This is a genomic window from Gilliamella sp. G0441 (assembly GCF_050589305.1).
GTDB lineage: Bacteria > Pseudomonadota > Gammaproteobacteria > Enterobacterales > Orbaceae > Gilliamella.
In genome coordinates this window covers 1-57,671 of the sequence record NZ_JBNRJF010000008.1, presented here as the reverse complement: position 1 = coordinate 57,671, position 57,671 = coordinate 1, and the positions used below count along the sequence as shown (strand labels likewise).

The following is a 57,671-nucleotide window of genomic DNA, read 5'->3' as shown; positions in this document are numbered from 1 at the left end:
AGGCAGGCTGAAAAGGAGAATCTGGACGTTTTAATCAGTACCGGTGATAAAGATATGGCACAGCTTGTCAGTGATAAAATTACCCTGATTAATACCATGAATAATACGGTGCTTGATCCGAAAGGCGTGATGGAAAAATTTGGTGTGCCACCCGAAAAGATTATTGATTATTTAGCATTAAGAGGCGATTCGTCTGATAATATCCCAGGGGTTCCGGGAGTAGGTGAAAAGACGGCCCAAAGTTTATTAACTGAATTTAACAGTGTTAAAGATATCTATCAGCGTTTAGATGATATTGAAAAATTATCAATCCGTGGTGCAAAATCGTTAAAACAAAAATTGATTGATAATCAAAAAGAAGCCGAATTGTCTTATTTGCTGGCAACGATTAAAACCGATGTGCAATTAGATTTTACTAATGAACAGCTCATGTCGAGCGATATGGATGTTAATGCATTAAACGAATTATTTGCTTATTATGGCTTTCATCGTTGGCAAAAAGAGTTGATATCGGGCAGTTTTTTAAAAAATCAAAAAGCATCAGCGGTCAATGTGAATCAGAATATGCCGTTATTGGCGCAAGAACATTCATCCGCCAAAAATAAGCAGACTGATTATCAATGCATTTTGACTGATAAACAATTAGATCAGTGGGTAACCAAATTATCCCAAAGTCAACAATTTGCATTCGATACTGAAACGGATAATGTCGATCATGTGCATGCTAAATTAGTCGGGATTTCGCTCAGTATCACGCCGCATGAAGCTGCTTATATTCCACTTGCTCATCAATATCTGGGTGTTCCCGAGCAGTTACCGCTTGATAGCGTGTTGGCGAAATTAAAGCCAGTGCTAGAAAATCCGAAGATTAAAAAAATCGCGCAAAATGCTAAATTTGATTACAGCGTACTGGCTAACTATGGTATTAAAGTACAAGGTATTGCCTTTGATACCATGCTTGAATCGTATGTACTAAATAGTACAGAAAGACACGATATGGATAGCATGGCTAGTCGTTATTTGAATCATAAAACCATCACTTATAATGAGCTAACCAAGCAGGATAAAAAACAAGTGACCATTGATGCTATTGATGTTGAAAAAACGACTCAATACGCAGCAGAAGATGCAGATATCACGTTACAATTACATGAAAAACTGTGGCCAGAGTTAGAAAAAGATTCAAAATTAACTAAACTGTTTACTGATATTGAAATGCCTTTAGCCATTGTGTTGGCTGAAATGGAAAGAACAGGGGTATTGGTTGATGCTAAACAGTTAAATGATTATTCCCATGAACTTGCCAAACAGTTAATGGCGACGGAAGCCGAACTTCAATCATTGGCTGGTGAAAAATTTAATCCTGCTTCGCCAAAGCAGATTCAAGCAATTTTATTTGATAAGCATCAATTGCCGGTGTTGAAAAAGACGCCAAAAGGTGATCCGTCAACCAGTGAAGATGTGTTGAGTGAATTGGCTAATGACTACGAATTACCGCGTATGATTCTATTTTATCGAGGACTGGCCAAGCTTAAAAATACCTATACAGATAAATTACCTTTAATGATTAGTCCTATCGATCATCGTATTCATACAAATTATAATCAAATTGGGACAGTAACAGGACGTTTATCTTCCAATGATCCTAATTTACAAAATATTCCGGTACGCAATGAAGAAGGGCGTCGAATCCGCCAGGCATTTATCGCACCAGAAGGGTATAAGATTATTTCTGCTGACTATTCACAAATTGAATTACGCATCATGGCACATCTATCGCAAGATAAAAGTTTACTCAACGCCTTTGCCCATGACAAAGATATCCACCGAGTGACGGCGAGTGAAGTGTTAAGTAAACCTGAATCAGATGTGACGCCGGAAGAACGTAGACGCGCTAAAGCGGTCAATTTTGGTTTGATTTATGGAATGAGTGCTTTTGGCTTATCAAAACAAATCAATATTCCTCGAAAAGAGGCGCAATTCTATATCGATCGCTATTTTGAACGTTATCCGGGGGTACAAACTTACATGGAAGAGACCCGCCAATTGGCAGCACAGCAAGGTTATGTCGAAACCTTATCTGGTCGACGTTTATATTTGCCTAAAATCACCTCGACTAACGGCATTGAAAAACGAGGAGCCGAACGAGCAGCAATTAATGCGCCAATGCAAGGTACAGCGGCGGATATTATTAAAACTGCGATGATAAAAATGAGTGATTGGATTAACAACCAACCGTCTGGCAATATCAGAATGGTGATGCAAGTACACGATGAATTAGTGTTTGAAGTCAAACAAGAATTGGTTGATAAGTACAGTGCGCAAATCAAATCCATTATGGAAAATTGTTATCAATTATCTGTGCCATTAAAAGTCGATGTTGGCGTCGGTGATAATTGGGATGAAGCACACTAATTTTTCATCAGCATTAGTAAATTATAAGATGTTTACGGTTTTAGATTTAAATGCAAGCTTAAGCTTAAACATCTTGAAAATTTGTGATCGATTTTAAGGCGTGAATAGGCTATTGCTCAAACCTTTTAGCGTGTTAGAATAAGTAACGAAACTGAATTTATATCAAAATGTTATTATTCTGGTTAGTTAGTTAACCGAATTGAATAAAAGAGCGCGGTTAACGCTTTTTTCGTTTACGTGCTCTTTTTTATTATTATTAGGATTATTTCATGAAAATTAAAACCCGTTTTGCACCAAGCCCAACCGGTTATTTACATGTTGGAGGAGCACGTACTGCGCTCTATTCTTGGCTTTATACCCGTCATGCACAAGGTGCATTTGTCTTGCGTATTGAAGATACTGATCTAGAGCGTTCAACGCCAGAAGCCATTGAAGCGATCATGGAGGGAATGAATTGGTTAGAATTATCATGGGATGAAGGTCCTTATTTCCAAACTAAACGTTTTGATCGCTATAATCAAGTGATTGATGAAATGCTCGCTAAAGGAACAGCTTATCGTTGCTATTGCTCAAAAGAACGCCTTGAAAAATTACGGGAAGAGCAAATGGCTAAGGGCGAAAAAGCCCGTTATGATGGTCATTGTCGTTGTGATGAAGTCCAAAAACAACATAACCACAGTGAACCGCATGTTGTCCGTTTTGCCAATCCGATTGACGGTGTTGTCGTATTTAACGATTTAATCCGTGGCCCTATTGAGATTGCCAATAAAGAGCTTGATGATTTAATTATTCGACGAACAGACGGTTCACCAACTTACAATTTTTGTGTTGTGGTGGATGATTGGGATATGGAAATTACGCATGTGATTCGTGGTGAAGATCATATCAATAATACACCTCGTCAGATTAATATTCTCAAAGCATTAGGTGCACCGCTTCCTGAATATGGTCATGTATCCATGATTTTAGGGGACGACGGGCAAAAATTATCTAAACGTCATGGTGCGGTGAGTGTTATGCAATACCGTGATGATGGCTACTTACCGGAAGCTTTGCTTAATTATTTAGTTCGCTTAGGCTGGTCACATGGTGATCAAGAGATATTCTCCGTGCCTGAAATGATTAGTTATTTTACATTAGATGCAGTAAGCAAATCAGCTAGTGCGTTTAATACTGAAAAATTATTGTGGTTAAATCATCATTATATTAATCATTTAGATGCTGATTATGTCGCTCAACATTTAGTTTGGCATATGAATCATCAAGGCTATGATTTAACACAAGGCCCGGATTTAATCACAATTATTAAATTGTTTGGTGAACGTTGTAAAACACTTAAAGAAATGGCGGAATCATGCCGCTATTGTTATCAAGATTTTGATGATTTTGATGCTGATGCCGCTAAAAAACATTTGCGCCCCGTAGCTAAAGAGCCGTTAGAACTCATCAAAGCTAAAATTGGTGCAATTGCTGATTTTGACTGGCAAATTGATAAAATTCATCATGCTATTGAAGCCACGGCGACTGAACTTGATGTTGGAATGGGTAAAGTGGGGATGCCATTGCGTGTTGCCGTAACAGGAATTGGGCAATCGCCATCCGTGGATGCAACGGTATTTGCCATTGGCAAAAAACGAACACTATCTAGAATTGATAAAGCATTAGCTTATATCGCACAGCGAGAACAGTCACCAGCGTAATATGATTTCATTGCCGAGCAACACTCGGCAATAAACCTTGCTAAGTAGAGAGTTTATTTATGGCTCGCTTGAAAAAACGCTATTGGTTTTCATTTATTTTTATGCTGATTATTTCATTGCTAGGTCTGTTTGGATGGCAATATTGGTTGTCTTTTAAGCAAAAAAATCAGTTAACCTTAGATTGGCATGGCTTCAATATTGGTTTTGATGGGGTATCATTTGATACTTTTACCGTTTCTCAGCAATCACAATTATCCTTAACGGCAAAAAATTTGCATGTTTCGTGGTCAAATCTATCAGCAGAAAATGTAGATATCTATTGGCAGCCCGTTAACGCTAAAGTAGAGAATATTAGCGATCATGGAGTTGATGGTGAGGCTGATCATCCTGATCGATCTGAATTTGATACCTCATCTTTTTCATCAATGTTGTATTGGTTACCTAAAGCTATTCATATTCATTCGTTGCGATTTTATCAAAACAAAGTGCCTTTGTTTGATATCAAGCTAGATATGAATAAACAGCCACAAGCTATACAGCTTGAGTTATCCACCAATACCCAATATGCTGCAAAGTTATCGACTGTTTTACAATTTAATGAAGCCGATTCGCGTATTGAGATTCAACATGGCATGTTAACGACCTCATTAGCTCAATTTGGCATACAAAATGGCGATTTATCCTTACCGTTTAAAGGATCGATAACTCAAAAACAGCTTACACTAACCAATTTGAATGATGCGTCATTTAGCTTAAAAAAAGCGAATGTTTCGGAAGATTTCATTGTTAATGATCTAAGAGGAAATATCCGCTTTCAAGTTCAGTCACCGCTTCCATTTCAATTGAATCAAACTTCAGCGACAGGTCAATTAACGATTAGTGAGTTTAATGGTCTTTATAAAAATAGTGAGATTAAATCGGCAACAGGTAATATTAATCTTTCGGTTAACAACAATAATTTTACGCTTTCCACATCTGATTTACATATCCAAGAAATCAATCTTGGCATCGGTTTTGAAAAAGTTAATGTTGCTGGCGCTTATTCGTCAACTTTAACTGCACCGACAAGAGGCATCATTACGTGGAAAAAATTACAAGCGAGGCTATTTTCTGGTCAGCTGTTTGTTGATAAAGGAAAATTGAATTTAACCAGATTGCCTCAACAAATTAATGTCAGACTAAAACAAATACAGTTAAAAGATGTGTTAGCCAAATATCCGGTTGAAGGGCTTGCCGGTAATGGGGCGATAGATGGCATCTTACCAATTACATTAAGCGAAGTTAAAAACAAAAATGAGCTATCATATAAGTTGGTAATTAAAAATGGTCAACTAGTTTCAACTAATCAGGGTGAATTACAGTTTGAAAATTCAGCGCTAAAAGATTATGTAAAAAATAATCCAAATATGAAAATACTCACTGATATTCTTAAAAATTTTCATTATACTAAGCTATCGAGTAAAGTTGATTACGCTAATGATATTGCTAAGTTGGGTCTGACTATTCAAGGAAATAATTTAGATGTGCAAAATGGTAAAGCGGTGAATTTAAATATCACGCTTGAAGAAAATATCGCTAAATTAATGACCAGTTTACTCTTATCAGACCAAATAAGTGAACCGATTCGTAAACGAATTGAAGCACGATTGAAAAAAAATCATGATAAATGAAAGAGGCTATTTTTATGATACGGAATGTGATTGCAGTCATGGTAGTGAGTAGCGTATTAATGGGATGCTCACCGACGGTTAGAGTTCAGGCTCCCAATGAACCAATAAACATAAATCTAAATGTTAAAATAGACCATGAAATCAACATAAAGGTTGATAAAGCGTTAGACAATGTAATTAATAAATCTGGTTTATATTAATTATTTATTAAAGATTCACGATTATATTTTGGTTGGCGTTGTCAAAAGTGAATTAAAAGTGTAAATCACTTTGGCGTTAATAAAATATAAAGTATTTATTAAAGGGGTTATTATGACTATTTATAAAAAGTTAACGATTGCATTATTAACAGCAGCTTTATCTTTACCCGTGTTTGCATTAAATTTAGATCAAGCGATTAACGCATTAAGTCAAGCAAAAGCGAGTGGTTTAGTGGGCGAACAAGAGGATGGTTATTTAGGTGTAGTTAAAAACGAAAGCAATGCAAGTGAAATAGCGCAACTCATTAATCAAGCGCGTAAACAAGAATATCAAAAAGTTTCTGCTGAAAGTAACGTTCCTTTGAACGAAGTTGAAGTGAGAGCGGGAACAAAAGCTCAGGAAAAAACACCTGCTGGACAATTTATAAAACAACAAGGTCAATGGAAAAAAAAGTGATGATGTTATAAAGTCGTTAAGTTCTTTTTGCAACGATAGGAAAAGTATCACGACTTGGGACTTTAATTGTTTATAAATAGTGTGTATGCTGTCTACCTTTATTATTTGCGCTTTAAGCTGGGTAAGAATAAAGGGCAAAGTAATTTAAAATAAAAAATTTTTTCAAATTTTCATATAGTTATTTTTACGTACAAATAGTATCGCGTTTGCGATTTTAAGTGGAGAAAATCAATGTGTTCGATTTTAGGTATTCTTGATATTAAATCAGATCCGGAACAACTACGAACAAAAGCATTAGAACTATCAAGTCTACAGCGTCATCGTGGGCCGGATTGGTCTGGTATTTTTGCTTCTGATAAAGCAATTCTTGCTCATGAACGTTTATCAATTGTAGATGTTAATACAGGATCTCAACCGCTTTATAATAAAGATAAAACTCTCGTTTTAGCGGTGAATGGCGAAATTTATAATCATCAAGAACTCCGAAATCAGTACAAAGATCGCTATGAATTCCAAACAGGTTCTGACTGTGAAGTTATCTTAGCGCTCTATCAAGAAAAAGGAATTGATTGTCTTGATGAACTACAAGGTATGTTTGCCTTTATTCTTTATGATATTAATAAAGGTACTTACTTTATTGGTCGTGATCACATTGGTATTATCCCAATGTATATGGGTCACGACGAAAATGGTACATTCTATGTCGCCTCTGAGATGAAAGCGTTAGTACCTGTTTGTAAAACGATTGAAGCTTTTCCTCCTGGATGCTATTTATCGAGCACTGAAGGTGAAATTAAAACCTACTATAAACGTGATTGGATGGATTACGAAAATGTCAAAGATAATAAAACAGACATTAATGCGCTTCGTATAGCATTGGAAGAGTCTGTTAAAAGCCATCTTATGTCAGATGTGCCTTATGGCGTTTTATTATCTGGTGGGCTTGATTCTTCCGTTATTTCGGCAATCACTAAAAAATTCTCAGCGCGTCGTGTTGAAGATCATGAAAAATCTGAAGCTTGGTGGCCACAATTGCATTCATTTGCAGTGGGTTTAAAAGGTGCGCCAGATCTTAAAGCAGCACAAGCGGTTGCCGATCATCTTGGTACAGTTCACCACGAAATTAACTTTACTATTCAAGAAGGTATTGATGCCATTCGTGATGTCATTTATTTTATTGAAACTTATGATGTCACAACTATCCGTGCTTCTACGCCAATGTATTTAATGGCGAGAAAAATTAAAGCAATGGGTATTAAAATGGTGTTATCTGGTGAAGGTGCAGACGAAGTATTTGGTGGTTACCTCTATTTCCATAAAGCGCCAAATGCTAAAGAGTTCCATGAAGAAACGGTGCGAAAATTAGCCGCGTTACACATGTATGATTGTGCACGTGCTAATAAAGCGATGGCGGCATGGGGCGTTGAAGCTCGTGTTCCATTCCTTGATAAGAAATTCTTAGATGTGGCAATGCGCCTTAATCCGAAAGATAAAATGTGTGGTAGTAACGGAAAAATGGAAAAACACATTGTTCGTGAAGCATTTGAATCTTATTTACCTGCGTCTGTGGTTTGGCGTCAAAAAGAGCAATTCTCTGATGGTGTTGGTTATAGTTGGATCGATACTTTAAAAGAGATTGCAGAAAGCAAAATTACTGATCAACAATTGGAAAATGCAAAATTCCGTTTCCCTTATAATACGCCAACGTCGAAAGAAGCTTACATGTACCGAGAAATTTTTGATGAGCTATTCCCGGTTGAAAGCGCAGCACATTGTGTGCCGGGTGGTCCAACTGTTGCTTGTTCTACGGCAAAAGCGATTGAATGGGATGAGTCATTCAAAAATCTTAATGATCCATCAGGCCGTGCGGCAGTAGGTGTACATAATGATGCTTATAAAAAATAAGCGTTAAATGTTGTTATTCATTGATATAAAAAAACGGGGAAATTACCCCGTTTTTTATTGCTTTCATCACTTGTTTTAATAACAGCGACAATTAGTGAGCAGCGCCTTTAGGTGCACCAATTGGTAAAATAGTGCGTCCGTATTGTTCGTTAAGTACTTCAGCCATTGCTAAATAAATTGCACTTGCACCACAAATAATCCCTTCAAAGCCTGCGATATGAATGATGCTGTGATTACCAGAAATATTACCAATTGCTAATAAAGCAAACAGGACAGTTAAACTAGCAAAAACAAATTGTAATACTCGATTACCTTTTAACGTACCGATAAACATGAATGCGGTGAAAATCCCCCATAATGCGAGGAAGATACCAACAAAGGTTGCATCGGTTGGTGCTGTTGCTGGTGAGGTTGGTAAATACCAAATGCCAACAAGCGCAATCCAAAAGAAACCATATGAAGTAAACGCTGTTGTCCCAAAAGTATTACCTTTGCGAAATTCTAAAATTCCAGCGATCACTTGTGCTAGTCCACCATAAAAAATACCCATAGATACGATTGCTGTCATCACAGGGAAAAATCCCGCATTATGAATATTCAATAAAATGGTTGTCATACCAAATCCCATTAGTCCTAGTGGACCTGGATTTGCAAGTTTAGTTTGTTCCATAAGGATCCTATAAAATGTGTCTTAATAAAAAAAGAGCGGCAATAATAAGTGTAGAAAACTTTATAATCAAGATTTATGCAAAAATAATTTTTCATTCCCCCCCTTGATATTAATAATAATGTTCCCATCTATGTGGAAACACTAACATTTCTTTGACTAAATTAAAGACTTGAAAATCACAATTTCAGTCTTATATATAAGAAATAAAATACAGGTTTTGAGGAGAAAAGATTATGGGTAAAATTATTGGTATCGATTTAGGTACAACAAATTCATGTGTTGCAGTAATGGATAATGGTCAAGCTAAAGTTTTAGAAAATGCTGAAGGCGACCGTACAACCCCGTCGATTATTGCTTACACACAAGATGGTGAAATTTTAGTTGGTCAACCAGCAAAACGTCAGGCAGTAACAAATCCACAAAATACATTATTTGCCATTAAACGTTTAATTGGTCGTCGTTATGAAGATGCTGAAGTACAACGTGATGTGGGTATTATGCCATATAAAATTGTTAAAGCTGATAACGGCGATGCATGGGTAGATGTAAAAGGTCAAAAAATTGCGCCACCACAAATTTCTGCTGAAGTACTAAAGAAAATGAAGAAAACTGCAGAAGATTATCTTGGTGAGCCAGTAACAGAAGCGGTTATTACTGTTCCTGCTTATTTTAATGACGCACAACGTCAAGCAACTAAAGATGCGGGTCGTATTGCTGGTTTAGATGTTAAACGTATTATCAACGAACCAACAGCTGCTGCATTAGCGTATGGTTTAGATAAAGATGTCGGTAACCGCACAATTGCAGTCTATGACCTTGGTGGTGGTACATTTGATATTTCAATTATCGAAATTGATGATGTCGATGGCGAAAAAACTTTCGAAGTATTAGCAACTAATGGTGATACTCACTTAGGTGGTGAAGATTTTGACTCTCGTTTAATTAACTATTTAGTTGATGAGTTTAAACGTGAACAAGGTTTCGATCTTAAAAATGATCCACTTGCAATGCAACGTTTAAAAGAAGCAGCAGAGAAAGCAAAAATCGAATTGTCATCAGCGCAACAAACGGATATCAACTTACCTTATATCACAGCTGATGCATCAGGCCCTAAACATTTAAATATCAAAGTGACACGCGCTAAACTTGAATCTTTAGTCGAAGATTTAGTTAAACGCTCAATGGAACCAGTGAAAATAGCATTAAAAGATGCAGGTCTTACTGTTTCTGATATTAAAGATGTGATTTTAGTTGGTGGTCAAACCCGTATGCCAATGGTACAAAAAGCGGTTGCAGACTTCTTTGGTAAAGAACCACGTAAAGACGTTAACCCTGACGAAGCAGTAGCAGTAGGTGCTGCGGTACAAGGTGGTGTATTAGGTGGTGATGTTAAAGATGTATTATTACTTGACGTTACACCATTGTCTTTAGGTATCGAAACGATGGGTGGTGTAATGACTACCTTGATTGAGAAAAATACGACTATTCCAACTAAACATAGTCAAGTGTTCTCAACGGCTGAAGACAATCAATCTGCGGTAACGATTCATGTATTACAAGGTGAGCGTAAACGTGCTGGTGATAATAAATCACTAGGTCAATTTAACCTTGATGGTATTCAAGCTGCACCACGTGGTATGCCACAAATTGAAGTGACCTTTGATATTGATGCCGATGGTATCTTACATGTATCAGCAAAAGATAAAAATACTGGTCGTGAACAAAACATTACCATTAAAGCTTCTTCAGGTTTAAGTGAAGAAGAAATCCAAAAAATGGTCAATGATGCGGAAGCGAATGCTGAAGCTGACCGTAAGTTTGAAGAGTTAGCACAAGTACGTAACCAAGCAGATCACCTTGTTCACTCAACTCGTAAACAAGTGACTGATGCAGGCGATCAATTATCTGCTGATGATAAAAAAGCGATTGAAGATGCGGTAACTGCATTAGAAAATGCTGCTCGTGGTGAAGATAAAGCTGAAATTGAAGCTAAAATCAATGCGTTAATGGAAGCATCAAAAAAATTACTTGAATTGGCTCAACAACAAGCTCAAGCAGATCAATCTGCAGGTCAAGCAAATAATGGTAGCGCTTCGGCACAAGATGATGTTGTTGATGCTGACTTCAAAGAAGTTGATGATGATAAAAAATAATCGTTAACTAAAATGTTTTTTAATGAGTTATTTCAACGAGTTTTAGACATGTAACACATTAAACGGGCGCGAGGTAACTCAAGCCCGTTTAGTTGTTTATGCAATAAAAAATAAAGGTTAATTATGGCGAAGAAAGATTATTATGAAACATTAGGCGTGAGTAAAAGTGCCAGTGAAGCTGAGATAAAAAAAGCCTATAAACGCCTAGCCATGAAATATCATCCTGACAAAAATCAGGATAATAAAGCTGAAGCAGAAGCGAAATTCAAAGAAGTTAAGGAAGCTTATGAAGTATTAACCGATTCGCAGAAGAAAGCGGCTTATGATCAATATGGTCATGCAGCCTTTGAACAAGGGCATGGCGGCGCAGGCGGCGGTGGTTTTGGTGGCTTCGGTGGTTTTGGCGGAGGTTCTGCATTTGATGATATCTTTAGTGATTTCTTTGGTGGTGGTCGTGGACGTAGTCAAACTTCCTCACGCGGTGCGGATCTGCAATATAATATCTCGTTAACACTGGAAGAAGCTGCTGCAGGCGTCAGCAAAGAGATAAAAGTACCGACTTGGGTAACTTGTGATGTATGTCACGGACAAGGAACTGAAAAAGCTTCAGATGTAATGACGTGTGAAACCTGTCATGGTGCAGGTGTTGTACAAATGCGACAAGGTTTTTTTGCTGTGCAGCAAGAGTGTCCAACCTGTCATGGTCGGGGTAAAGTAGTAAAAAATCCATGTAAAAAATGTCATGGTGAAGGACGAGTTCAGAAAACTAAAACGCTTTCTGTAACGATTCCTGCCGGAGTTGATACCGGTAGTCGTATTCGACTTTCTGGAGAAGGTGAAGCAGGTTTAAATGGCGCACCAGCTGGTGATTTATATGTTCAAATGCAAATTAAACCACATGCTATTTTTGAACGTGATGGTACTAACTTACATTGTGAAATTCCAATTAACATTGCTTTAGCATCGCTAGGTGGAGAAGTAGAAGTACCAACACTTAATGGTAAAGTAAGCTTAACTATCCCTGCTGAAACACAAACAGGTAAAGTGTTCCGCTTACGAGGTAAAGGCGTTAAATCGTTACGTGGAAGTTCAATTGGTGATCTTTATTGCCATGTGGTTGTTGAAACACCAGTTAATTTAACCAGTAAACAGAAGGAATTACTTAAAGAGTTAGGTGAAAGTTTTAAAGCCGATAAAAGCTCTAAGCACAGTCCAAAAGAGAAAAGCTTTTTTGATAAAGTGAAGAAGTTTTTTGGCTAATAATTTTCAATAATGTACAAATGGCGAGGCAGAAAATTACCTCGCCATTTTTATTTATCTAGTTCATATCAATAAACCCTCATTCTTAAATGTTTTTTTGTTAATTTTTGACAGCTAAATTTTGTGCAATATTTTGTATCAAATGTAGATAATCGATATTGTTCAAGCTTAAATTGATGTAGTATATTGAATTACATATTATTTTTATTTGTATATAATTTTAATAACTTTTATCTATAGGATTTTTTTATGTTTTTTAAAAAAATTTGGCAAAAATTGCGACCACAAAATGTAGTCATTCCTCAACAATCAACACCAGATGATAACCTCAAAATAGCTATTCAATCCTTTTGGAATGAAGTTAAACAGTCAGAACAGTCTCTTAGTGAATTGCAACCCTTAGATTTAATAGAAAAGCTCAATAACTTGTTAAGTGAAAACCAATTAGACGTTATTGCCGAAATTATGGGGGGAGAGGTAAAAAAACATAAAATTATTTTTACTGCCGAAGGTAAAATTGAACATTTTGAACTAGTAGTAGAAATTGTTAAATTAGCACCTAGTTTAGATCTATTTGAAATCGAGGCATTTCGTCAACGAGCTAATAAAATTTCTGATCTTGAAATAAATTTTAATGGTACTTCTTTTTCATTGGGGCATCAGATTTATTGATTCAATATCATGAAGATCATCGTAAAATTTCTTTGGATTTAATGTTTGCTAAACCAATCGCCAAAGATCAAATAAATTATGCACAAACATTAGCTTTAGTTATTTTGAATCATCTTTTAGGGGAATACGACTTAGCTATAAAAGTGCAATCAATTAATTTTGTCGACACAATGCCTGATTCTAATAGTATTACGGCTGAAGAGTTTGCTAAACGATTTGATAATATCTGGAAAAATGATTTAAAACACACCGGTGTTTTTCCTATTTCTGAAAGTGAAGATCAATTGTTTGTATTCGAATTGGCAAGTAAAGATGATCCTGATGATACGACCTTAGTGCAGCGTAACGAAACGGCTAATGCATTGGCTTGTGATATTAATTATGGTTATGGACTTAATCTGAGTATAAAGCTAGATTGTAAAGAGACCTTATCGTTGGTTTACGATATAGAAGATGCTATTAGCGCCGCTTTCCGTGAAAATAAGAAAGGCATTCATGCCCAAAATTCTTTACACCAAGCAACAAGAACTATGCTTTGGTATGTAGAAGATAAACATTTTGCTACTCAAATAATTCAAAATATATTAAATCAATATCAAGATCTATCAGTAAAAATTGACTGTGAGTTTGATCCTGCTTGGATGGAGTATTTAGCTTGGGTAGACTAGTTTAGAACAAAGTAATTTGTTTTTTCGTAAAAATAAACCCAGCATAAGCTGGGTTTTAATCATTCGATAATAAACTAAAATTACATTTTAGTTGTGAATGTACGAGCGATAACGTCGCGTTGTTGTTCTGCTGTTAATGAGTTAAAACGTACAGCATAACCAGAAACACGAATAGTTAATTGTGGATATTTTTCTGGGTGTTGTACAGCATCTTCAAGTGTTTCACGACGAAGTACGTTAACGTTTAAATGTTGTCCACCTTCAACTTTGATAGTTGGTGCAATATCTAAAGGAATTTCACGATATTCAAACTGACCAAGTTCAGCTGTTGGAATAACTTGATCTTCTTTATATACTGATTTAGCTGCGACACAACGCGCTTCATTAGTCGAGTCATCTAATAACCAAAAAGAATTAAGAAGTGCTGAGTTGTCAGCTTTAGTAATTTGGATACCTGTAATCATTTTAAAACCTCCTATGAGCGTTATTGCCCCTAAAATATTAGGGTTAATATAACACTTATATAATTTGATTAAAGTCAAAAAAAGCTATTAATACGATAAGCTGTACCTTTTATTTAACTTTTAGAGCACTATAGGTTATGATGAGTAAAAATGAGAATTTCTCAGCAAGATATATTCAGTAATTTTTACGGCGTGGACAAACTATGACAACACAATTAACATGGCATGATGTTATTGGTACTGAAAAAGACAAACCTTATTTTCAAAAAATCATGCAATTTGTTACCGCTGAGCGTAATAGCGGTAAAATCATTTATCCTCCTCAACACGATGTATTTAATGCATTTCGTTTTACTGCTTTTAATGACATCAAAGTTGTCATTTTAGGTCAAGATCCTTATCATGGACCGAATCAAGCACATGGACTTTCCTTTTCCGTGTTACCGGGAGTTAAACCTCCTCCTTCGTTATTAAATATTTATAAAGAGTTATCTACCGATATTCCTGGTTTTCAAATCCCTTCTCATGGTTATTTAGCATCTTGGGCGACTCAAGGGGTACTTTTGCTTAATACGGTATTAACGGTGGAAGCTGGTCAAGCTCATTCACATGCCAAAATAGGTTGGGAGACTTTTACCGATAATGTTATAGCGGCTATAGACAAACATCTTGAGGGAGTGGTGTTTCTGTTATGGGGATCACCTGCGCAAAAAAAAGGGCAATTTATTAATCGGCAAAAACATCATGTATTAACTTCTGTGCATCCTTCACCTTTATCTGCCCATCGTGGATTTTTAGGTTGTAAACATTTTTCCAAAGCTAATGATCTTATTATGCAACAAGGTAAAGCAGCTATTGACTGGCAACCTAAATTACCTTGAAATTAGACATAATTATATAAATTATTGGGTTTTTTGAAAGCGATTTAGAAGTGAAGTTAAACTAAAAATAGTCAATACGATAATGTGTTGTTAATATTCTCATCAGATTAGCTGATGAGAATAAAAAAACTTATTGAATTCCTTTAGGATTTTCCCCATATTGGTTGCTACCAGGTGTTGAATCTGTAGCTAAGTAGACTATATTCATGACAGGAACCAAAAGCCACCAACCTGGTTTGTCTGTATCGTGTAAACGGCGAACACCAGCTGATATACATGGCGCTAATAACGGTAACTCAACAATGAATACAATAAAGCTTAATGGAGCAAAGATAAAGCTTAGCAATGTTGAAACTATTGAAGCGACTACTATTATAATACACGATATTAAAATTATCATCCAATATTCTTGACGACGTGCACGTCCATTCAAATTAAAATAATTTTCTTTTGTAAAACAATTAATAAACCAATTCATCCTATTATCCTTAAAAATTTTATATTTAATATTAAAAAAACACCTTATTAAGGTGGGCGACTATTTTAATCAAAAAAATCATATAAAACAAATTTTGCATGAACTTTATTTTTTTTACATATTATTTTCTTTTTTTTATTTTATGAAGTTTAGCGATTTAAATTGAGTTTTCTCTTGCTTTTATCTATGTTAAAATCACCCCTCAGTGGTTATTTAAAGTGACCAAAATCTTTCAGCAAAATAACACTGAGGCCCCCATGAAAATAGTTGAAGTTAAACACCCTCTTGTACGTCATAAAATCGGTTTAATGCGCGAACATGATATTAGTACTAAAGACTTTCGTGCGCTTGCCAGCGAAGTTGGTAGTTTATTAACTTATGAAGCCACGGCTGACTTACCTACTGAAAAAGTGACCATTGAAGGTTGGTGTGGACCTGTTCAAATTGAGCAAATCAAAGGTAAAAAAATAACTGTAGTACCAATCCTGCGTGCCGGTTTAGGTATGATGGATGGTGTGCTTGAGCATGTGCCTAGTGCTCGTATTAGCGTCGTTGGGTTTTATCGTAATGAAGAGACCCTTGAGCCAGTCCCTTATTTTCAAAAATTAACGTCGGACATTGCGGAACGAATGGCTTTGGTTGTTGACCCTATGCTAGCAACGGGTGGTTCAATGGTGGCGACGATTGATTTATTAAAACAAGCAGGGTGTAAAAATATTAAAGTATTAGTTTTAGTGGCTGCACCTGAAGGTATCAAAACATTAGAAAAAGCCCATCCAGATGTTGAACTCTATACAGCATCCATTGATGAACGGTTAAATGAACAAGGTTACATTTTACCAGGACTTGGCGATGCTGGAGATAAGATATTCGGCACTAAATAAAATTTCATTTTTTTAAACCGGCTTAGCCGGTTTTTTTATGCATAAAAAATGAGGTTATAAGATTAAGTTGAAGTGGAGATGATCAACATGTCAAATAAAATAAATGATAAACAAAAATATAAAGCGTCACAGGAGAAAGTTGCTTGGCAAGATATTTTTACTGGTGCACAAATGCTCTTTGTTGCTTTTGGTGCGTTAGTGTTAGTGCCACTATTAACGGGTTTAAATCCTAATGTCGCATTGTTTACAGCGGGCATAGGAACGTTATTGTTTCAACTCACCACGAAAGGCAAAGTACCGGTATTTTTAGCTTCCTCATTTGCCTTTATTGCACCGATCTCATTTGGTGTAGCTCAATGGGGGATTCCTGCAACTCTGGGCGGATTGGTTGCAGCAGGATTTGTGTTTATGTTTTTTGCTTTATTAGTCAAACTAAATGGCAAACATGTTATTGATCGTATTTTACCGCCAGTGGTAACTGGCCCTATTATTATGGTCATTGGTTTATCTCTTGCACCTGTCGCAGTGGGTATGGCAATGGGTAAAGATAGTGGTCTTCAGGTTAAGGATTATCAATTAATTATGATTTCAATGGCCTCATTATTGACTACGCTGATTGTGGCAATTTGGGCAAAAGGGTTTTTCAAACTTGTTCCAATTATTGCAGGTATTGTCGTTGGTTATGTGATGTCTTGGATAATGGGTATTGTCAACTTTCAACCGGTTATTGATGCACCATGGTTTAAGATACCGGATTTCACTTTTCCTGAATTTCATTGGCAAGCTATTTTATATATGATACCTATTGTTATTGCACCAACGATTGAGCACGTTGGTGATATTATGGCGATTAGTTCTGTTACTGGCAAAGATTATACTCGTGAACCGGGATTACAACGCACACTTTTGGGGGATGGATTAGCAACTTCGACCGCAGGCTTTTTTGGTGGCCCGCCTTGTATCACTTATGCAGAAGTGATTGGGGCCGTCACCTTAACACGAAACTTCAAAACACGTGTAATGACATGGGCAGCAATTTGGGCGATTTTAATGTCATTTATTGGTAAAATTGGCGCATTTTTGAGTACTATCCCAACTGTTGTCATGGGCGGAATTATGGTGCTTTTATTTGGTTCGATTGCATCAGTAGGCATTAATATATTAATTAAACATAAAGTTGATCTTTCTGTTTCGCGCAATATGTGTATTGTTTCATTAGTGTTGGTGTTTGGTATTGGTGGGATGATTTTTGATTTTGGTTCTTACGCATTGCAAGGAATAAGTTTATGTGGCATTTTAGCTATTTTATTAAATTTAATCTTACCTTATCCGAGCAAAACAGTAAAAACTGATTAAGATTAAGATATCAGGGTTAACGAATTAATCGTTAACCCTGATAAATTAAACTAAAGAAAGGGTGTGGTATTTTCATAAAATATATCATTTATTTATCAATAAAAAGTGAGTAGACACTCACTTTTTTAGTCTCTGGTTAATGACTAATGACATGTTATTCGTCGTTTTTCTTAGTGGATAAGAAACTTATCCTATTTTTACATTGAATAAAGTTTAATTTTTAGTCCTAATTTTATCACGATGAATAACTATGTTGAGTCCCATTTCTGTGGTTGGTAAGCGATAACTTATTTAAGTTTGTAGATTTTAAGAAAATATCATTATTTTCTGTATTTTATTTATACTGATTCAATTTAAAAAAATGTTGAATTGTTGAAATACGCTTGATTAAGATGAACTCACATTTTTAGTTGCATGAAAAACATTATTCAGTTTGTATAGAAAAGTCAGTAATGGCTTACTTAATTATTAACAAATTGATAAACATAAAATATTTTACGAATTTTTGGTATGGTGGAAAGCTAAACTAGAATTATTTTTAGTTGTATAAAAGATATTTGCATTACAATAAAAAACTCACTTATTTGTTGAGATAAGTGAGTTTTCAATAGTAGAGTATCTTATTTTATTGGACGCATGGTTGGGAATAAAATGACATCACGAATAGTATGACTATTCGTAAATAACATCACCGTTCGGTCAATACCAATGCCTAATCCAGCTGTCGGCGGTAATCCATGTTCTAAAGCCGTAATATAATCTTCATCATAGAACATTGCTTCATCATCACCGGCATCTTTTTGTGACACTTGATCAGCAAAACGTTGAGCTTGGTCTTCCGCATCGTTAAGTTCTGAGAAGCCGTTGCCAATTTCACGCCCACCAATAAAGAACTCGAATCGGTCTGTAACAAATGGATTTTCATCGTTTCGACGAGCCAGTGGTGATACTTCAGCAGGATATTCGGTAATAAATGTCGGTTGAATCAGATTGGCTTCAGCAACCTCTTCAAAAATTTCAGTCACAACTCGACCAAGTCCCCAACCTTTTTCTACTTTGATACCTACTGCATTAGCAATAGCACATGCTTTATCAAAATCATCCAAATCAGCATTATTGGTTTCTGGACGATAATGACAAATAGCTTCACGCATTGTCATTTTAATAAATGGTTTACCAAAATCGAAGGAATGTTCACCATATTGAACAACGGTATTACCCGTTACAGCGATTGCCAGACGACGGAATAATGCTTCAGTTAGCACAATCAAATCTTTATAATCGGCATACGCCATATACATTTCCATCATGGTAAATTCTGGATTATGTCTTGGCGATACCCCTTCATTACGGAAGTTACGATTAATTTCAAAGACACGCTCAAAACCACCGACAACCAGACGTTTTAAGTAAAGTTCTGGTGCGATACGTAAGTACATATCTAAATCAAGGGCATTATGATGCGTAATAAAAGGTTTCGCTGACGCCCCACCAGGAATAACTTGCATCATCGGTGTTTCAACTTCCATAAAGTGATTTTCAAGCATGAAATTGCGAATTTCAGTTACCACTTTTGAACGAGCGATAAATGTATTTCTCGATTCTTCATTTGTGATGAGATCCAAGTAGCGTTGACGATAACGCATTTCTTGATCTGCAAGACCATGGAATTTATCCGGTAATGGACGAAGTGCTTTAGTTAATAAGCGAATTTCTTCACAGTGAATAGAAAGTTCGCCAGTTTTAGTTTTAAATAAATAACCTTTAGCACCGACAATATCCCCTAAATCCCATTTTTTAAATTGCTCGTTGTAGTAATTTTCGGGAAGATCATCACGCGTTACATAAAGTTGAATTTGCCCAGCAACGTCTTGTAAAGAGACAAAAGAAGCTTTACCCATTATACGGCGCATCATCATTCGACCGGCAACAGTGACAGTAATTTTATTCTCAATTAATTCTTCGTTGGTTTTATCGTCATACAATTTATGAAGATCACTTGAAATAGCATCACGACGAAAGTCATTTGGGAAAGCAATGCCTTGCTCGCGAATATTTGCTAGTTTTTCACGACGTATAGTTAGCTCGTTATTTAACTCTTCAATATGGTTTTGTTGCTCTTGCTGTGTTGACATAATTTTACCTTTTATTTATCACCAAGCAGTTTATAAACCTGCTTTTAAGCTTTCTTCAATAAATTGATCTAAATCACCGTCTAAAACGGCCTGAGTGTTGCGTGTTTCAACGCCGGTACGCAAATCTTTGATTCTTGAATCATCAAGCACATAAGAACGGATTTGACTACCCCAACCGATATCCGATTTGTTCTCTTCCATCTGTTTCTTTTCAGCATTTTTCTTCAGCATTTCAAGCTCATACAGTTTCGCTTTTAACTGTTTCATTGCTTGATCTTTATTACTATGCTGAGAACGATTATTTTGACACTGGGTAACAATTCCCGTTGGTATATGTGTAATTCGAACAGCAGATTCGGTTTTATTGACATGCTGTCCACCAGCACCTGATGCCCGATAGACATCAATACGAAGATCGGCAGGATTGATATCGATATCAATATTATCATCAATTTCTGGATAGACAAAAACAGAAGCAAATGATGTATGACGGCGATTACCCGAATCAAAAGGACTTTTTCGTACCAAACGATGGACGCCCGTTTCGGTACGTAACCAACCGTAAGCATAGTCGCCTGTTACTTTAATGGTCGCCGATTTAATTCCTGCAACATCGCCATCAGATACTTCCATGACTTCTGTTGTAAACCCTTTAGATTCTGCCCAGCGTAAATACATTCGCAGTAACATTTCAGCCCAATCTTGTGCTTCAGTCCCCCCAGAACCTGACTGAATATCTAAATAACAATCTGCGCTATCGTAATCGCCTGAAAACATTCGACGAAACTCTAGCCCAGCCAGTTTTTTTTCTAACTGTTCAAGCTCTAGATTTGCTTCATCAAACGTATCTTGATCGTCGGCTTCAATGGCAAGTTCAAGCAAACCTTCAACATCGTCAAGGCCTTGAGTTAAAGAATCTATTGTATTGATGATTTCATCAAGCGTTACCCGCTCTTTGCCTAACGCTTGTGCTTTTTCGGGATCTGCCCAGACTTCAGATTGTTCTAATTCGGCATTAACTTCTTCAAGTCGCTCTTTTTTTAAATCATAGTCAAAGATACCCCCGAATCACATCAGTGCGCTCGGTAAGTTCGGCTATTTTGGATTTTATCGGATTAATTTCAAACATGTATTATTTAGTTCGGTTTTGCGATTTTCAATTAATCGCCCATTGTAGCGGATTTAAGTATAATTTAGCAATTGCCAATTTGCAGATACGATGATTGGTAAATAATACCAATAAATAAAAATGACGCATTAAGCGTCATTGATAATTGAGTAACTATACTAAAAACAGTTATTTTTTTGCTTGAGCGTATAACTCAGCAACTTTATCCCAGTTAATTACATTCCAAAATGCACCAATATAATCAACACGACGATTTTGGTATTTTAAGTAATATGCGTGTTCCCAGACATCTAATGTTAAAATAGGCGTACCTGAAACACCTGAGAATTTTTCGCCCATGACAGGAGAATCTTGGTTTGCGGTTGAAACTACTTCAAGTTTACCATTTTGTAACACTAACCAAGCCCAACCAGAACCAAAACGAGTGGCTGCTGCGTTTGAAAATTTTTCTTTGAATGCGTCTACAGAACCGAAATCTTTTTCAATAGCTGCTTTAAGTTCACCTTTAAGCTCGGTACCAACTTTAAGTAATTCCCAAAATAGGGTGTGATTAACGTGACCACCCACATTGTTTTTGATACCTGTTAGTTTATCAGCTGGCACTTTATCTAAATTTTTAAGTAAAGTTTCAGGACATAATTCTTTAAGTTCTGCCGGTAAAGTCTCTAAGAGCGCATTTGCATTATTGACATAAGTTTGATGATGTTTGTCATGATGAAGATGCATCGTTTCCGAGTCAATATACGGTTCTAATGCGTCATAAGCATAAGGTAGAGGTGCAAGAGTGTAAGCCATGAAGATACTCCTTTCAAAAATTTGATATTCGTTATTGCTGTATTTTACAGAGTATACGGTCAAATTGCTTATCTCACAATCTATTGTTTGAATAGTTCAGAACTATTTAACGATTGGATAATCAATAAATCAAATTGTCTAATTGACAAAGCCCTCCGCCAATATCTTTCCCAATCTTACTATCATGCAAAGAAAGACCTTCTAAAAAACTTACGATTTTCCATCAGTTAATTTTACGTTTTAAGATAAAATACTCTTCACCTAATTTTAACCTCAATTTACTTCGTTTTTCGGGGTTGTCTACTTTTAATATTTTGCATAATTTCGAACAACCAACCATGAACGATAATCTAATTTAATTTGTGGAAGCAGACAGATAGTATTGACTCAGCTTATCCAAAAAAACAAAGAGTTTATAATTCATTTTACTATAATCATGTAGGCGTAATTTTTCCTCTGTATCAACAAAACGATATTTAGCCGCTTGACTAAGGTCATTTTGCGAATGGGCAATCAACTTTTCAACTACCTCATGGGTTAACTCCATATGACATTGGAAACCATAAACCAATTTGCCATAAGCAATAATTTGCCGAGGACAGCCTTCACTATAAGCAATGATTTGCGCATTTTGCGTTAAACCTGGCATATCATTGTGCCAGTGACCTACTGCTAGCGTATCGCCGAAATGAGAAAAAAGCGGATTTTTTTTGCCTGCTTCCGTTAAGGTAATGGGGAATTTACCGATCTCTTTTTCAGGACTATGCTCGAAATGAGCACCTAGCGCTTCACCAATTAATTGGGAACCAAGACAAACGCCAATCACGATTTTATTCGCTTTAATTGCTGATAAAATGAAGGTTTGTTCTGCTAATGAATCAAAATGGGCACACTCTTGTTTCGTTGTAGCAGGGGATTGTGGGCCGCCCATAATAATAAGAAAATCAATATTATCTATCCTTTCAGGAAGTGGCTCGCCCAGATAAACTCTTGAATAGGTAACCGTATGAAGATGTAACTTAGCCCATTGTTCATAAGCACCTGGTGCTTCAAACTCTTCATGAAGAATAAAATGGATATGCATGGATAAAAATTTCCTTTCTTATTAATTTAACAATAACATTATAGATAAATTTTGAACATTGAAAGTGTTATCAAAAGTATTATGGGTCACAATTTTTTTAAAATATTATTAACCATTTTACTTTAAACACAATATTAAAATTTGAAAAGGAGTGTAATTTGTCGGAAATAAAAAACCTGCTATAAGCAGGTTTTAATGATTCGGTAAGTTGGCTCCTCCAACTGGACTTGAACCAGTGACATACGGATTAACAGTCCGCCGTTCTACCGACTGAACTATGGAGGAACCGAAATGTAGCGCGCATATTATAGATTAAATGGCGCTATGTCAATAGTTAAATTGTATTAAATGCTTTTTCGATTTAATAACATCCCTTTATTTTATTCAAGTGTTAGGATTGTCTTGAATAATTTCGTTTGCCTTAAGAGTTGTTGAGGATGAGATCCAAGCTGTTGTTCTGGGATCTTCTCTTTTAACGAATGATAATAATCGATCCAATAAGGTAAAACTTGATGGGTCGTTAAATCTCTAAAATTCATCGGATATAAAGCAAAATAACTCTCATTGTGTTCGTTTCGAAAAGCGTAGGTAATGAGTTCACTGCAATAAAGTCCAGCTGTATTTGGACGAAAGCTAGGGTTGTAAGGTAGACCAATACATGTTTTTGCTCGCTTAATGGCATTTTCAATCAACCCTAAATTATCAATTCGACCAATGATATTAAATTGTGCTGCATCGATAAAATGCGTCAGCGTTTGGTCAATGACCCCGTGTTTGGGTGTTGCCTCAATAACGATATTATTTCCAATATATAAACCTACATGATTGATATTATTGGTTAAGTCATCCAAGTTACGTGTTGCACCTGAACAGGTGACCGCATCATTAAAGTCATTAACCTCGTTCAGACACTGGAAAATAATATCGCCTTTTTTTAAATCAGTGATTTTTAGCACGGTAACGCCATAAAAGGAACATGACTGAAGTTGCTATGATAAACTTAAGTGCATCAACTCCTGCAAAAGGGAGATATCCGAGTTTTATTGCCTCAATGAGGCTAATATGTAAATAACCAGCTAAATAAAGAACGCCAAATACAAAGATTAATTGATGTGCACAACCAAAAGTAATTAAACCGATAATAAAGTGGCGATCATAACCTTTTTCAGCAGCAAAACCTGCTAAATAAGCACTAAATAGATATCCATATAAGTATCCAGCAGAAGGCGATGTTAGTGCTATAAAACCAGCGCTACCATTAGCAAATAAAGGTAAACCTATTGCGCCTAAAAATAGGTATTGAATGATTGTTATAGTACCTAATTTACGCCCTAAACAAGCTCCGATAAGTAGTACTACTAAGGATTGCAAAGTAAAGGGCACGGGATAAGTTGGAATACTGATATTAGCTGCAAGTCCTAAAAGTAATGCCGCGCAGGTTGTTACTGACAGTTTACGTTGCCAAGATGATAAGTTAAATAGTGTTGAAATATATGTTGGATAATACGATATAACTTGTTGTTTCATAATTATGCTCTCTTTTTTGAATCTCATGACCGATAGCTTGATAAGCAATAATAACGAAACAATTTAAGTTGTAAACTATTTTTTAGTTAAATAGTTTACTTATTATGTTTTTTGGTGAGCAGAGGATATCATCACACTATATTGCAATAAGTGTGATGAAAGATATTCGATTAAGCTAAAAAGGGATTATTGATACGCTCATGACCAAAGCTAGACATAGGGCCATGTCCAGGAACAAAAATGAAATCATCACCAAGTGGTAATAATTTATGTTTAATTGAAGAAATCAAATCGGCATGATTGCCTCTCGGAAAATCCGTTCTTCCTATACTACCGTTAAATAACACATCACCAACAAAAGCGATTTTATCAGGATGATTAATAAAAACGATATGACCGGGTGTATGACCTGGGCAATAAAGTACATCGAGTGAAATATTGCCGACTTTGATTTTATCTCCTTCTTTTAACCAATAATCCGGTAAAAAGGGTTCAATATAAGGAAAACCAAATTGAATACATTGCTGAGGTAATCCACTAAATAAAAATTCATCTTCTTGATTTGAGCCGATGATTTTTACATCATAATGTTTTGCTAATTCTACAGCCGCGCCAACGTGATCCAAATGTCCATGCGTTAATAGGATTTGTTTAATATTCACGCCCAGTTTTTCCACGGCTTTTTTCAGTAATTCGGGTTCACCACCTGGATCGATAAAGGCTGCTTCCTTTGTTTCATCACACCAAATAATGCTACAATTTTCCTGAAAAGCAGTAACCGGAATGATTTGGTATTGAAACATATTGTTATCTCCTTGTTTCTTGATGATGAGCGGTTAAGTTTTGCCCATCTTGTTTTTTTAAAGCTGCAAACACAATGCTAGAAAGTATTGTGATAATTCCTAATATCATAAAAGTAATTTGAAAAGACTTAATGGTAGCGGTTTCCTCACCGACTAACCTAACAAGCACAGCACCTAAGGCGATACCGAAGCTAATAGCAAGTTGCTGGTTTACCGCCATTAAACTATTCCCACTACTGGTTGTTTCACCTTGTAAATCAGCTAAAGTGATACTGTTCATTGCCGTAAATTGTAATGAATTGGTACAACCAATGCAAAAAAGTAATAGACACATCAGGATGATCGGGGTGGATAAACTTAATTGTGACATTAATAAAATGAACGTTCCAGCCAATATAGTATTGCCAATCAAGACGTTTCGATACCCTAATTTAGCTAAAATTGTAGGAATAAACGATTTAATTGCCATTGAAGCTAACGCCATAGGAATTAATATCATTCCTGCTTCAATTGCTGAATAACCAAAGCCAACTTGTAATAGTAATGGAATTAAAAAAGGAACCCCTGAAATACCTAATCGACTAATCAAATTACCGATAATACCGATTTTAAAAGTGCGAATACTAAATAAAGATAATGGGAATAGAGGGGTGGTTGCTTTTTGAGCGTAGAATCGGTAACCAAACAGAAAGATTAAACTTATTATTGCCAAAAATAGTGAAATATAACTACTTTGTCCCTCACTTAGCAGCTCCAAACTTAACGTGGCACTAATAAATGTTATGGCAATAATAACAAAGCCCCAAAAATCAAAATAGATGCGTTCACCTTTAAGGTTTGGCATATATTTCCAAGCAATAATGATCCCGGCAATACCAACAGGGATATTGATTAAAAATACCCAATGCCAACTAATCATTTCAGCTAAATATCCGCCAAGAACAGGGCCAATTACAGGGCCTACCAGTCCTAAAATGGATGAGGTATTTAGCGCTGATAAAAATTCATTACGCCGATAAGATTTAATTAAGACTAATCTGGAAACAGGTACCATCATTGAACCGCCAATACCTTGTATAACCCTCGAAATATCCATAAAAATAAGAGTATTTGATAGGGCACAAGACAGCGATCCCGCTGTAAAAAGAAACACGGCAGTCACAAAAACATTTTTTGTTCCAAAGCGATCGGACAATAAACCACTAATCGGAATAAACAATGCTAAAGTTAATGCATAACAGATTACCGCTGATTGCATATTTAAGGGGGATTCATGGAGATCTTTAGCAATCGAGGGGAGTGCCGTATTTAAAATTGATGTATCGAGTGATTGCATTAAAAATGCGACTGCCGCAATCCACGGCAACATTCGATATACCATAGGGGATAATTGAATATCATTGCTCATTATAGTAATTACCTATTATTGTTGCGATGATAGTTTTAAGGCTATCAATAAGATGATAGAAGACAATTTATCTCATATTACCTCGAAACGACTTTGTCGTCGATGAAATAAACCAGAAAGCATAATTTATTTAAGTTTTCTTTACAGTGAATTGGTGATACTCGTCTGTTTGGATTTGATTGGTCTATCTCATCAATAATTGGCAAGTAATAGATAACGATTACGCATTGTGTAATATTCATAATGAAATTACGCCGGTAAGAGACACAATCGCAAAGTTTAAAAAACGATTTTAAGCAGTCAAAAAAACCGGCCTTGTATCGCTAATGTTTGACGGTGATAATCCACATATAATTATAAAGCTATTTATAATCAATGCTTCAATGCTTTTTGATTGATTCGACTAAATAACGTTAAGGTATTAGATAAGATTGTACGAAGTATTTCTGGTTGAGGTTCTTTGCGTAACTGACTTAAAACATGAAATATTTCAATGAGATATTCTGGACGATTAATTTGACCTTGTCGACCACTTAATGGCATATCGGGGGCGTCGGTTTCAAGTACAAGACTTTCTAAAGGCAGTTGGGCAATGGTTTGGCGAGTTTTATTAGCGCGTGAGTAACTTATCACTCCCCCGACACCAATATAATAACCGAGTTTCACAAATTGCATCGCTTGTTGATAACTGCCTGAAAATCCATGTATGACACCCCGACAAGGTAAATTTGCTTGATGAAGTTCGTGATACATAATGTCATGCGTTTTACGAGAATGAATCAAAACGGGTAAATCATATTTTTTAGCCAAGGTAAGCTGGGAACGAAAATAAAATAGTTGTTGTTGCCAATCAACGGTAAGATTGTATTTATCCAGACCAATTTCGCCCATTGCTACTAATTTTTTGGGGTTTTTATTAATAATATCGGATAATTTTTCTAAATCTGATTCTGTGTGTTGATAAATGGGATGTAAACCAAGCGCTGCATAAACTTCATTATATTGTTCGGCAAGGTGTAATATTGTATGAAAATGATTCGCAGAGACAGCTGGCACAATGAGCGCATCAATTTTTGCTTGCTGTATTTTGTCGATAGAATTAGTGATATCTGCGGTAAAAATCGGAAAATCAAAATGACAATGTGTATCAATAAACATAATGCCTCCTATTTTACCTTTTCTTGATGTAATAAAATGGGTAATAAAAATTGTCGAGCCGAATAAATAATCTGCTCAATAAGTGGATTGGTTAATTCAGGATATAATCGGGCATAATAATTATCACATTCTGCTGAATTGAATCCCCCTCCTTGCCAAGTGTTTTTAAGTTGATTGATAGCTTTTTGACTGATTTCAATCTCATTTGTTTTAGAATTATACGCGGATACTAACCAATTCCATGCACTTTGAATTGGGAAGAGTAACGGTTGATTAATACCTTGCAAATAGCCTTCGATTAAAGTTGTTAAAATAATTTGTGCTTGCTCAGGGTTTAAATATTCGAAACGCCATTCACTCTCTTCCCGACCATAGATGCGACTATAGCTATTCGTGTTTTCAGGATTGGAGATGCAATAAATAAGATGATCGATCCATAATGTCATGCCATCACGGATCGAAAGTTTCGATGGTCGCCATGTTAAAATTCCATCCTCTTGAACATGGGTTAACCAGCCTTGCAGTATGTAATGTTGTCCATTAGCAAAAAGGGTTAAATTGACCTCTTCGGCAGTTTGTATCAGGCGTTCTTGGCAGATTTTATTCGCTAACGATTGCATGGATTCATTTTGTTCATCATAAATAATCTGACCAAAGGCGCCGTCTGGTAACTCGCCGGTTAATGCTAATCGATGATACAAATCTGATTCTTGGATAGTGTGATCAATCAATTGATTTAAAATTTTTACATTAAGCTGGTATCGTTCAAAATTATCCAGATTAAAATTTTCAGCATCCGGTAAAGTATCATCAAGATAATTAATATAGAAATTGAATCGTTTTTGTAAAAAAAATCGTATGGAGTGTTGATAGAATCGTTTTAATTCATCAAGACTAATGTTATCAATCGTCATCGCCGAAATATCACTAATGAAGGATTGACTTTCACCTTGCTGTTGTGCTGCCGGTAGCCATTCATTGGCATAGCTTTTAGGCGGATTTAAATAATTTTGAGGATTAAATGGTGTGCGCGTATGGATGACACGTAAATTATCGAAACCGTTTGTATTATCTTTGGTATTATCATAGTATTGAACGATATAATCCCATAACTCATCAATTAATACTGACGGATAACGTTCAGTATTATCTTTAATTTCTCGCCCAATATAACTCATGTAGAGTTGTTTTTGAGCCGATAAAATTGCTTCTAAAAAGAGATATCGATCATCTGTGCGACGACTTCGATCCCCTCGTCTTGGGTACTGAGCAATCAAATCAAAATCAAGCGGTAGCGATGTTCTAGGATAATCACCATCGTTCATACCTAATAAACATACCACTTTAAAGGGAATCGAACGCATTGGCATCATAGTACAAAAATTGATTTTGCCCACTAAAAAGCGATGAGCTAAATGATTTTGTTCTAAACGTGATTGCATCGCATCATGTAAAATAGTCATCGATATGTTATCCGCAAAATTTGCTAACAATCCACTGTCAATCAGCTTTTGCCACTCATCTTGAATCATCAATAAAATAGATTCACGTTGTTCATTACTAATAAAAAAATCATTGAGTAATTCAAGGCAACAACTTTGCCATTCAACTAATGGTTTGGCTTGACTTAACAATGTTGACCATTTACGGACTATACTAATAAATTCAGCTAATTGACCAATAAGTTCAGCATCCAAACCAGTCGCACCATCATACGGGAGTATTTGCTGCCAGCTTCCTTGCTCACTGCTCATCGTATAACCAAGCAACAAACGTTCAAGTCCAAATAACCAACTATGGGCATTTTCAAGACCAAAACGAATACCCGATTCAATGATCCATGTCCTTAAAAGCGTTAATTGTGATTCATTGATCGAAAATTTTTCCGAAATTGCTGGTATCTCCAGTAAATTAAACAACTCTTCTGCCGTAAATCGACTTTGAGGAAAATTTAAAATCGCAAAAAATGCTTGCACAATGGGATCAATATTTCGAGCTTTCTGATCGGAAATAGTGAAAGGTAGATAACGTTGACCTTCAGCATTATCAAAAACGGCACGAATATAAGGGATGTATTTATCAATATCTGAAACCATCACAATGCAATCACGTAACTCTATGGTTGGATCAGCATCAAAGACAGATAGTAAATAGTCATAGAGTACTTCGACCTCACGCTGTTCGCTATGGCATGCATGAAACGAAATTGATTTATCGGTTGAGTCAATGTGAAGTGCAGTTTTATCTGACGGATATAGCTCCAGTATATCTTGCTGAATAGCATGTAATAAACAAGTGCGATCGTGATCAGCAAACACATCAATATCTTGTTTGTTTTGGAATTCCTGTAATAAAAACAGACAATCCCGACCTAGTTTTCCCCATGACGTTAAGAGTGGATTTGGAGTTTTATCGGGTGTATTTTGTATGTCAGTTAGCTGTTTTTCGACAATATCTCCCCAATACCATTTGCAAGGATTGTTAAACATTAAATGTACATCGATATGTTTTCCAAGTGCTGAGAGTAGCGAAAGATAAATGGGTGGAAGGGAAGTAATACCAAAAATAAAAATACGGTCGGGTAACGTATTTAACCGTTTTTTATCAAAATGGTCATCCAGTAGGATATCAAGCATTTGCTGGTAGATATTTGCACGGTGATACGGCTGACTAATGGCTATTAATTGTCTCCACAGCTCCGCTTGCCAAATTTCATCGGGATGATGATTTAATTCGACCACGGTTTTATTCGATTCCCATTTTGCTAGCCAGTCAGGGCGATAAACTAAGTACTGATCGTATAAACGAGCAATACGTGTTGCCAGTTGATATAACTTTCTTTCTGTTTTATCTATATTGAGATAATGTTTGAGTGCGCTAAATTCCTGCTTATCAATGAGTTGAGGCAGCAAATAAAATAGACGCCAAGTCATGGCTTCAGGATTAAAACTGTTTTCAATTGGCGAATCGGGTAATAAAGCTTGATAAACTTGCCAGATAAACTGAGTTGGATAAGGAAAAGCAATGTTTGCCACAATACCGAGTGCATCTGCAAGCTCGATCTGCAACCATTGCGCCATGCCTTGGCTTTGCACGATCACCATATCGGGCATGAACACATTTTCTAATGGTTGTCTTTGCATCAATTCACTCACCAATGATTTGAGCAGATCGACTTGATTTGAATGATAAACGGTAAACATAGTCGCTTTTATGTCGAAAAAGTTACTAAAATTATCGCTGATAGCGAATAATAAATCCAGTATCCTATTATTATAAATATTCGATTATGTATCTGTAGTGCGTTTGAATGCGTTTTTTACTATTCAAATATTTATGTCGTTAACTTCGATTATTTATCGGAATCAAAAATTAACTTTGGCAAGAGATGTCAATTGTACTCTTAAAATTAAATATTTATTATTTTTATTATATATAAAGAGTTAATAGTATAATATCAATTCACTAACAAATTAAATTTGGGGGAAATAATGTTTCGTATCGTTCCATATCAAGCCTGTTATCAATCGGCATTTAAATTGATTAATGAACAATGGATTCAAACGTATTTTGTGATGGAAGATTCCGATTATAAAGCATTAGACAATCCCCAAGAATATATTTTAGATCGAGGTGGATATATTTTTATTGCTTTAATAGATGATCAACCTGTAGGCAGTTGTGCATTAATTAAAATGCATGATAGCGAATATGATTTTGAATTGGCAAAAATGGCTGTTTCACCTCAAGCACAAGGTAATAAAATAGGTTATCATTTAGGACAAACAGCATTAAATCAGGCTAAAAAATTAGGTGCAAAAAAAATTTATTTAGAAAGTAATACTATATTAGCGCCAGCAATAAAGCTTTATCGTAAATTGGGATTTACTGAAATTAAAGGTATCGCATCACCTTATCAACGTTGCGATATTCAAATGGGATGTCAACTATAAATAGAGTAAGCATCCAATAAGAGATGAAATACCTATGAATCACAAATTCAAAATGAGTAAGGCAACATTATTAAAATAGCGCGGATTATCATTTTTCGCTATGTGAATTTTTAGGTATAGTGATTTATGATTTACAGATTAATGAAAGTAATGCTATAACAAAATAAAAAGGTTACTAAATTTGCTTTGGTAACCTTTTTGATTTTAATAACAAAATTATTGTCCAATACGACGTGTTAATTCGATAACACGCATTTTAGCTAAAGCTTTTGACAATTCAGCAGAGGCTTGTGCAAATGACATATCATCACTTGGGTGATTAATATGTTCTTGGGCACGTCTGACTGCTTCTTGTGCTCTGGCTTCATCTAAATCTTCGCCTCGAATAGCCGTATCAGCTAAGATTGTTACTATATTAGGTTGAACTTCTAATATACCACCCGATAGGTAGATAAATTCTTCTTCACCATTGGGTTTCACAATACCCACCATACCTGGTTTAATGGTAGTAAGCAGTGGCGTATGACCCGGGTAAATACCGAGTTCACCTTCAATACCTGTGACTCTGATTCGCTGAACATCACCCGAAAATAGGTGAGATTCAGCACTAACAACTTCTAATTGATAGGAAGTTAGTGCCATAATACTATCTCCGTTCAATGAATCTCTTACAGAGATTTCGCTTTTTCAATCGCTTCATCGATTGAACCAACCATATAGAATGCTTGTTCAGGAATGTGATCATAATCACCATTCATGATACCTTTAAAAGCACTGATTGTATCTTTTAATGGCACATATTTACCCGGTGAGCCAGTGAACACTTCGGCAACGAAGAATGGTTGAGATAAGAAGCGTTGAATTTTACGTGCACGAGCCACGGTCAATTTATCGTCTTCTGATAACTCATCCATACCAAGAATAGCGATAATATCTTTTAATTCTTGATAACGTTGTAAAATTGATTGCACGCCTCGTGCACAATCATAGTGTTCTTGACCAACAACCAATGGATCTAATTGACGACTGGTTGAATCAAGTGGATCAACCGCAGGATAGATACCTAATGAAGCGATTTGACGACTTAATACGATTGTTGCATCTAAGTGAGCAAAGGTTGTCGCTGGTGATGGGTCTGTCAAGTCATCGGCTGGTACGTATACGGCTTGAATTGATGTAATTGAACCAGTTTTAGTCGATGTAATACGTTCTTGAAGGATACCCATTTCTTCGGCTAATGTTGGTTGATAACCTACTGCTGATGGCATACGACCCAATAGTGCCGATACTTCTGTTCCGGCTAAGGTATAACGATAAATATTATCGATAAATAAGAGTACGTCTTTACCTTCATCACGGAATTTTTCAGCCATTGTTAATCCTGTCAACGCTACGCGCAAACGGTTTCCAGGTGGCTCATTCATCTGACCATAAACAAGCGATACTTTATCAAGTACGTTTGATTCTTTCATTTCATGATAAAAGTCATTACCCTCACGAGTACGCTCACCAACACCTGTAAATACAGAGTATCCAGAATGTTCGATAGCGATGTTACGGATTAACTCCATCATGTTAACGGTTTTACCTACACCTGCACCACCGAAAAGACCGACTTTGCCCCCTTTTGCAAATGGACAAATTAAGTCGATAACTTTAATACCGGTTTCAAGTAACTCAGTTGAGTTAGCCAGTTCTTCATAGGTTGGCGCTGCACGGTGAATAGCCCAGCGCTCTTCTTCGCCAATTGGACCTGCTTTATCAACAGGATCACCAAGTACGTTCATAATACGACCTAGTGTTTTAGTACCTACCGGTACTTCAATGCCGTGCCCTGTGTTGACGACTTTAAGTCCACGTCTTAAACCATCAGATGATCCCATTGCGATACAACAAACAACGCCACCACCTAATTGTTGCTGAACTTCCAGAACTAATTTTTCGGCGCCAGTTTCCACTTCTAATGCATCATATACCTTTGGTACTGCATCTTCTGGGAATTCGACATCAACCACCGCACCGATGATCTGGACAATCTTTCCAGTAGCCATTTTTATTCCTCTACGTCTTTTTCTTAACTATAAGCCAATATATTTAGCATTAACCTGAAACAGCAGCTGCGCCCGATACAATATCAATCAATTCATTGGTAATCGCACCTTGACGTGCTTTGTTATACACAATCTGTAATTCATTGATTAAATTTGCACCATTATCGGTTGCTGCTTTCATGGCCACCATTCTTGCTGCTTGTTCACTCGCTAGATTTTCTACCACAGCTTGATAAACCTGTGATTCAATATAACGACGTAAAATCACATCTAAAAGCGATTTAGCATCAGGCTCATAAATATAATCCCATGTTGAAGCAGTGAGTTTTTTATCTTCTGAATGTGGTAATGGTAATAATTGCTGAATAGTCGGTTTTTGCGACATGGTATTAATAAATCTATTCGTTGCGATATATAATCTATCAATTTTCCCATTGTCATACGACTCAAGCATCGTTTTTACTGGACCTATCAAATCAGATAATTCTGGTTCATCACCTAAATTAGTCACTTGGGTTAAAATGTTTGTTTTTACTGATGAGAAAAACGAAACCCCTCGTGAACCAATTAATGCGACATCTGCTTCTACACCTTTTTCCTGCCATGCTGACATATCAGCAACGACAGTTTTAAAAAGATTGATATTTAAACCACCACATAAACCACGATCGGTTGAAATAATAAGATAACCAACTCGTTTTACATCCCTTTCTTCTAAATAAGGATGTTTGGCACCTATTTGAGCTAACGCTAAATGTCCAATTACTTCACGAATCATTTCGGCATATGGACGAGAAGATGCCATTCTATCTTGCGTTTTACGCATTTTGGAATTGGCAACCATTTCCATTGCTTTTGTGATCTTTTGCGTACTTTGGATACTGGCAATTTTCGTTCTGATCTCTTTTGCATTAGCCATTTGTTACCTCACCCTTACCAAGTTTGAGTTGATTTAAAGCTATCAAGCATTGCTTTTAACTTACTTTCAATCTCATCATTGTAATTGCCTGTCTCGTCAATCTGTTTAACAAAATCGGCATATTGACTATGCGCATAAGCTAGTAGTGCTGCTTCAAATGGTAAAACCTTAGCGAGTTCAACATCTTCAAGATAACCACGCTCTGCTGCATAAAGAACAATTGATTGTTCAGCAACTGTCATTGGTGAGTATTGCTTTTGTTTCAATAATTCAGTTACTTTTTCACCATGACTTAATTGGTTTCTTGTTGCTTCATCTAAATCAGATGCAAACTGAGAAAACGCCGCTAATTCACGATATTGTGCAAGGGCTGTACGAATACCACCAGATAATTTTTTCATTATCTTAGTTTGTGCAGCACCACCTACACGAGAAACCGAAATACCCGGGTTAACCGCAGGACGGATACCAGAGTTAAACAAGCTGGTTTCTAAGAATATCTGACCATCAGTAATTGAAATTACGTTAGTTGGTACGAACGCTGAAACGTCACCAGCTTGGGTTTCAATAATCGGTAGAGCCGTTAATGAACCTGTTTTACCTTTCACTTCACCTTTGGTGAACTCTTCAACATACGCTTCGTTAACACGTGCTGCACGTTCAAGTAGGCGAGAATGTAAATAGAATACATCACCCGGATAAGCTTCACGCCCAGGTGGACGACGAAGTAACAATGAAATTTGACGGTAAGCAACCGCTTGTTTAGATAAATCATCATAAACAATTAATGCATCTTGACCACGATCACGGAAGTACTCGCCCATTGCACAACCTGCGTACGGCGCTAAGTATTGTAATGCCGCTGATTCAGAAGCGGATGCAACAACAACAATGGTATTTTTTAGTGCACCATGTTCTTCAAGTTTACGTACAACGTTGGCAATGGTTGATTGTTTTTGACCAATGGCAACATAGATACATTTAACACCTGAGTTACGTTGGTTAATAATTGCATCGATTGCTAATGCGGTTTTACCGGTTTGTCGGTCACCGATGATAAGTTCACGTTGACCACGTCCGATAGGAATCATTGAGTCAACGGCTTTATAACCGGTTTGTAATGCTTGGTCAACCGATTGACGGTCGATAACACCAGGTGCGACGACTTCAACAGGAGAAAAACCATCATTTTGAATTGAACCTTTACCGTCGATTGGTTCACCAAGGGTATTAATAACCCGACCTAATAGACCATCGCCGACAGGTACTTCTAAAATACGACCAGTACATTGTACTTTCATCCCTTCGGATAGATCTTCGTATGGTCCCATAACGACTGCACCGACAGAATCTCTTTCAAGGTTTAACGCCATTGCGTAACGATTTCCGGGTAGTGAAATCATTTCACCTTGCATGACATCGGTTAATCCGTGGATTCGAAGGATACCATCACTTACCGATATGATGGTTCCTTCATTGTGAGCGTTACTCACAATATTGAACTGAGCAATACGCTCTTTAATTAGTTCACTTATTTCAGTTGAATTTAGCTGCATTATCAGTCCCCTTAAGACTGTAGAGCGTCATTTAATCTTGTTAAACGCCCTCTGATACTACTATCAATAACCATATCGCCCGTACGAATAATAAAACCAGAAATGAGCGATGGATCAATATGACATTTTAGTTTTACTTTTCGTGATAAACGTTTTTCGACAGCGATAGAAATCTTATCAAGTTGTTCGTTAGACAGTGCTTGTGCCGAAATGACATCGACATCTGCTTGCGCTTCTCTTTCTGAACAATATTGTTCAAACAGTGTAAGCACTTCGGGAAGAAGTGATAACCGTTTGTTTTCAGACATAATCTTAATAAAATTAGTACTAAACTCATCTAATACATCTTGACAGATATTGATGAGTAAATTAGCAACCGAATCGGCTTTCATGTCAGATGTCAAAATACTGCGAATTTGCTCGTTTTGACTAACTTCAGATGTTAACACTAACATTTTATGCCAAGTTTCGATGTTATTTTTTTCTACCGCAAACTCAAAAGCAGCTTTAGCATAAGGGCGAGCAATTGTAATTAAGTCTGCCATTGCTCTAGTCTCCTTATAATTCAGCTACGAGTTTATCAATGATGTCGCTATTTGCGGCTTCATTAACAGAGCGTTCAATAATTTTTTCTGCACCAGCAATAGCAAGTGTAGCGACTTGTTGTTTAAGCTCTTCTCTAGCTCGTTTACGTTCAGCCTCTACTTCAGCAAATCCTTGCGCAACAATTCGTTCTTTTTCTCGAATTGCTTCTTGTTGTGCTTCTTCAAGAATAATTGCTTTGCGTTTATTGGCTTGCTCTATAATTGCATTAGCCTCAACCTTAGCCTGTTGCATTAAGTCAGATGTATTTGCTTTGGCTAATTCCAAATCTTTTTTTGCTGTTTCTGCTGAAGCAAGTCCATCAGCTATCTCTTTTTGACGTTTTTCAATCGCAGCGATAACAGGAGGCCAAACAAACTTCATACAGAACCAAACAAACAATACAAATGTTATTGCTTGGCCGAGGAGAGTTGCGTTCATATTCATGAGACGATTCCTCTTAAATTTTTATTAGCCGGCTACAGCAAAGATGATATAAAGCGCAATACCCACACAAATCATTGGGATCGCATCCACTAGCCCCATAACAATGAAAAATTGAGTTCGTAACATAGGGATTAATTCCGGTTGGCGAGCTGCCCCTTCTAAGAATTTTCCACCTAATATACCGATACCGATTGCGCCACCTACAGCAGCTAATCCCATCATTATGCCTGCGGCTACATATAAAATTTCCATTATATACTCCAGTTTAATATAAAAAATATTGAAATTAATGTTCTTCTGTTGCCGATGCCATTGCTAAATAAACGATCGTCAACACCATAAAAATAAAAGCTTGTAATGTAATAATTAAAATATGGAAGATGGCCCACGGTAAGGATAATACCCATTGTGACCACCAAGGTATTAACGCCGCAATTAAGATAAAAATAAGCTCACCAGCATACATATTACCAAAAAGTCGTAGGCCTAAAGATAGTGGTTTAGCTAATAGGCCAACAAGTTCAAGAACTAAATTAATTGGTGCTAAAGCCCAATGATTGAATGGATGAAGGGTGTAATCTTTAATAAATCCTGAAATTCCTTTGTACTTGATAGAATAGAAGATAATTAAGATAAATACGCCTAAAGCCATTGACATAGTAATGCTGACATCTGCAGTTGGCACTACTCTTAAATGGGATAGACCAAGATATTGGCCTGCGTAAGGAAGAAAATCAACAGGGATTAAATCCAATAAGTTCATTAAGAAAATCCAAATAAACACAGTTAACGCTAATGGCGCAATGAGTTTATTTTGACCAGTGAACATGTCTTTGACAGTATTATTAACAAATTCAAAAATCATCTCGACAGCACACTGTAATTTACCTGGTACTCCACTTGTTGCTTTTCTGGCAACACGATGAAAAATCCATAAGAAAACAAAACCCATTAAAATTGAAAAAAATAATGAATCGAGATTAAAGGTCCAAAATCCTGAACCTATTTGTAAGTTTTCAAGATGGTGCTTGATATAAGCTTGTGGCGAAGCCGGAGAGGAAACTGCCATATAACCTTCTTACTTATTCCTAAAAATAAAAACATATTACAATGTTTTGTCTATATTAAAAGGTATAGACAATCGCTGTAATAACCCTAAGCTACTAATTTAAACTCAATTACCTATATAAAGTCAAGAAATTATTAAAAAAACAAATAATTTGCATGAATTTAAATAATTTTATGTAAAGAATGCTGTTTGTTATTAATATGTTTATTAATAAATTATTTTTAATAATATCTTTACTATATCACATTAAAAATTTTATTTTTTAGCTTTAATAGCTTGTGCAATCTGTTCGGCTAATTTTACCACCACTGATTCATCAATTCCTTCTACCATTACTCGTATTAGTGGTTCAGTCCCTGATTTTCGTATTAACACTCGGCCATTTTCCGCCAGTTTTTTTTCTGCGCTCTCAATAACTGATTTTACCGTTGAATCGTTTAGTGGATCGTTTTCACCTGATGTACGAACATTAATTAATATTTGAGGTAGCATCGTCATTCCACTACATAAGTCAGCTAATGACATATCGTTGCGAACCATAGCACTTAAAACTTGTAGACCAGCAATAATTCCATCGCCAGTTGTTGTTTTGTCTAATAGCAAAACATGACCTGAGTTTTCAGCCCCTAAACGCCATTTCTTCTCAATAAGTTTTTCAAGGACATAACGGTCACCAACTTTAGCACGAACAAAAGGTATGCCAAGGTTTTTTAGTGCTATTTCAAGTCCCATATTGCTCATCAATGTACCAACAACACCACCTTGTAGTTGACCTTGTCTGAGTGCTTCGCGAGCAATGATATAAATAATCTGATCGCCATCAATTTTTCGACCTTCATGGTCAACCATTATAATGCGATCACCATCCCCGTCTAATGCAAAACCTAAATCTGCTTGTTCATCAATAACTCGTTTTGACAATGCTCTGACATCAGTAGCACCACAATTTTCATTAATATTTACACCGTCAGGTTCACAGCCAATTTTGATGACTTTTGCGCCTAGCTCACGCAATACTTTTGGCGCAATATGGTAGGTTGCGCCATTCGCACAATCGACTACAATTTTCAGACCCGATAGACTTAGCTCATGATCAAAGGTGCTTTTACAAAATTCGATATAACGGCCTGCAGCATCCGTAATACGGCTCGCACGTCCTAATTGTTTTGATTCGACACAATCTATATTTTTTTCTAATTCTGCTTCAATTTCTAATTCAATTGAATCTGCAAGTTTTTTCCCTTCGGTAGAAAAAAATTTAATACCATTATCATAGAAAGGGTTGTGTGAAGCAGAAATGACAACACCCGCATCAGCTCGAAAAGTTCGAGTTAAGTATGCGATAGCAGGCGTTGGCATTGGGCCTGTAAAGGCAGCCGCAACACCGGCAGACGCGAATCCTGCTTCAAGTGCTGATTCAAGCATGTAGCCTGATATCCGTGTATCTTTACCAATTAAGACTTTTTTCACGCCGTCTTTAGCTAATATCCGCCCAGCAGCCCAGCCTAATTTAAGAGCAAAATCCGGAGTAATAGGGTATTGCCCAACTTTACCTCGAATACCATCCGTACCAAAATATTTTCGTTCAGACATCTTATTTCCTCATATTAAGGTCTAACTCTTGATAAATCTGTTAGTATTTTATTGCATAAATTTCGTTTTTATCTTGTATAAATAGTGAAGATAATATGTATGTTTAAATTTAAAACTATTCTCTGTTGTCATTGGCAAATTTTAATAAAACTTGGCTTTCTTTGATAAAGCGTTGTGCATAAGGACCAAACCATTTTGTAACTTGATTAAAATTCTCAACAAATTTACCTTTGTCGCGTTGCTCAATCAAGTTGACCATTTGCCCAAAACAATGATAATAACGTTTAATCAATTCAATATTATCGTCTGATGCCATAATAATATCGGCATAAAGTTCAGGGTCTTGAGCAAATAGCCTTCCGACCATCATTAATTCAAGGCGATATATAGGTGAAGATAACGCAATTAATTGTTCTAAATCTGCTTGCTCGCGTTGTAAATTAACCCCATAGGAAAAAGAGGTGAAATGGCGTAATGCTTGGATAAATGACATGCATTTGTCATGCTCTTTGGCACTTATAGCACATAAGTTTGCCCCCCAAATTCGCATTTGATCGATAAACCATTGGTATTTTTCTGGCTCTCTTCCTTCACAATACACTATAATTTGTTTCGCTAAATTAGGCACATCAGGACCAAACATAGGGTGTAAGCCAACGACAGGGCCTGGATGTTTTTCTAACATGGCTTGAAGCGGTTTTACTTTGATAGATGTAAAATCGGTTAATATACAATTTTTAGGTAGAGTAGGTAATTGTTGAATGATTTGACAGGTTTTATTTATTGGTACGGTCACAATAACTGCAGCGGCATCGGCAACTATCTGCGAGGCTTGATGCATAGTTTTTGAGCCTAATGTTTTTACCTCATAACCTGAAAGCGTAAATAATCGAGCAAATAATCGCCCCATTTGTCCATTGCCACCGATAATAACAATTGACCCTCGGCCTTTATAAACTTTTTTAAAACCTTTGTCGTTTTCACTAATATAAGACTCTCGCATTAGTCGCCGTAATATATCTTCGATTAGCGCCGGAGAAATACCTAAATTTTCTGCCTCTTGCCGTCTTTTCGCTAACATCTCAGCTTCACGCTTAGGATCATAAATTGGAATACCATATTTGCTTTTTACTTCGCCAACTTCTTCGACTAAGGCTAATCGCTGAGTAATGAGTGATAAGATTGATTTATCGACCTCATCAATTTTATCGCGTAGTTTAAGTAATTCCGTTGTCATATTCGGTGATTCCTTTATCACAAATGGTAGCTTTTACTGTAATAGCTTAACAGTATATCGTATTTTTGATAGCATGGTTAAATCTAAACATCAAATCGAATATAATAAATTTATCATGAAAGTTATCTCATTTAATATTAATAGCCTGCGTGCACGCATTCATCAGTTAGCCGCAATTATTGATAAACATCAGCCCGACATTATTGGTTTACAAGAAACCAAAGTTCACAATGATCAATTTCCTGTCGAAGAGTTAGCACAATTTGGTTATCACTTACATTATCATGGTCAAAAAGGGCATTATGGTGTTGCGTTATTAACCAAACAAAAACCAATATCAGTGCAGTGTGGCTTTCCAACCGATAGTGATGATGCTCAGTGCCGTTTAATTATGGCAGAGTTACCGACCAACCAAGGAAATTTAACCGTGATAAATGGCTATTTTCCGCAGGGTGAAAGTATGCATCATGAAGTTAAATATCCTGCCAAACGTAAGTTTTATCATGATTTGATTGATTATTTACGCCAACATCAATTGAGTAATCAGTTATCCTTGATAATGGGAGATATGAATATTTGCCCAACCGATTTAGATATCGGTATTTCTGATGATAGTCGTAAACGTTGGTTACGAACTGGTAAATGTTCATTTTTACCCGAAGAGCGGGAGTGGATGAGTAATTTAATGTCATTAGGCTTTATCGATACTTATCGTCATGCACATCCAACCGAGCAAGACTATTCATGGTTTGATTATCGATCTAAAGGTTTTGATACCTTTACTGGACTGCGCATCGATTTAATTTTAGCCAGTCAAAAATTATTATCCTATTGTCAGCAAACTGGCATTGATTATGATATTCGAGCCATGGACAAACCGTCTGATCATGCACCAATTTGGGCAGAATTCGATTTAACATAAATTTTTAGTATCATTAAGAAGGATGAGTACATGTTGAATAATTCGATTTTATCGGTAAAAGATCTTAATCAAATGGTCAAAGATCTACTTTCTGATGCGATTGGTCAAATTTGGTTAGTTGGCGAAATTTCGAATTTTTCTCGTCCATCTTCAGGGCATTGGTATTTTACGCTTAAAGATGATGCTGCCCAAGTGCGTTGTGCGATGTTTCGAAATAGTAATTTTCGAACGGGGTTTACACCACAAAATGGGCAACAAGCTTTAGTTCGAGCGATGGTGACATTGTACGAAGCTCGTGGAGAATATCAATTAGTCATTGATAAAATGCAACCGGCTGGTGCAGGATTACTGCAACAAAAATTTGAGCAATTAAAACAAAAACTATCTGATGAAGGACTCTTTGATCCTATCTATAAAAAAAGTTTACCAGAAAATATTCGTACTGTTGGTATTATTACCTCAGCAACTGGGGCGGCATTGCATGATATTTGTCAGATTTTAAAACGCCGGGATCCCAGTTTACAGCTAATCATTTATCCGACCCAAGTTCAAGGTACAGAAGCTGCTGGTCAAATAGCCAAGATGATCCAAATAGCAAATGCACGTCAAGAGTGTGATGTGTTGATTGTCGGGCGAGGCGGTGGATCGCTTGAAGATCTTTGGTCATTCAATGAAGAAGTGGTTGCAAGAGCGATATTTGCTAGTCAACTACCTATTGTAAGTGCAGTTGGACATGAAATTGACTTCACAATAGCTGATTTTGTTGCTGATGTGAGAGCAGCGACGCCTTCCGCTGCCGCAGAGCTTGTTAGTCATGACAATAAAGAACAGATTCGGCGAATTCAGATACAAGAACAACATTTATCGATGGCGATGGATTATTACTTAACAAGACAACGCGAAATATTGAATACATGGTTTCATCGACTTCAGGCGGAACATCCCCAAGCAAAGCTATCTCAACAATTAAATCGACTCATTACTTATCGACACGCGTTATATGAAAATATTCAGCAACATTTGCTTAAACTTACTAATCAATATAATCGATTAGATAGAAAATTATTGAGTGTTTCGCCAGAATATCACATCACGTTTTATGGTCAGACATTATATCAAAAGCAACAGCAACTGATTAATATGATTAAACAAAAATTAGCAATGTCGCAACATCAATTTGTTTTACAAACCTCACAACTTAATAATTTAAGTCCGCTGGCAACGTTGGAGCGAGGTTATTCAATTACTACTAACCAACATGATGTAGTAATTTGTAATAGTCAACAAGTGAAAGTGGGTGAATGTATCACGACAAGGTTAAAAGAAGGGATTCTAGTCAGTCAAATTACTGAGGTGAAATAAAATAATTAATTATTATGCTAAAAATCATAATACTAATCTTCAATTTTAAACAATAAAGTATACTGATTATTTTAATCAGACAAAATTGTCATTAAAATAGTAACGCAGTATATGATACTGCGTTAAAAATTTTTAATAACTAATAATATTTAAGCACATAAGAGAATAGACGATTTATGCATCCCCCAATAGGTATTGATTTAGGTACAACAAACAGCTTAATTTGTGTTTGGCAAGATAGTAAACCGACGCTGATTCCCAACGCAATTGGAGAAGTGGTAACACCATCAGCAATAAGTATTGATGAAGATGGCTCCATTTTAGTTGGTCGAGCAGCGTTATCACGATTAACAACTCATCCCAATCAGAGTGCATCAGCATTTAAACGTTTTTTAGGATCGAATAAAGTTTTTGAATTAGGCGATAAGAAGTTTACGCCAACAGAACTTTCTGCAATTGTCCTAAAATCTTTAAAAGCTGATGCTGAAGCTTTTCTAAAACAAAACATTCATGATGTGGTGATTTCTGTCCCTGCTTATTTTAATGATGAGCAGCGCAAACAAACCCGTTTTGCAGCTGAACTTGCTGGATTAAACGCGGTACGTTTAATTAATGAACCAACTGCAGCGTCCATGGCATATGGCTTGCATGATGAACAATCCGGTAATACATTAGTTTTTGATTTGGGTGGGGGGACATTTGATGTCACCGTACTTGAATATTCTATGCCAATTATCGAAGTCCATGCTTCGGCGGGCGATAATTATTTAGGTGGAGAAGATTTTACTCATGATATTGTTAAAGCTTGCTTAAGTGAATGGAATATTAAACAGCAAGATGTTTCAGCCGATGATTATGCCAGATTACTTGATTTAGCTGAACAGTTAAAATGCAAGTTAAACGGCGAACAGATGCAACACTTAACTTGGTTTTGGCAAGATAAAGAGTGGCAATTTGAGCTTAACGAAAATCGAGCTAAAATGATTTGGTTGCCATTATTAAATCGCCTTCGAGCACCGATCGAGCAAGCGTTAAGTGACGCTCGGTTGAAGCCGAATCAACTAGAACATATTGTGTTAGTGGGTGGTTCGTCTCAATTGGGCGTTGTGCGTGAACTGGTTACCAAATTATTTGGCAAATTACCTTATCGCCATATTAATCCGACCACTATTGTGGCACAAGGTGCTGCAGTACAAGCAGCTTGTCGATTGCGTAATAAAGATGTGGAAGAAGTTATTTTGACCGATGTTTGTCCCTACACATTAGGTATTGAAAGTGCGTCGGATAATGTTCATGGCTTATTTTCCCCCATTATTGAACGCAATACAATTGTACCAACTTCCAAAGTGAAGACTTTTTATACTAGTCGTCCACAACAAAAATTGATTTCTATAGCTGTTTATCAAGGCGAAAATCCACGTGTTGAAAACAATGTGTTAATTGATGAGTTTGAAGTTCCTTTGACGCCTATGGAAAAAAAACAAGGGATTGATATTCGTTTCAGTTATGATTTAAATGGATTATTAGAGGTCGATGTTGTGGTACTTGAAACAGGTAAGCAACACGGCAAGGTAATCGATCATAGCCCGATAGGGTTAACAGAACAACAAAAACAGGAAAGTCATGAACGTTTAAAATCACTGAAAATTCATCCCCGAGATCAAATGCAAAATCGTACATTATTAGCTAGATTGGAACGTGCATGGGCGCAATCACTTGGTGATGAACGTCATTTAATTGGATCTTATCTTGAAGCATTTCTTGATGTATTAAATCGTCAAAATCCAGATGAAATTAATGAGTTTCGTTGTGATATTGAGTCTGAACTTAAAGATCTTGATAGATAATTATTCAAAGTAGTATTTATAAACTTCTCCCCTTTTATTATTGATATAAAAGGGAAAGTTTATACACTAGTTTATCTATTCCTTCACAGGCGGTCCATATCGGTTATTTTTTTTATAACTAGGTTTCCAGAAAGGTATTAATATCAGTAAAAATAGGGTATAAATAATGAAGTAACTTGGTTCACCTAAATAACTATCATTTGCACGTCGTTTTAATGCGAAAACAATATTTATTCCCGAAATCATATAAGCAAATTTTGAAACTTCGTTATATATTGATGAGTCGGACAAATATCTATCAAGAAATAAGGCAGAAAAACCAATAATGAACAGACTATAAAAAATTTGTTTACAAAATCCTTTACGATTTGTTCGTCCATCTAAACGCCAAAATTGCCACCATTTATTTTCAGGTAGAGATAATGCATCAACTTGTTTTTGATTTTCACGATTTCTAGCTAAAAGTAAGGCGGCACATAAGCGTAATATCATATTATTGTCTGAATGATTTTTTAGCCCTTCTAACATCTCGATATCATCTTCTTCAATTAGACCACAGTAGTTGGCTAAACATTCTTCAAGATATATTATTCTAGCTGTTAGATCATTATGTTGATATTTATCTTTATTTACTGAAGATGGAAATAACGACAGTTTTTCGAGCGAATTTGCGATTTTTTGTAAATCATCATTATCACCTGCAATTTTATTTAACGTTTGTTGTAATTTCAGATTTTGTTCAGGTTTATATAACAAAATGGTATTTAATATCATTAAATAATAAGGGTTTTGATTGGCAAATTTGGTTTGCCACAATTGTTCGATTTTATTTTCGATATCTTTTAAATCAATTTTTTCAGGATAGTCTATATCAGATTCGATTGAATCTGGGTAATTGATTAAAATACTATTGATTAACCCACTATTATTATCCATTAAATTATAGAGCTCAGTTTTACTTTGCCAGTTTCCATATTTGAAAATATTAATCACTGGAAGCATTTGATCATCATCGGTTAATTTAAACGTATTATTTTCTTTTCGAAGATATTTTGCTGTTTCGTAGGGGTGATTAATTATAGCCATCGTTAAAATAAATTGACGATACCACTCCCAATAAACGTTTTTATCACACGATGAATCAGGCGGAGTTGGAAACTGGTAATAGTGTTCAGATTCTAAGAAAATAAACCAGTCAAACATCTCTATATTTGCATAACGCGAAAAATTATCAAGATGTTTTTTGGCACGCTCCGGAATGGCATCGAATCTATCCAACCATAAACGACCATAGTATTGTTCGTACCCATTCAAGTTAGGATCAAATTTATCTGGAATGGGCGTATTTTCATCACTATCATACAGCCAAGCTTTAAACTCCTGGACGGGTGGAATTTGTTCTAGCCATGTTAATTGTTGCTGAGCTTGGCGTTGTAAATTTTGTAGAATAAAATGCTCAAAGTCATCTTTACTCTGTTCATCAATAATTTGTTGTAATAAAGTTGGATTACCATGTCGTAACATAATGGCATGACGATATAAGCGATATAAACGATTAGTACCGTCATCAAGTAACAACAGTGCAAGAATTTGACGATAATTCCAACTTACATTTAACGACCATTTGATAAAACTCGCAATTTCAGGGGAATACTCATCAGGATCAATTTGTGCTAGTCGTGCAACCGTTGTTGCTGTTAACTGAGGAACTGCGTAAAGGTAAGTTTCTGATGTTTCTGCAGCGATACAATAAGAGTTATTCAATGCTATAATTAACAATGGAAAATAATCACTAGCATAATGTGAGCACCAGCCCGCTATCCAACTGGCTGCTTTTTCTTGATAATGACCTGAGTTATAAAGATCAAGCCAAGCCTGTAAAGACTCATGTTTTTTATCAAGCATAGTATATTGAATTGCTGCAATATATTTCCATTCGATATTGATATGTTCATCTTGATCATCTTGAGTGATGCATTTCAACGCATAATCTAATAAGGTTTGATTAGGTATTCTTGCAACGCAGTGCCAATTAGCAAATTGAAGCATTAAGCTTTTATCATTGGGTAAATAGATGACGGTATCTTGTGATAAAAAGTCATAAAGATCACTACTTCTACGTTCGTAAAATAACCATTTGGTATAATCGATATAATTTATCGTTGCATCTTGCAGAGCTCTGTTTGTGGTGGGTAACAGGGTATAGTCAAATAAATCTTCACTCTCAATATGATTTAAAAAGATATCATACTTTTCAGATTGATTGGGAGATTGTATTTTCAGTTGTTGGCGCCAACGCAAATTATCCGCTAACAGTTTGATACAAGCGTTTGATACATTGCTTGCTTCATAACTTATTTCTAATAGACGCCATTTTACCGAATCAATGATTGCCATTGGGTAATCGTAAAATGAACTAATAAATTTTTGCCATTCATCAGCGTTAAAACACCTTTTTGGATCATTCAAAAGTGCTTGATAAGCAGTACAAATTTCATTTTCTTTGATTTGTTTTTCTGTAAGGGGGTGAGTGACTGCTTGCTCTTGTGATTCTTGTTGTGATTGCCCATCCATTTGTTCGGTTGACTGTGCATACTGTATTGCAAACTCATAAGCTTCACGTAAAGCTTTAAATCCAATCGGGTCTGTTTCGGGATGATAGGAGGGTAACTTGGCTCGATAGGCTTGACGTATTGCGACGGTATCATTCGTTTTTTCTATTTCGAGTAGTTGCCAAATATGTTCATTCATAACCAATCATACTCCGTCAATGATTCTGGTTTTTCAAATTTTTCAATATCAATAAACCATGGTAACCGGTTAAAGGGTGCTTGTTTGTCTTCATATAAATTTGCCATGGATGTTACTTTAGATGGACGGGATAATTCACAGCGTAATTTTTCTAAATCGTCTTTAATCTGTAAATTATTCCAATATTGTAAACCAATAAACCAACTAACAAGGTAGTGTTGCCAAGAATGATAAAAGTATGTTGAACGTAACCCAATTCTATGCAAAATCCACAAACATTCCTCTTCAGTGACATATTTATTCGTCGTGCCAAGTCGTAAAAGATAAGCCATTCGGGCATAATCCCAACTACGAATTCCCGCAGTATTACAGATAGGAAATGTTTGCTCAACAAATGTAAGTATCACTTTATGATAGTCAGTTTGACGTTCATAAAAGCTGAGCCAATCAAATTCAGACAATTGAGAATATTTAGAATAGAATTCAGATAATAATGGTGCATGTCCATCATCAATCATGGTGAAAACGCAATCAAGTAAAGTTTCCCGAGAATCTATTTCCCAACTCTCTTTCAAATCTATAAAATCATCGTTAGGATAAAAAAAAGGTGAGGTATAGCTTGCTCCATATTTTTTATTTATTATTACCATTGGCGCTGACAAACCATATAGCCAATCAATATAATCCTGTTCCATATTAGCCTATAAAATATTAATACATAGTTTAACGTATAAAGATAACAGATTTTTTAAATAGACGTCAGTATGTTTTTCTTTATTTCGTTTGTTTTTTTTAAAAAACAATAATTATTATGAACAACAATAAAATTGTTTTGAAAATTACTGTGTGCAAGGCATAATAAAATCAATTTATTTTGTTATTATTTACATATTACTTAGTTATAAATGAAAGGAGTTATAATGAGAAAAATTGCCTTAACGGTAATATTAATGTCCAGCATATTAATGTTACAAGGCTGTGTTGCAGCTGTAATTGGTGCAGGCGCTACAGCTACAGCAAAAGTTGCTTCAGATCCTCGCACAACAGGGACACAAGTTGATGATACAACGTTGAATTCACGAATGGGTATGAAATTAAAAAATAATGCATCTGATTTTATAGGTGCCCATATTTCAACAAGTGCTTATGATGGTAATATTCTTTTAACTGGACAAGCGAATAGCGAACAAATCATGAAAGCTGAGAATCTTGCTCATGAAGTTGAAGGAGTGAAAAAAGTATTTAATCAGATTCGTATTGGTGAGTCTGTTGGTGGTACTACCATTACCAATGATGCATGGATCACAACGAAAGTTAAATCACAATTAGTATTAAATTCTAATACAAAAGCTAGAAACATTAAAGTCGTTACCGAAAATGGTGAAGTATTTTTGATTGGTATTGTTTCGCCAGAAGAGGGGAGAACAGCGGCGGAAGTTTCGAGTAAAGTTAATGGTGTGAGAAAAGTTATTACTTTGTTTACATATCCAAATAAGTAGCAGTTTTACAGAAAAGGGAGGGACAGTATTTCCCCCCTTTGTTTTTATTAATTAACCGATTGAATTCGTTCTATTAATTTATCTAATCCTTTTAGTCGAGATTGACTAAGCTCGTCGGTAATTTTAAGTTTACTTAATTCAAACTGAAAATCGATAGCATGAATTTGCTTCGCTGTTTTATGATTTGCAATGATAAGTAAAATTGCGAGTAACCCTTTAACAATTCGACCCTCACTATCACCTTGAAAAACAAAAGTATCATCAGCTTGTTTTTGAAAAGTAAGCCAAACTCGATTTTCACAACCATTGACTTGGTTATTATCCGTTTTTAAATCGGCTGGAAAATCAGGCAATTGTTTTGATAACGCAATGATTTGCCGATAACGATCTTGCCAGTTTTGTTGCTTCAATAATAATTCCGTTAATGTTTGCTGCGATAGCATAATATAGACCTATTTGTCGTTTACATAATGATAAATATTTAAAGTTAACAAAAGCTGGTGATAATACAATTAATCCAAGATTTGTATTGCATGTTGTAATGCATTTATAAAACGATCGATATCGTGTTTGTTATTATAAGGCATCAAAGAAAGACGAATGACACCTTGGCAACCTAGCTTTTGCATTAATGGTTGAGCACAAAGTTCACCAGTGCGTATTGCAATGTTTTGTTCACTTAATAAGATAGCAATATCATTATGATGAATATTGTGGATATTAAATGTGATGATTGAACTATTATTTACACTGTAAAATTGAATATTGGTTAGTTTACTAAGTTGTGATTTTGCATAATCGGCTAATTGTTCGGTATATACTTGTGCTTGATTAAAATCCCAACGTTTTAGCCATTCAAACGTTGCATTAAAGCCTAGCATTCCGGCGATATTGGGTGTGCCTGCTTCAAATTTATACGGATGTTGCTCAGGTATAAAGTGATCGAAAGAGACACTTTTTAGCATTTTACCTCCACCATGCCAAACGGGCATAGTCTCAAGCAAAATTTGTTTACCATATAATACACCGAGTCCTGTTGGACCATATAATTTATGCGCTGAAAATGCATAAAAATCAATATTAAGTTTATCAACATCAATGGGATGATGAACAATACCTTGAGCACCATCCACCACTAAAATGGCATTATATTGGTGAACGATTTGGCTAATCGCTGCTAAATCCGGACAAGATCCTGTCACATTGGACATTTGTGTAATGGCGACAATTTTTGTGCGTTCGGATAGAAGTGAAGTCAGATCATCAATGACCGATGACCATTTTATTACTTTGGCACCCGTTTGCTCTGCAACAATTAGCCATGGCAATAAATTGCTATGGTGCTCTAATTCACTGATAATAATCTCATCACCTGCTTTTAGCAAAGGTCGAGCGTAGCTTTGTGCAATAAGATTAATGGATTCGGTCGTACCACTTGTCCAAATAATTTCACTACTCGTTGGAGCGTTAATCCAATCAGCGACATTTTGCCGAGCTTGATTTATTATTTCAGTCACTTGTAAGGCATTAGGGTGCAAACTGCGTTTAACAGTTGCAGTATTGTGTGCATAATATTCCAGTGTCGCATCGATCATCGCTTGGGGCTTGAGTGATGTTGCGGCTGAATCAAGATACACGTTTTCATTGTTCAGAGCAGGAAATTCAGCTCTAAACTTTTGATGAGAAAACTTTTTACTGGTTAAGTTCAAGTCCTGCAATTCCATTCCAATACCCATTACAGTCTCGTTTATGCTCTATATGTAGCGGATTTAATCCTTCTTCGTTCGCTTTAAACTGTTTCACAATATCCAATGTTTCCAACCCAAGTGGTGAAATACGAACAATATCAACTAATCCTTTCATCTCTTTGAGTTGATTACCTAAATTATAGCAATAACCGCTTTGTGTTTGGATCCCATTTAGAACAAACACTTTTTGTTGTTCTTGTGAAAACACTTCACGCCCAACAGGGTATTTGATACAACATGTTTCGCATTTATCTTTGGGTTTATCTTCTGAACGTGCCGTAAAACAACGAGCTGAATAGGCTAACGGCAGGTAACCGTAACTGAAAACTTCAACGTCAAAATTTCGCTCGATATTGAGACTATCAAATTGATTTAGTACATTTGCTAACCAATCCCGAGAAAGTTCAACGGGCATACACCAACGTACCATACCTTGTTTTTGTAATAATTTTAACGTGTATGCGTTATAGCAATTAATTGCAGGGCCGGCAACAAAAGGTAATTTATTTTCTTGAGCGATATTAATTGCAGCTAAATCATTGGCTTCAATTAAAAAATCACCATTATTAACGAGTAATCTTAATTCATTTAATTCAGATGGAGCTTCAAGCAAAGCCAACGTTGAAAGCACCACTTGTTTACCTGATTTAGCGACTTCTTTAGCTAATTCAAGCCAGTTAGGGACTTTCATTTCACGGCGTTTAGTACAAACTGTTTCGCCCATATAAATAATATCGGCTTCACTTTCTTTTGCCGCATGATAAAAAGCTTCTGTTTCGGTTTTAGGCCAATAGTAAAGCACTGGGCCTAATGCATATTTCATAGTTTTGCTCACTATATTGATTTATGTTAGATCATTTATCAAATCATTTAAAATGATATTTTATTAAATAAATTCAATAATATAAATTAAAGTAATGCCACTTTATTTTTAATAAGTGTCTTTTCCAATAATATGAATTTAAAGTCTAAAATACTCATTATTGCCATTTACGGTGATAAGCACCCAATGTCGTTTGTGTTCCTTCCGACACAGAGCCTAATGTATCCATCCAATGTTGTTCAGCTTGAAATGATTGTGGGTTTGCTTTATAACGGTCAATTGCTTGTCGCCATACTTTGGTTACTTGCTCAACATAAGCTGGACTGCGTTGACGTCCTTCAATTTTGACCGATGCAATATTGGCAGCAAATAACTCGGGTAATAGCTCAATGGTATTTAAACTGGTTGGTTCTTCAATTGGATGATAAAGCTGTTCTCCAACAAAATAACGTCCTTTGCATAGGGTTGGATAACCGGCATTTTCACCTTTTTTATGACAATCAATCAATACGTTATTCAAACGAGATTCAAGACCTTTGTCGGTCTCTTCCCATCGCACAAATTTAGCTGGAGAACATGCCCCAACCGTATTAGGTGATTCACCTGTTAAATAAGACGATAAATAGCAACGTCCTTCAGCCATTATACATAAACTACCAAAGGCAAAAACTTCTAAAGGGACGGGAGAAACTTTTGATAACTGTTTAACTTGATGCATCGACAGAACACGAGGCAATACAATACGATGAACCTGAAAATTATTATAATAAAACTTAATTGACTCTTCATTGGTTGAAGAGGCTTGAACGGAAACATGGCGTTCAAGATTAGGGTACTTTTCGGCAGCATAATCAAGCATAGCAAGATCAGCAATAATTAACGCATCAGCACCAATGTTAGCAGCGGTATCAACTGCATGTTGCCAACGCTGAAAATTTTCAGGATGTGCAAAAGTATTTATCGCAATATGCAATTTTTTACCACGTTTATGTACATAATCAGCGGCTTCAATTAATCGCTTCTCATTGAAATTTAAACCAGCAAAATGACGCGCATTAGTATCATCTTTTAAACCAATATAAACGGCATCAGCACCATTATCGATGGCTATTTTTAGTGATGGCAATGAACCTGCTGGACAAAGAAGTTCCATAATAATTCCTAACTCCTGTTTTGTATTTGATACGCGTGTATTATGCAATAAATTATGTTCTAATGCGAATAGAAAGCGATTTTCTAAATGAAAAATTGAATTCAATCAGGCTACCTGTCACCATTACCGCAAAAAAGGCAAATTAATTGTTGAATTTGTAAAGTCGATCGCATCGATAAGAATATAATTAGTTTAATTCTTCCGATCTATGTCACAGAACTGAGCTAAATTGTTATTTGAACGTCACGCTTCTTTACTAGATAATATAAAGCTCTACACTATCTACTAATTTTTTATTGTTTGTTCAAGTGATACTAATTGATTGTTATCTTTTAAAAAGAAAAACTGATGTGTAAAATCATAACCAGCAACAGAAAACATCAGTAATGAAGGATACAAAAATTGACATAATGGTTTTTCTTTCATTGCATTTCTTACAGCCAAATTATATTTATCAAAATTTAATTGAAGTAAATTACCATCGATATATATAAGCTCTTGTTTGTCTGATAAATAATATAATGATTCATATAAATTTCTCCTCAATGTTTTTGAATAACTTCTTTTTTTCAATATTACCTTTAACATCAGAATAACTCATTAATTATGCCTTAGAATAGTTATCTTTATTTAAATAAATGATCAAAATAAGAAATAGTCATCACATTATAAGGATCCATAAAACCGTCATCATCAAAATCTATTGATAAAAAAACTATCAATTAATTTCGTAGAACAGCTTGTTGATGATATCCAATGCGATTTCACGGGTTACAGCATCTGCACCGCCGGCAATAATCCCTGTCACTATCGAGGATAGAATGATTATCAAGTACAAGACGAAGCACAGGGACTCAGCAAGGCTGGCTAAAAAGAAGGATGAGTAGATAATAAAACAAGCAGTAAAATTAATCAGCACAGATTAAAGGAATTGATGCACCGCAAACTTGCTAACAACAACTAACTTACACGGAGTTAACTATGGCTAAGAGATATTCTACGCTAAAATCAACCACAGACAAAGCACTGGCACCACAACACAATGAGCGATTTTATACCGTGGGTTACGTGCCACAAGGCACAAAACCTAACTCCAGAACACAAGTGATTATTAAAGGCAGGTGGCTGGAGCAGATAGGCTTTTATGTAGGTTGCCCTGTAATCATTAAAATGGAACAGTGCAAGTTGGTGGTTGAACTTGCGATGCAGTCCATAAGATAATAAGTAAGATCCAAACGGGTTAAATAGGGATTTTACTATGATTGATAATCCTCATATTCCCAAGCAAAGTACCTTGATAGTTTCTGAGCTGTTTCCAACCAAGTATCACAAGTACATTTTTCAATACATTTATTTATTGTGTCTTTTATTTCGTCAAGATCATATTTGCGAACTATTAGCATGTGACGAATTAATTCAGGTTCCCAAATACTTTTTGATAACCATTCAGGAGTACAGACCAATAGGTCGAAATAATCTGCTCCATTACTATCTGCTAGACCTATAGATAAATTTAATGTAATACTAAAAATATTACTTTCTTCTGGAAGATATGTTGCTGGGTCATAGTCTATTGAACCAACTGACTTTAATAAAACTTTCATCTTTTAATCCTTAATATTCAAATGTCCGTTGCCTACTTTTATTCTATTCCCATCAACATCGAACTTATATGTTTCAAAATTGGCCTGTGTTCCTGTTGTTGCAAATGGACTATCCTTACTTGATGGAGGCCTATATCCTCTAGTGCCATCAGCGCTAATCCATCCTCCGTTAGACGTTTGTTTAGCTCCTTCACCAACCCATTGCATCCCTAATTCGTTCGCTTCCGCAATAGTACCTGAGCCAATACCATAATTTAATTTTCCATTATGACCGTTAACTACAGCATTTAATCTAGGATCTTTTTTAGCTATGTTTTGTTGATTTTCATTTTTTACATGATCACCTAAATTACTACTTTCATTAGCTTTCTGGTTGGTAGCCTGATTATCCTGTATTTTATCATTAGTCTCTTTTGACCATTAAGGGGAGATGGCTGGTGCAATTCGGCTTTTATGTAGGCTGCCCTGTTATCATTAAGATTGAACAGGGCAAGTTAATTATTGAACTTGAAGCAAGTTTAAAAAGTAATAAAAGCTCCGCCGTTTAAATGCTCGTAGTAGCTTAGGCAATCATTCGTCGATAGTTGATATGTTAAATCGATATTTATCAGGAAGGCAGCGGGGATAACTATCCAATATTACTCCCCAAGGAGTAAATTCTAAATAAAATTTACCGCTATTCCATAAACAGAGCTTACAGAGAACAAATATTTCTTTTAAGTGATTACACATTTCATTGTCATTTTCAGAATGCGCCTCATCCAAAACGGTTTCAAGATCATCCATTAACATATTAATATCTTGGGGCTCTTTAAATACAGAAGATGAAGCATCATCAATATTCCATAGTATTTTAAATTTTCCTGACTCACCTTCTCTTTCTAAGTAACGCCCATTATTTTCGTGAAACGTTCGATATAATACTAAATCATCATCTTCATTATTTTCACGGATTTTTTTTAAATTAATCAGAGTCATAGTTATCCTTTTAAATTACAATTTACCCGGAAATGTGTTTATCAAATTCCCTTTCCTATCAGTGATAATAGTTATAACCGAAGTTTTATTTCCACTTTGATCAAAGCCTATTGGTTTACCTACATCCACTTGTCGTACAAATTTATTTGTTTCGACCTTTCCTCCTATTTGAATTGGATTATAAACAGGTTTATTAACAATATCAGGGCGTTGTAAAAGTGTTTTAACTTCATCATTTCCAATTAGAAAGCGACTTTTATTTGGAACAGAGCTATCAGCACCATGTTTCCCCATGGCATACTCAAAACCTCTAATTTTTCCATTATCATAAGTCACATTTGCAACATTGACCCGAGATTGTGCCACTCCAGGTAAATCTGGAGTCACAAATTTATTTTTATCTATAATGATTTGAGTTGCATTCGTTCCCTTTCCAGCATTAATCTCTTGTTCTTTTGCTACATGTTCACCAAATTTGCTACTTTCGTTGGCTTTCTGATTGGTAGCCTGATTATCTAGTATTTTATCCTTAGTCTCTTTATAATTTCCACCACCTTGCTCGACATTTCCTTTGCCGTGTTGCGTTTCTAAGGCTGTTTTATCTAATGGTTTGTTGGCATCCGTTCCCTTTCCAGCATTAGTTGAAACTTTTTTGATCAATGACTTGGTGCCACGAAATACATTACTTATTTTAGGTAAAGTTATTCCACCACCAATTACACCATGAGCTGTCATCATACCAGCCATATAATAGCCAGCCATCTTTTGTGCTTCCTCTTCGTTGAAACCCCAACCCTGATAAGTTTGCACCATACCATTATAGATACTACGTAATTCATTTGCTTCTCGTGAATTTGAGGTTCCATCTAACAAGTGTTTTATTTGTGAATAACCAACTTGGTGTTCTAATTTATTATAATAATAATCTACATAGGTTCCTAATGCATCATGAGCTTTTTGGCGCTCAGCATGGCATGCATCACTATTTACGTCAACACAAGCTTCTAATAAAGCATTTGTAGTGCTTTCATCTTTTATTTGAAGTTCTAATAATTTTAGCTTTTCTTCTTCAGTTAATGTTCCTTGTTTTTCTTTATATTCTAAACCGACTTTATCTTGATGATCTGATGAACTTAAATAATTATTTTCAACCGCATTTTTACCTGCTGCTACACCCGTGCTGACATCACCGACATCACCGCCCACACTGGCTACAGCCAGTCCGGTGGCAAGTTGGGCCAGGGCACTGATGTTTTGTTTTTCAGCTTCGGTTAAGTCCTTAACTTCCTTACCATAGAGCTGCTTGCGAATGATATCCGCAGCAAGTTCACCGGTTACGGCACCGACACCGCCGGCTAGTCCTGAGTTGCCTTGTAGTTCAGCTACCACCGCACCCAAAATCGCATGAGAAATTAAACGGGCAGTTTCATTATCTCCTGTATGGATTTTTATCTGCTCCGCTATCCACGGCGCACTGGCGCCAGCCAGTCCGCCCGTGATGTCACCGGTGATAATGCCGGTAATTATTGAGACCGCTGAGTCGACACCTTTACTAAAATCATTGCCCATTTTGCCGTCAGAAGACGCTTTACCCGCATCTTTATGAATGCTTTGCTCTAACTCTTTAACCTGACTACCTAACTCTTTTAAACTGTTTACAATTTGTTGTCGGTCCAACTCTTTTTGTTTATCAAAAATAGGTTTA

At 36.0% G+C, this 57,671-nt stretch carries 54 protein-coding genes and 1 tRNA gene (1 of these 55 running past the window's edge); 20 read left to right on the top strand and 35 right to left on the bottom strand.

Going from position 1 to position 57,671, the window contains the following annotated elements:
* The 6 genes from polA to asnB form a co-directional block, all read left to right on the top strand.
* Positions 1-2,415, top strand: partial view of a DNA polymerase I gene (gene polA, locus ACKJXD_RS08235; RefSeq protein ID WP_430876037.1) — the 3' portion only. It extends 360 nt beyond the left edge of the window; 2,415 of the gene's 2,775 nt are visible here — the last part of the coding sequence; the start codon falls outside the window, past its left edge; the stop codon is at positions 2,413-2,415.
* A gap of 269 nt (positions 2,416-2,684) precedes the next feature.
* Positions 2,685-4,115: a glutamate--tRNA ligase gene (gene gltX / locus ACKJXD_RS08230; RefSeq protein WP_065558509.1), complete on the top strand. Its 1,431-nt coding sequence runs from the start codon at positions 2,685-2,687 to the stop codon at positions 4,113-4,115.
* Between the two features lie 59 nt (positions 4,116-4,174).
* The gene (locus tag ACKJXD_RS08225) at positions 4,175-5,785 is read left to right on the top strand and encodes an intermembrane phospholipid transport protein YdbH family protein (RefSeq protein ID WP_430876036.1); all 1,611 of its coding nucleotides are present in this window, start codon (positions 4,175-4,177) and stop codon (positions 5,783-5,785) included.
* Positions 5,786-5,799: 14 nt separating this feature from the next.
* Entirely contained in the window at positions 5,800-5,985 is a 186-nt protein-coding gene (locus ACKJXD_RS08220) for a YnbE family lipoprotein (protein ID WP_065558684.1), read from the top strand.
* Positions 5,986-6,097: 112 nt separating this feature from the next.
* The gene (locus ACKJXD_RS08215; protein ID WP_430876035.1) at positions 6,098-6,442 is read left to right on the top strand and encodes a YdbL family protein; all 345 of its coding nucleotides are present in this window, start codon (positions 6,098-6,100) and stop codon (positions 6,440-6,442) included.
* A 231-nt stretch (positions 6,443-6,673) separates the two neighbouring features.
* Positions 6,674-8,347, top strand: a complete 1,674-nt coding sequence (gene asnB / locus ACKJXD_RS08210; RefSeq protein ID WP_220216275.1) for an asparagine synthase B — start codon at positions 6,674-6,676, stop codon at positions 8,345-8,347.
* A 91-nt stretch (positions 8,348-8,438) separates the two neighbouring features.
* On the opposite strand, the gene satP is transcribed toward asnB, so the two are convergent.
* Positions 8,439-9,017 carry an acetate uptake transporter gene (gene satP, locus ACKJXD_RS08205; protein ID WP_065558513.1) on the bottom strand — a complete coding sequence of 193 codons (579 nt, stop codon included), beginning with the start codon at positions 9,015-9,017 and terminating at the stop codon, positions 8,439-8,441.
* A 233-nt stretch (positions 9,018-9,250) separates the two neighbouring features.
* On the opposite strand from satP, the gene dnaK reads away from it, so the two are divergent.
* The 4 genes from dnaK (at position 9,251) to ACKJXD_RS08185 (ending at position 13,770) form a co-directional block, all read left to right on the top strand.
* Positions 9,251-11,170 (top strand): molecular chaperone DnaK, encoded by a 1,920-nt coding sequence (dnaK, locus tag ACKJXD_RS08200; protein ID WP_430876034.1) that lies wholly within the window; start codon positions 9,251-9,253, stop codon positions 11,168-11,170.
* Between the two features lie 123 nt (positions 11,171-11,293).
* On the top strand, positions 11,294-12,430 hold the full coding sequence (dnaJ, locus tag ACKJXD_RS08195) for a molecular chaperone DnaJ (RefSeq protein WP_220216276.1): 1,137 nt from the start codon (positions 11,294-11,296) through the stop codon (positions 12,428-12,430).
* A 249-nt stretch (positions 12,431-12,679) separates the two neighbouring features.
* Positions 12,680-13,102: a hypothetical protein gene (locus ACKJXD_RS08190; RefSeq protein ID WP_430876033.1), complete on the top strand. Its 423-nt coding sequence runs from the start codon at positions 12,680-12,682 to the stop codon at positions 13,100-13,102.
* The gene (locus ACKJXD_RS08185) at positions 13,099-13,770 is read left to right on the top strand and encodes a DUF695 domain-containing protein (protein ID WP_430876032.1); all 672 of its coding nucleotides are present in this window, start codon (positions 13,099-13,101) and stop codon (positions 13,768-13,770) included. Before ACKJXD_RS08190 ends, ACKJXD_RS08185 begins: the two co-directional genes overlap by 4 nt.
* 80 nt (positions 13,771-13,850) lie before the next feature.
* On the opposite strand, the gene grcA is transcribed toward ACKJXD_RS08185, so the two are convergent.
* Entirely contained in the window at positions 13,851-14,234 is a 384-nt protein-coding gene (gene grcA / locus ACKJXD_RS08180) for an autonomous glycyl radical cofactor GrcA (RefSeq protein ID WP_220216278.1), read from the bottom strand.
* 203 nt (positions 14,235-14,437) lie between these two features.
* Between grcA and ung the strand changes: the two genes are divergently transcribed.
* On the top strand, positions 14,438-15,115 hold the full coding sequence (gene ung, locus ACKJXD_RS08175) for a uracil-DNA glycosylase (RefSeq protein ID WP_430876031.1): 678 nt from the start codon (positions 14,438-14,440) through the stop codon (positions 15,113-15,115).
* Between the two features lie 130 nt (positions 15,116-15,245).
* Here ung and ACKJXD_RS08170 read toward each other — a convergent pair whose 3' ends face one another.
* Positions 15,246-15,593 (bottom strand): DUF805 domain-containing protein, encoded by a 348-nt coding sequence (locus tag ACKJXD_RS08170; protein ID WP_220216280.1) that lies wholly within the window; start codon positions 15,591-15,593, stop codon positions 15,246-15,248.
* A gap of 257 nt (positions 15,594-15,850) precedes the next feature.
* Here ACKJXD_RS08170 and upp point away from each other — a divergent pair, with 257 nt between their 5' ends.
* Together upp and ACKJXD_RS08160 are read left to right on the top strand one after the other, a co-directional pair.
* Positions 15,851-16,477, top strand: a complete 627-nt coding sequence (gene upp, locus ACKJXD_RS08165; RefSeq protein WP_065558519.1) for a uracil phosphoribosyltransferase — start codon at positions 15,851-15,853, stop codon at positions 16,475-16,477.
* Between the two features lie 87 nt (positions 16,478-16,564).
* On the top strand, positions 16,565-17,833 hold the full coding sequence (locus ACKJXD_RS08160; protein WP_220216281.1) for a uracil-xanthine permease family protein: 1,269 nt from the start codon (positions 16,565-16,567) through the stop codon (positions 17,831-17,833).
* Between the two features lie 620 nt (positions 17,834-18,453).
* Here the strand turns inward: ACKJXD_RS08160 and lysS are convergent.
* The 11 genes from lysS to recC all read right to left on the bottom strand — a co-directional run bounded on the left by lysS (position 18,454) and on the right by recC (position 31,075).
* On the bottom strand, positions 18,454-19,968 hold the full coding sequence (gene lysS, locus ACKJXD_RS08155; RefSeq protein WP_430876030.1) for a lysine--tRNA ligase: 1,515 nt from the start codon (positions 19,966-19,968) through the stop codon (positions 18,454-18,456).
* 30 nt (positions 19,969-19,998) lie between these two features.
* Positions 19,999-21,097, bottom strand: a protein-coding gene (gene prfB, locus ACKJXD_RS08150) for a peptide chain release factor 2 (protein ID WP_430876029.1) whose coding sequence is annotated in 2 segments (ribosomal slippage) — positions 19,999-21,021 and positions 21,023-21,097 — 1,098 coding nt in all. Because the reading frame shifts where the segments join, the coding sequence is not laid out codon by codon here.
* A 168-nt stretch (positions 21,098-21,265) separates the two neighbouring features.
* On the bottom strand, positions 21,266-21,892 hold the full coding sequence (locus tag ACKJXD_RS08145) for a Fe-Mn family superoxide dismutase (protein ID WP_220216282.1): 627 nt from the start codon (positions 21,890-21,892) through the stop codon (positions 21,266-21,268).
* Between the two features lie 355 nt (positions 21,893-22,247).
* Positions 22,248-22,976, bottom strand: a complete 729-nt coding sequence (locus tag ACKJXD_RS08140) for a type 1 glutamine amidotransferase (RefSeq protein ID WP_430876028.1) — start codon at positions 22,974-22,976, stop codon at positions 22,248-22,250.
* A gap of 209 nt (positions 22,977-23,185) precedes the next feature.
* Positions 23,186-23,261 (bottom strand) — tRNA-Asn (locus tag ACKJXD_RS08135).
* Positions 23,262-23,356: 95 nt separating this feature from the next.
* The gene (locus ACKJXD_RS08130; RefSeq protein ID WP_430876027.1) at positions 23,357-23,932 is read right to left on the bottom strand and encodes a YiiX/YebB-like N1pC/P60 family cysteine hydrolase; all 576 of its coding nucleotides are present in this window, start codon (positions 23,930-23,932) and stop codon (positions 23,357-23,359) included.
* Positions 23,916-24,503 carry a biotin transporter BioY gene (locus ACKJXD_RS08125; protein WP_220216296.1) on the bottom strand — a complete coding sequence of 196 codons (588 nt, stop codon included), beginning with the start codon at positions 24,501-24,503 and terminating at the stop codon, positions 23,916-23,918. The genes ACKJXD_RS08130 and ACKJXD_RS08125 overlap by 17 nt, the downstream gene beginning before the upstream one ends.
* A 170-nt stretch (positions 24,504-24,673) precedes the next feature.
* Positions 24,674-25,306, bottom strand: a complete 633-nt coding sequence (locus ACKJXD_RS08120; RefSeq protein ID WP_430876026.1) for an MBL fold metallo-hydrolase — start codon at positions 25,304-25,306, stop codon at positions 24,674-24,676.
* Between the two features lie 4 nt (positions 25,307-25,310).
* Positions 25,311-26,714, bottom strand: coding sequence for an MFS transporter (locus tag ACKJXD_RS08115; protein ID WP_065558527.1), 1,404 nt, complete (start codon positions 26,712-26,714; stop codon positions 25,311-25,313).
* A 372-nt stretch (positions 26,715-27,086) separates the two neighbouring features.
* Positions 27,087-27,872 carry a TatD family hydrolase gene (locus ACKJXD_RS08110; protein WP_430876025.1) on the bottom strand — a complete coding sequence of 262 codons (786 nt, stop codon included), beginning with the start codon at positions 27,870-27,872 and terminating at the stop codon, positions 27,087-27,089.
* Between the two features lie 8 nt (positions 27,873-27,880).
* Positions 27,881-31,075, bottom strand: a complete 3,195-nt coding sequence (recC, locus tag ACKJXD_RS08105) for an exodeoxyribonuclease V subunit gamma (RefSeq protein ID WP_430876024.1) — start codon at positions 31,073-31,075, stop codon at positions 27,881-27,883.
* 288 nt (positions 31,076-31,363) lie between these two features.
* Here recC and ACKJXD_RS08100 point away from each other — a divergent pair, with 288 nt between their 5' ends.
* Positions 31,364-31,825 (top strand): GNAT family N-acetyltransferase, encoded by a 462-nt coding sequence (locus ACKJXD_RS08100; RefSeq protein ID WP_220216300.1) that lies wholly within the window; start codon positions 31,364-31,366, stop codon positions 31,823-31,825.
* Between the two features lie 216 nt (positions 31,826-32,041).
* Here the strand turns inward: ACKJXD_RS08100 and ACKJXD_RS08095 are convergent, their stop codons facing one another.
* The 10 genes from ACKJXD_RS08095 to tyrA all read right to left on the bottom strand — a co-directional run bounded on the left by ACKJXD_RS08095 (position 32,042) and on the right by tyrA (position 41,279).
* Complete coding sequence (locus ACKJXD_RS08095) at positions 32,042-32,467, bottom strand: F0F1 ATP synthase subunit epsilon (RefSeq protein WP_220216301.1); 426 nt, start codon at positions 32,465-32,467, stop codon at positions 32,042-32,044.
* Positions 32,468-32,493: 26 nt separating this feature from the next.
* Positions 32,494-33,876, bottom strand: coding sequence for a F0F1 ATP synthase subunit beta (gene atpD / locus ACKJXD_RS08090; RefSeq protein ID WP_065558531.1), 1,383 nt, complete (start codon positions 33,874-33,876; stop codon positions 32,494-32,496).
* Positions 33,877-33,925: 49 nt separating this feature from the next.
* Positions 33,926-34,795, bottom strand: coding sequence for a F0F1 ATP synthase subunit gamma (gene atpG, locus ACKJXD_RS08085; RefSeq protein WP_065558532.1), 870 nt, complete (start codon positions 34,793-34,795; stop codon positions 33,926-33,928).
* A 14-nt stretch (positions 34,796-34,809) separates the two neighbouring features.
* Positions 34,810-36,351 carry a F0F1 ATP synthase subunit alpha gene (gene atpA, locus ACKJXD_RS08080; protein ID WP_220216303.1) on the bottom strand — a complete coding sequence of 514 codons (1,542 nt, stop codon included), beginning with the start codon at positions 36,349-36,351 and terminating at the stop codon, positions 34,810-34,812.
* Between the two features lie 11 nt (positions 36,352-36,362).
* The gene (atpH, locus tag ACKJXD_RS08075) at positions 36,363-36,896 is read right to left on the bottom strand and encodes a F0F1 ATP synthase subunit delta (RefSeq protein ID WP_430876023.1); all 534 of its coding nucleotides are present in this window, start codon (positions 36,894-36,896) and stop codon (positions 36,363-36,365) included.
* A 13-nt stretch (positions 36,897-36,909) separates the two neighbouring features.
* The gene (atpF, locus tag ACKJXD_RS08070) at positions 36,910-37,380 is read right to left on the bottom strand and encodes a F0F1 ATP synthase subunit B (protein ID WP_430876022.1); all 471 of its coding nucleotides are present in this window, start codon (positions 37,378-37,380) and stop codon (positions 36,910-36,912) included.
* Positions 37,381-37,404: 24 nt separating this feature from the next.
* Entirely contained in the window at positions 37,405-37,632 is a 228-nt protein-coding gene (atpE, locus tag ACKJXD_RS08065) for a F0F1 ATP synthase subunit C (protein WP_370632135.1), read from the bottom strand.
* Between the two features lie 34 nt (positions 37,633-37,666).
* Positions 37,667-38,449, bottom strand: coding sequence for a F0F1 ATP synthase subunit A (gene atpB, locus ACKJXD_RS08060; protein WP_430876021.1), 783 nt, complete (start codon positions 38,447-38,449; stop codon positions 37,667-37,669).
* Positions 38,450-38,704: 255 nt separating this feature from the next.
* On the bottom strand, positions 38,705-40,042 hold the full coding sequence (glmM, locus tag ACKJXD_RS08055; RefSeq protein WP_220216306.1) for a phosphoglucosamine mutase: 1,338 nt from the start codon (positions 40,040-40,042) through the stop codon (positions 38,705-38,707).
* A 115-nt stretch (positions 40,043-40,157) separates the two neighbouring features.
* Entirely contained in the window at positions 40,158-41,279 is a 1,122-nt protein-coding gene (gene tyrA, locus ACKJXD_RS08050; RefSeq protein WP_430876020.1) for a bifunctional chorismate mutase/prephenate dehydrogenase, read from the bottom strand.
* Positions 41,280-41,394: 115 nt separating this feature from the next.
* Here tyrA and xthA point away from each other — a divergent pair, with 115 nt between their 5' ends.
* The 3 genes from xthA (at position 41,395) to ACKJXD_RS08035 (ending at position 45,410) form a co-directional block, all read left to right on the top strand.
* Positions 41,395-42,201 carry an exodeoxyribonuclease III gene (xthA, locus tag ACKJXD_RS08045; RefSeq protein WP_430876019.1) on the top strand — a complete coding sequence of 269 codons (807 nt, stop codon included), beginning with the start codon at positions 41,395-41,397 and terminating at the stop codon, positions 42,199-42,201.
* Between the two features lie 30 nt (positions 42,202-42,231).
* Complete coding sequence (xseA, locus tag ACKJXD_RS08040) at positions 42,232-43,563, top strand: exodeoxyribonuclease VII large subunit (protein ID WP_430876018.1); 1,332 nt, start codon at positions 42,232-42,234, stop codon at positions 43,561-43,563.
* Between the two features lie 176 nt (positions 43,564-43,739).
* Positions 43,740-45,410, top strand: a complete 1,671-nt coding sequence (locus ACKJXD_RS08035) for an Hsp70 family protein (RefSeq protein WP_411599289.1) — start codon at positions 43,740-43,742, stop codon at positions 45,408-45,410.
* A gap of 75 nt (positions 45,411-45,485) precedes the next feature.
* Here ACKJXD_RS08035 and ACKJXD_RS08030 read toward each other — a convergent pair whose 3' ends face one another.
* The gene (locus ACKJXD_RS08030; protein ID WP_430876017.1) at positions 45,486-48,161 is read right to left on the bottom strand and encodes a hypothetical protein; all 2,676 of its coding nucleotides are present in this window, start codon (positions 48,159-48,161) and stop codon (positions 45,486-45,488) included.
* Positions 48,158-48,856 (bottom strand): DUF1266 domain-containing protein, encoded by a 699-nt coding sequence (locus tag ACKJXD_RS08025; protein ID WP_294829639.1) that lies wholly within the window; start codon positions 48,854-48,856, stop codon positions 48,158-48,160. The genes ACKJXD_RS08030 and ACKJXD_RS08025 overlap by 4 nt, the downstream gene beginning before the upstream one ends.
* A gap of 225 nt (positions 48,857-49,081) precedes the next feature.
* Here ACKJXD_RS08025 and dolP point away from each other — a divergent pair, with 225 nt between their 5' ends.
* Positions 49,082-49,660, top strand: coding sequence for a division/outer membrane stress-associated lipid-binding lipoprotein (gene dolP / locus ACKJXD_RS08020; protein WP_220216313.1), 579 nt, complete (start codon positions 49,082-49,084; stop codon positions 49,658-49,660).
* A 47-nt stretch (positions 49,661-49,707) separates the two neighbouring features.
* On the opposite strand, the gene ACKJXD_RS08015 is transcribed toward dolP, so the two are convergent.
* The 5 genes from ACKJXD_RS08015 to ACKJXD_RS07995 all read right to left on the bottom strand — a co-directional run bounded on the left by ACKJXD_RS08015 (position 49,708) and on the right by ACKJXD_RS07995 (position 53,972).
* The gene (locus tag ACKJXD_RS08015) at positions 49,708-50,103 is read right to left on the bottom strand and encodes a SufE family protein (protein ID WP_220216314.1); all 396 of its coding nucleotides are present in this window, start codon (positions 50,101-50,103) and stop codon (positions 49,708-49,710) included.
* Between the two features lie 69 nt (positions 50,104-50,172).
* Entirely contained in the window at positions 50,173-51,384 is a 1,212-nt protein-coding gene (gene csdA / locus ACKJXD_RS08010; protein WP_430876016.1) for a cysteine desulfurase CsdA, read from the bottom strand.
* Positions 51,353-52,231, bottom strand: coding sequence for a U32 family peptidase (locus tag ACKJXD_RS08005; protein ID WP_220216316.1), 879 nt, complete (start codon positions 52,229-52,231; stop codon positions 51,353-51,355). The genes csdA and ACKJXD_RS08005 overlap by 32 nt, the downstream gene beginning before the upstream one ends.
* A gap of 157 nt (positions 52,232-52,388) precedes the next feature.
* Entirely contained in the window at positions 52,389-53,384 is a 996-nt protein-coding gene (ubiU, locus tag ACKJXD_RS08000) for a ubiquinone anaerobic biosynthesis protein UbiU (RefSeq protein WP_255556881.1), read from the bottom strand.
* 285 nt (positions 53,385-53,669) lie between these two features.
* The gene (locus ACKJXD_RS07995) at positions 53,670-53,972 is read right to left on the bottom strand and encodes a hypothetical protein (RefSeq protein ID WP_430876015.1); all 303 of its coding nucleotides are present in this window, start codon (positions 53,970-53,972) and stop codon (positions 53,670-53,672) included.
* 393 nt (positions 53,973-54,365) lie between these two features.
* Here ACKJXD_RS07995 and ACKJXD_RS07990 point away from each other — a divergent pair, with 393 nt between their 5' ends.
* Positions 54,366-54,605: a SymE family type I addiction module toxin gene (locus ACKJXD_RS07990; RefSeq protein WP_430876014.1), complete on the top strand. Its 240-nt coding sequence runs from the start codon at positions 54,366-54,368 to the stop codon at positions 54,603-54,605.
* A 35-nt stretch (positions 54,606-54,640) separates the two neighbouring features.
* On the opposite strand, the gene ACKJXD_RS07985 is transcribed toward ACKJXD_RS07990, so the two are convergent.
* Together ACKJXD_RS07985 and ACKJXD_RS07980 are read right to left on the bottom strand one after the other, a co-directional pair.
* On the bottom strand, positions 54,641-54,988 hold the full coding sequence (locus tag ACKJXD_RS07985) for an immunity 8 family protein (RefSeq protein ID WP_065798698.1): 348 nt from the start codon (positions 54,986-54,988) through the stop codon (positions 54,641-54,643).
* A gap of 3 nt (positions 54,989-54,991) precedes the next feature.
* Complete coding sequence (locus ACKJXD_RS07980) at positions 54,992-55,195, bottom strand: hypothetical protein (RefSeq protein WP_430876013.1); 204 nt, start codon at positions 55,193-55,195, stop codon at positions 54,992-54,994.
* A 206-nt stretch (positions 55,196-55,401) separates the two neighbouring features.
* On the opposite strand from ACKJXD_RS07980, the gene ACKJXD_RS07975 reads away from it, so the two are divergent.
* A complete protein-coding gene (locus tag ACKJXD_RS07975) occupies positions 55,402-55,536 on the top strand; it encodes a SymE family type I addiction module toxin (RefSeq protein ID WP_416379837.1) in 135 nt (44 codons plus the stop codon).
* A 22-nt stretch (positions 55,537-55,558) separates the two neighbouring features.
* On the opposite strand, the gene ACKJXD_RS07970 is transcribed toward ACKJXD_RS07975, so the two are convergent.
* Positions 55,559-55,966: a hypothetical protein gene (locus ACKJXD_RS07970; protein WP_267360383.1), complete on the bottom strand. Its 408-nt coding sequence runs from the start codon at positions 55,964-55,966 to the stop codon at positions 55,559-55,561.
* Positions 55,967-55,981: 15 nt separating this feature from the next.
* Positions 55,982-57,671: VENN motif pre-toxin domain-containing protein (locus ACKJXD_RS07965; RefSeq protein WP_430876012.1), on the bottom strand; the 1,690-nt coding region annotated here is incomplete at its 5' end.

Coding starts and splice junctions, on each gene's coding strand:
- gltX (WP_065558509.1), top strand. CDS start 2,685: ATGAAAATTAAAACCCGTTTTGCACCAAGCCCAACCGGTTATTTACAT.
- ACKJXD_RS08225 (WP_430876036.1), top strand. CDS start 4,175: ATGGCTCGCTTGAAAAAACGCTATTGGTTTTCATTTATTTTTATGCTG.
- ACKJXD_RS08220 (WP_065558684.1), top strand. CDS start 5,800: ATGATACGGAATGTGATTGCAGTCATGGTAGTGAGTAGCGTATTAATG.
- ACKJXD_RS08215 (WP_430876035.1), top strand. CDS start 6,098: ATGACTATTTATAAAAAGTTAACGATTGCATTATTAACAGCAGCTTTA.
- asnB (WP_220216275.1), top strand. CDS start 6,674: ATGTGTTCGATTTTAGGTATTCTTGATATTAAATCAGATCCGGAACAA.
- satP (WP_065558513.1), bottom strand. CDS start 9,017: ATGGAACAAACTAAACTTGCAAATCCAGGTCCACTAGGACTAATGGGA.
- dnaK (WP_430876034.1), top strand. CDS start 9,251: ATGGGTAAAATTATTGGTATCGATTTAGGTACAACAAATTCATGTGTT.
- dnaJ (WP_220216276.1), top strand. CDS start 11,294: ATGGCGAAGAAAGATTATTATGAAACATTAGGCGTGAGTAAAAGTGCC.
- ACKJXD_RS08190 (WP_430876033.1), top strand. CDS start 12,680: ATGTTTTTTAAAAAAATTTGGCAAAAATTGCGACCACAAAATGTAGTC.
- grcA (WP_220216278.1), bottom strand. CDS start 14,234: ATGATTACAGGTATCCAAATTACTAAAGCTGACAACTCAGCACTTCTT.
- ung (WP_430876031.1), top strand. CDS start 14,438: ATGACAACACAATTAACATGGCATGATGTTATTGGTACTGAAAAAGAC.
- ACKJXD_RS08170 (WP_220216280.1), bottom strand. CDS start 15,593: ATGAATTGGTTTATTAATTGTTTTACAAAAGAAAATTATTTTAATTTG.
- upp (WP_065558519.1), top strand. CDS start 15,851: ATGAAAATAGTTGAAGTTAAACACCCTCTTGTACGTCATAAAATCGGT.
- ACKJXD_RS08160 (WP_220216281.1), top strand. CDS start 16,565: ATGTCAAATAAAATAAATGATAAACAAAAATATAAAGCGTCACAGGAG.
- lysS (WP_430876030.1), bottom strand. CDS start 19,968: ATGTCAACACAGCAAGAGCAACAAAACCATATTGAAGAGTTAAATAAC.
- ACKJXD_RS08145 (WP_220216282.1), bottom strand. CDS start 21,892: ATGGCTTACACTCTTGCACCTCTACCTTATGCTTATGACGCATTAGAA.
- ACKJXD_RS08140 (WP_430876028.1), bottom strand. CDS start 22,976: ATGCATATCCATTTTATTCTTCATGAAGAGTTTGAAGCACCAGGTGCT.
- ACKJXD_RS08125 (WP_220216296.1), bottom strand. CDS start 24,503: ATGAAACAACAAGTTATATCGTATTATCCAACATATATTTCAACACTA.
- ACKJXD_RS08120 (WP_430876026.1), bottom strand. CDS start 25,306: ATGTTTCAATACCAAATCATTCCGGTTACTGCTTTTCAGGAAAATTGT.
- ACKJXD_RS08115 (WP_065558527.1), bottom strand. CDS start 26,714: ATGAGCAATGATATTCAATTATCCCCTATGGTATATCGAATGTTGCCG.
- ACKJXD_RS08110 (WP_430876025.1), bottom strand. CDS start 27,872: ATGTTTATTGATACACATTGTCATTTTGATTTTCCGATTTTTACCGCA.
- recC (WP_430876024.1), bottom strand. CDS start 31,075: ATGTTTACCGTTTATCATTCAAATCAAGTCGATCTGCTCAAATCATTG.
- ACKJXD_RS08100 (WP_220216300.1), top strand. CDS start 31,364: ATGTTTCGTATCGTTCCATATCAAGCCTGTTATCAATCGGCATTTAAA.
- ACKJXD_RS08095 (WP_220216301.1), bottom strand. CDS start 32,467: ATGGCACTAACTTCCTATCAATTAGAAGTTGTTAGTGCTGAATCTCAC.
- atpD (WP_065558531.1), bottom strand. CDS start 33,876: ATGGCTACTGGAAAGATTGTCCAGATCATCGGTGCGGTGGTTGATGTC.
- atpG (WP_065558532.1), bottom strand. CDS start 34,795: ATGGCTAATGCAAAAGAGATCAGAACGAAAATTGCCAGTATCCAAAGT.
- atpA (WP_220216303.1), bottom strand. CDS start 36,351: ATGCAGCTAAATTCAACTGAAATAAGTGAACTAATTAAAGAGCGTATT.
- atpH (WP_430876023.1), bottom strand. CDS start 36,896: ATGGCAGACTTAATTACAATTGCTCGCCCTTATGCTAAAGCTGCTTTT.
- atpF (WP_430876022.1), bottom strand. CDS start 37,380: ATGAATATGAACGCAACTCTCCTCGGCCAAGCAATAACATTTGTATTG.
- atpE (WP_370632135.1), bottom strand. CDS start 37,632: ATGGAAATTTTATATGTAGCCGCAGGCATAATGATGGGATTAGCTGCT.
- atpB (WP_430876021.1), bottom strand. CDS start 38,449: ATGGCAGTTTCCTCTCCGGCTTCGCCACAAGCTTATATCAAGCACCAT.
- glmM (WP_220216306.1), bottom strand. CDS start 40,042: ATGTCTGAACGAAAATATTTTGGTACGGATGGTATTCGAGGTAAAGTT.
- tyrA (WP_430876020.1), bottom strand. CDS start 41,279: ATGACAACGGAATTACTTAAACTACGCGATAAAATTGATGAGGTCGAT.
- xthA (WP_430876019.1), top strand. CDS start 41,395: ATGAAAGTTATCTCATTTAATATTAATAGCCTGCGTGCACGCATTCAT.
- xseA (WP_430876018.1), top strand. CDS start 42,232: ATGTTGAATAATTCGATTTTATCGGTAAAAGATCTTAATCAAATGGTC.
- ACKJXD_RS08035 (WP_411599289.1), top strand. CDS start 43,740: ATGCATCCCCCAATAGGTATTGATTTAGGTACAACAAACAGCTTAATT.
- ACKJXD_RS08030 (WP_430876017.1), bottom strand. CDS start 48,161: ATGAATGAACATATTTGGCAACTACTCGAAATAGAAAAAACGAATGAT.
- ACKJXD_RS08025 (WP_294829639.1), bottom strand. CDS start 48,856: ATGGAACAGGATTATATTGATTGGCTATATGGTTTGTCAGCGCCAATG.
- dolP (WP_220216313.1), top strand. CDS start 49,082: ATGAGAAAAATTGCCTTAACGGTAATATTAATGTCCAGCATATTAATG.
- ACKJXD_RS08015 (WP_220216314.1), bottom strand. CDS start 50,103: ATGCTATCGCAGCAAACATTAACGGAATTATTATTGAAGCAACAAAAC.
- csdA (WP_430876016.1), bottom strand. CDS start 51,384: ATGGAATTGCAGGACTTGAACTTAACCAGTAAAAAGTTTTCTCATCAA.
- ACKJXD_RS08005 (WP_220216316.1), bottom strand. CDS start 52,231: ATGAAATATGCATTAGGCCCAGTGCTTTACTATTGGCCTAAAACCGAA.
- ubiU (WP_255556881.1), bottom strand. CDS start 53,384: ATGGAACTTCTTTGTCCAGCAGGTTCATTGCCATCACTAAAAATAGCC.
- ACKJXD_RS07995 (WP_430876015.1), bottom strand. CDS start 53,972: ATGTTAAAGGTAATATTGAAAAAAAGAAGTTATTCAAAAACATTGAGG.
- ACKJXD_RS07990 (WP_430876014.1), top strand. CDS start 54,366: ATGGCTAAGAGATATTCTACGCTAAAATCAACCACAGACAAAGCACTG.
- ACKJXD_RS07985 (WP_065798698.1), bottom strand. CDS start 54,988: ATGAAAGTTTTATTAAAGTCAGTTGGTTCAATAGACTATGACCCAGCA.
- ACKJXD_RS07980 (WP_430876013.1), bottom strand. CDS start 55,195: ATGCAATGGGTTGGTGAAGGAGCTAAACAAACGTCTAACGGAGGATGG.
- ACKJXD_RS07970 (WP_267360383.1), bottom strand. CDS start 55,966: ATGACTCTGATTAATTTAAAAAAAATCCGTGAAAATAATGAAGATGAT.